The 57,671-nt window shown below is 27.9% G+C and carries 50 protein-coding genes and 4 pseudogenes; 10 read left to right on the top strand and 44 right to left on the bottom strand.

Going from position 1 to position 57,671, the window contains the following annotated elements:
* The first annotated feature begins 471 nt into the window (after positions 1–471).
* On the top strand, positions 472–1,752 hold the full coding sequence (locus HGD80_RS04285; RefSeq protein ID WP_219474748.1) for a hemolysin family protein: 1,281 nt from the start codon (positions 472–474) through the stop codon (positions 1,750–1,752).
* Positions 1,753–1,860: 108 nt separating this feature from the next.
* Here the strand turns inward: HGD80_RS04285 and pth are convergent, their stop codons facing one another.
* The 44 genes from pth to HGD80_RS04070 form a co-directional block, all read right to left on the bottom strand.
* Positions 1,861–2,427, bottom strand: coding sequence for an aminoacyl-tRNA hydrolase (pth, locus tag HGD80_RS04280; RefSeq protein ID WP_219474746.1), 567 nt, complete (start codon positions 2,425–2,427; stop codon positions 1,861–1,863).
* A gap of 305 nt (positions 2,428–2,732) precedes the next feature.
* Entirely contained in the window at positions 2,733–3,074 is a 342-nt protein-coding gene (gene rbfA / locus HGD80_RS04275; protein WP_011160526.1) for a 30S ribosome-binding factor RbfA, read from the bottom strand.
* Positions 3,075–3,077: 3 nt separating this feature from the next.
* Positions 3,078–4,940 (bottom strand): translation initiation factor IF-2, encoded by a 1,863-nt coding sequence (gene infB / locus HGD80_RS04270; RefSeq protein ID WP_219474744.1) that lies wholly within the window; start codon positions 4,938–4,940, stop codon positions 3,078–3,080.
* A 159-nt stretch (positions 4,941–5,099) separates the two neighbouring features.
* Positions 5,100–5,357, bottom strand: coding sequence for a YlxR family protein (locus HGD80_RS04265; RefSeq protein ID WP_219474742.1), 258 nt, complete (start codon positions 5,355–5,357; stop codon positions 5,100–5,102).
* Positions 5,358–5,362: 5 nt separating this feature from the next.
* The gene (nusA, locus tag HGD80_RS04260) at positions 5,363–6,436 is read right to left on the bottom strand and encodes a transcription termination factor NusA (protein ID WP_219474740.1); all 1,074 of its coding nucleotides are present in this window, start codon (positions 6,434–6,436) and stop codon (positions 5,363–5,365) included.
* A 239-nt stretch (positions 6,437–6,675) separates the two neighbouring features.
* Positions 6,676–8,532 (bottom strand): DUF2779 domain-containing protein, encoded by a 1,857-nt coding sequence (locus HGD80_RS04255; RefSeq protein WP_219474739.1) that lies wholly within the window; start codon positions 8,530–8,532, stop codon positions 6,676–6,678.
* A 209-nt stretch (positions 8,533–8,741) separates the two neighbouring features.
* The gene (gene smpB, locus HGD80_RS04250; protein WP_219474737.1) at positions 8,742–9,200 is read right to left on the bottom strand and encodes an SsrA-binding protein SmpB; all 459 of its coding nucleotides are present in this window, start codon (positions 9,198–9,200) and stop codon (positions 8,742–8,744) included.
* A 256-nt stretch (positions 9,201–9,456) separates the two neighbouring features.
* Positions 9,457–10,011, bottom strand: a complete 555-nt coding sequence (locus HGD80_RS04245) for an inorganic diphosphatase (protein WP_011160520.1) — start codon at positions 10,009–10,011, stop codon at positions 9,457–9,459.
* 93 nt (positions 10,012–10,104) lie between these two features.
* Positions 10,105–10,809, bottom strand: coding sequence for a TrmH family RNA methyltransferase (locus HGD80_RS04240; RefSeq protein WP_219474735.1), 705 nt, complete (start codon positions 10,807–10,809; stop codon positions 10,105–10,107).
* Positions 10,810–10,947: 138 nt separating this feature from the next.
* On the bottom strand, positions 10,948–12,240 hold the full coding sequence (gene thiI / locus HGD80_RS04235; RefSeq protein ID WP_225904354.1) for a tRNA uracil 4-sulfurtransferase ThiI: 1,293 nt from the start codon (positions 12,238–12,240) through the stop codon (positions 10,948–10,950).
* A gap of 286 nt (positions 12,241–12,526) precedes the next feature.
* Positions 12,527–14,167, bottom strand: coding sequence for a nucleoside kinase (locus tag HGD80_RS04230; protein ID WP_219474732.1), 1,641 nt, complete (start codon positions 14,165–14,167; stop codon positions 12,527–12,529).
* A 172-nt stretch (positions 14,168–14,339) separates the two neighbouring features.
* Positions 14,340–15,656: a cysteine--tRNA ligase gene (gene cysS, locus HGD80_RS04225; protein ID WP_219474730.1), complete on the bottom strand. Its 1,317-nt coding sequence runs from the start codon at positions 15,654–15,656 to the stop codon at positions 14,340–14,342.
* A gap of 160 nt (positions 15,657–15,816) precedes the next feature.
* Positions 15,817–17,166, bottom strand: a complete 1,350-nt coding sequence (gene gltX, locus HGD80_RS04220) for a glutamate--tRNA ligase (RefSeq protein WP_219474728.1) — start codon at positions 17,164–17,166, stop codon at positions 15,817–15,819.
* 99 nt (positions 17,167–17,265) lie between these two features.
* Positions 17,266–17,658 (bottom strand): 30S ribosomal protein S9, encoded by a 393-nt coding sequence (gene rpsI / locus HGD80_RS04215; RefSeq protein WP_219474727.1) that lies wholly within the window; start codon positions 17,656–17,658, stop codon positions 17,266–17,268.
* A gap of 4 nt (positions 17,659–17,662) precedes the next feature.
* Positions 17,663–18,121 carry a 50S ribosomal protein L13 gene (gene rplM / locus HGD80_RS04210; RefSeq protein ID WP_219474725.1) on the bottom strand — a complete coding sequence of 153 codons (459 nt, stop codon included), beginning with the start codon at positions 18,119–18,121 and terminating at the stop codon, positions 17,663–17,665.
* Positions 18,122–18,462: 341 nt separating this feature from the next.
* Positions 18,463–19,005 (bottom strand): DJ-1/PfpI family protein, encoded by a 543-nt coding sequence (locus tag HGD80_RS04205; RefSeq protein ID WP_219474723.1) that lies wholly within the window; start codon positions 19,003–19,005, stop codon positions 18,463–18,465.
* 155 nt (positions 19,006–19,160) lie between these two features.
* The gene (gene rpsO, locus HGD80_RS04200) at positions 19,161–19,385 is read right to left on the bottom strand and encodes a 30S ribosomal protein S15 (protein ID WP_219474722.1); all 225 of its coding nucleotides are present in this window, start codon (positions 19,383–19,385) and stop codon (positions 19,161–19,163) included.
* A 75-nt stretch (positions 19,386–19,460) separates the two neighbouring features.
* Positions 19,461–19,784 (bottom strand): cyclic-di-AMP receptor, encoded by a 324-nt coding sequence (locus HGD80_RS04195; protein WP_219475634.1) that lies wholly within the window; start codon positions 19,782–19,784, stop codon positions 19,461–19,463.
* Positions 19,785–19,906: 122 nt separating this feature from the next.
* Entirely contained in the window at positions 19,907–20,608 is a 702-nt protein-coding gene (locus tag HGD80_RS04190) for an ABC transporter permease subunit (protein WP_219474720.1), read from the bottom strand.
* Between the two features lie 12 nt (positions 20,609–20,620).
* The gene (locus tag HGD80_RS04185; protein ID WP_219474718.1) at positions 20,621–21,664 is read right to left on the bottom strand and encodes a MetQ/NlpA family ABC transporter substrate-binding protein; all 1,044 of its coding nucleotides are present in this window, start codon (positions 21,662–21,664) and stop codon (positions 20,621–20,623) included.
* Positions 21,665–21,758: 94 nt separating this feature from the next.
* On the bottom strand, positions 21,759–22,454 hold the full coding sequence (locus HGD80_RS04180; protein WP_219474716.1) for an ATP-binding cassette domain-containing protein: 696 nt from the start codon (positions 22,452–22,454) through the stop codon (positions 21,759–21,761).
* Between the two features lie 118 nt (positions 22,455–22,572).
* Positions 22,573–23,484, bottom strand: coding sequence for an RluA family pseudouridine synthase (locus HGD80_RS04175; RefSeq protein ID WP_219474715.1), 912 nt, complete (start codon positions 23,482–23,484; stop codon positions 22,573–22,575).
* Between the two features lie 235 nt (positions 23,485–23,719).
* Positions 23,720–25,738: an ATP-dependent zinc metalloprotease FtsH gene (gene ftsH, locus HGD80_RS04170; protein WP_219474713.1), complete on the bottom strand. Its 2,019-nt coding sequence runs from the start codon at positions 25,736–25,738 to the stop codon at positions 23,720–23,722.
* 121 nt (positions 25,739–25,859) lie between these two features.
* Positions 25,860–27,170: a tRNA lysidine(34) synthetase TilS gene (gene tilS, locus HGD80_RS04165; protein WP_219474711.1), complete on the bottom strand. Its 1,311-nt coding sequence runs from the start codon at positions 27,168–27,170 to the stop codon at positions 25,860–25,862.
* A gap of 9 nt (positions 27,171–27,179) precedes the next feature.
* The gene (gene aspS, locus HGD80_RS04160; protein WP_219474710.1) at positions 27,180–28,940 is read right to left on the bottom strand and encodes an aspartate--tRNA ligase; all 1,761 of its coding nucleotides are present in this window, start codon (positions 28,938–28,940) and stop codon (positions 27,180–27,182) included.
* 3 nt (positions 28,941–28,943) lie between these two features.
* Positions 28,944–30,212, bottom strand: coding sequence for a histidine--tRNA ligase (hisS, locus tag HGD80_RS04155; protein WP_219474708.1), 1,269 nt, complete (start codon positions 30,210–30,212; stop codon positions 28,944–28,946).
* On the bottom strand, positions 30,202–30,378 hold the full coding sequence (locus HGD80_RS04150; RefSeq protein WP_219474706.1) for a hypothetical protein: 177 nt from the start codon (positions 30,376–30,378) through the stop codon (positions 30,202–30,204). The genes hisS and HGD80_RS04150 overlap by 11 nt, the downstream gene beginning before the upstream one ends.
* Before the next feature lie 138 nt (positions 30,379–30,516).
* Positions 30,517–32,754 (bottom strand): RelA/SpoT family protein, encoded by a 2,238-nt coding sequence (locus HGD80_RS04145; RefSeq protein ID WP_219474704.1) that lies wholly within the window; start codon positions 32,752–32,754, stop codon positions 30,517–30,519.
* A 67-nt stretch (positions 32,755–32,821) separates the two neighbouring features.
* Entirely contained in the window at positions 32,822–33,958 is a 1,137-nt protein-coding gene (mnmA, locus tag HGD80_RS04140; protein ID WP_219474702.1) for a tRNA 2-thiouridine(34) synthase MnmA, read from the bottom strand.
* A 136-nt stretch (positions 33,959–34,094) separates the two neighbouring features.
* Complete coding sequence (locus HGD80_RS04135) at positions 34,095–36,041, bottom strand: NAD+ synthetase (RefSeq protein WP_219474700.1); 1,947 nt, start codon at positions 36,039–36,041, stop codon at positions 34,095–34,097.
* A gap of 405 nt (positions 36,042–36,446) precedes the next feature.
* Positions 36,447–37,142 (bottom strand): hypothetical protein, encoded by a 696-nt coding sequence (locus tag HGD80_RS04130; protein WP_219474699.1) that lies wholly within the window; start codon positions 37,140–37,142, stop codon positions 36,447–36,449.
* Between the two features lie 158 nt (positions 37,143–37,300).
* Positions 37,301–38,911, bottom strand: a complete 1,611-nt coding sequence (groL, locus tag HGD80_RS04125; protein ID WP_219474696.1) for a chaperonin GroEL — start codon at positions 38,909–38,911, stop codon at positions 37,301–37,303.
* Between the two features lie 255 nt (positions 38,912–39,166).
* Positions 39,167–39,436 (bottom strand): GroES family chaperonin, encoded by a 270-nt coding sequence (locus HGD80_RS04120; RefSeq protein ID WP_011160495.1) that lies wholly within the window; start codon positions 39,434–39,436, stop codon positions 39,167–39,169.
* A 248-nt stretch (positions 39,437–39,684) separates the two neighbouring features.
* Positions 39,685–40,401, bottom strand: coding sequence for a hypothetical protein (locus HGD80_RS04115; protein WP_219474691.1), 717 nt, complete (start codon positions 40,399–40,401; stop codon positions 39,685–39,687).
* Positions 40,402–40,531: 130 nt separating this feature from the next.
* Complete coding sequence (locus HGD80_RS05550) at positions 40,532–40,666, bottom strand: hypothetical protein (RefSeq protein ID WP_264081086.1); 135 nt, start codon at positions 40,664–40,666, stop codon at positions 40,532–40,534.
* Positions 40,667–40,848: 182 nt separating this feature from the next.
* Entirely contained in the window at positions 40,849–42,237 is a 1,389-nt protein-coding gene (locus HGD80_RS04110; RefSeq protein ID WP_219474688.1) for an AAA family ATPase, read from the bottom strand.
* On the bottom strand, positions 42,222–42,875 hold the full coding sequence (locus HGD80_RS04105; RefSeq protein ID WP_219474685.1) for a hypothetical protein: 654 nt from the start codon (positions 42,873–42,875) through the stop codon (positions 42,222–42,224). The genes HGD80_RS04110 and HGD80_RS04105 overlap by 16 nt, the downstream gene beginning before the upstream one ends.
* A gap of 51 nt (positions 42,876–42,926) precedes the next feature.
* Positions 42,927–43,451 carry a hypothetical protein gene (locus tag HGD80_RS04100; RefSeq protein WP_219474682.1) on the bottom strand — a complete coding sequence of 175 codons (525 nt, stop codon included), beginning with the start codon at positions 43,449–43,451 and terminating at the stop codon, positions 42,927–42,929.
* Positions 43,452–43,819: 368 nt separating this feature from the next.
* A complete protein-coding gene (locus HGD80_RS04095; RefSeq protein WP_219474680.1) occupies positions 43,820–44,464 on the bottom strand; it encodes a hypothetical protein in 645 nt (214 codons plus the stop codon).
* A gap of 103 nt (positions 44,465–44,567) precedes the next feature.
* Positions 44,568–44,765, bottom strand: a complete 198-nt coding sequence (locus HGD80_RS04090) for a hypothetical protein (protein ID WP_219474677.1) — start codon at positions 44,763–44,765, stop codon at positions 44,568–44,570.
* Between the two features lie 466 nt (positions 44,766–45,231).
* Positions 45,232–45,621: a hypothetical protein gene (locus tag HGD80_RS04085; protein ID WP_219474675.1), complete on the bottom strand. Its 390-nt coding sequence runs from the start codon at positions 45,619–45,621 to the stop codon at positions 45,232–45,234.
* 368 nt (positions 45,622–45,989) lie between these two features.
* Entirely contained in the window at positions 45,990–46,127 is a 138-nt protein-coding gene (locus HGD80_RS04080) for a hypothetical protein (protein WP_219474673.1), read from the bottom strand.
* Between the two features lie 287 nt (positions 46,128–46,414).
* Positions 46,415–46,672 carry a hypothetical protein gene (locus tag HGD80_RS04075; protein ID WP_219474670.1) on the bottom strand — a complete coding sequence of 86 codons (258 nt, stop codon included), beginning with the start codon at positions 46,670–46,672 and terminating at the stop codon, positions 46,415–46,417.
* 363 nt (positions 46,673–47,035) lie between these two features.
* On the bottom strand, positions 47,036–47,596 hold the full coding sequence (locus tag HGD80_RS04070; RefSeq protein ID WP_219474669.1) for a hypothetical protein: 561 nt from the start codon (positions 47,594–47,596) through the stop codon (positions 47,036–47,038).
* Positions 47,597–48,529: 933 nt separating this feature from the next.
* On the opposite strand from HGD80_RS04070, the pseudogene HGD80_RS04065 reads away from it, so the two are divergent.
* The 9 genes and pseudogenes from HGD80_RS04065 to HGD80_RS04025 all read left to right on the top strand — a co-directional run bounded on the left by HGD80_RS04065 (position 48,530) and on the right by HGD80_RS04025 (position 56,584).
* Positions 48,530–49,158: pseudogene (locus tag HGD80_RS04065) on the top strand (sigma-70 family RNA polymerase sigma factor).
* Between the two features lie 5 nt (positions 49,159–49,163).
* Positions 49,164–49,406 (top strand): DUF2963 domain-containing protein, encoded by a 243-nt coding sequence (locus HGD80_RS04060; RefSeq protein WP_219474666.1) that lies wholly within the window; start codon positions 49,164–49,166, stop codon positions 49,404–49,406.
* A 55-nt stretch (positions 49,407–49,461) separates the two neighbouring features.
* On the top strand, positions 49,462–50,760 hold the full coding sequence (gene dnaB, locus HGD80_RS04055) for a replicative DNA helicase (RefSeq protein ID WP_219474664.1): 1,299 nt from the start codon (positions 49,462–49,464) through the stop codon (positions 50,758–50,760).
* Positions 50,760–51,337, top strand: a pseudogene (locus HGD80_RS05545) (hypothetical protein). Before dnaB ends, HGD80_RS05545 begins: the two are co-directional and overlap by 1 nt.
* Position 51,338: 1 nt before the next feature.
* A pseudogene (gene tmk, locus HGD80_RS04045) lies at positions 51,339–51,984 on the top strand (dTMP kinase).
* Between the two features lie 20 nt (positions 51,985–52,004).
* Positions 52,005–52,111, top strand: a pseudogene (locus HGD80_RS04040) (HU family DNA-binding protein); the annotation flags it as partial.
* 50 nt (positions 52,112–52,161) lie between these two features.
* Positions 52,162–52,530: a hypothetical protein gene (locus HGD80_RS04035; protein WP_219474662.1), complete on the top strand. Its 369-nt coding sequence runs from the start codon at positions 52,162–52,164 to the stop codon at positions 52,528–52,530.
* A 599-nt stretch (positions 52,531–53,129) separates the two neighbouring features.
* On the top strand, positions 53,130–54,266 hold the full coding sequence (locus tag HGD80_RS05665; protein ID WP_318839871.1) for an AAA family ATPase: 1,137 nt from the start codon (positions 53,130–53,132) through the stop codon (positions 54,264–54,266).
* A gap of 614 nt (positions 54,267–54,880) precedes the next feature.
* Positions 54,881–56,584: a DpnII family type II restriction endonuclease gene (locus HGD80_RS04025; RefSeq protein WP_219474660.1), complete on the top strand. Its 1,704-nt coding sequence runs from the start codon at positions 54,881–54,883 to the stop codon at positions 56,582–56,584.
* The last annotated feature ends 1,087 nt before the right edge of the window (positions 56,585–57,671 follow it).

Genomic DNA, 57,671 nt, shown 5'->3' with positions numbered 1-57,671 from the left:
AAAGATAAATTAAAATTGCATGGAGGCAAAAAAGAAACGCCAAATCAAAAGGCAACAATAATAGCAAACAGAAGTTTTTGAAAATAGTCATCAATTTTTTCAATTACCACAAATCACAAAAAAATCACAAAACCAAAAGAAACACCCAAATAAAATTACTATTCTTTTTTATTGCTTTTATTTTCCATTAACAAAAAAATATGTACCACAAAAAGCGAGCAAAAACCAATGAAAAACCAGCAATTATTTTACTTTATAAATTGACATTTTTTATTATTTATGTTAAAATGAAATCAGTTAGTTATTAAAAATATAAATTAAAAGCGAGGTGTTGTTTCAAAAAAATATGGACGATAGTGATAGTATAAAATTTAGCACAATAAAGATCTTGGAAAAAAAGACGTTTGTGGGCAAAAAATCAAATTTAGCAAATAAAAAAATGTGCATTAATGCCAAAAGGTGTTTTTTCTTATGAATCCGATAGTCATATTGATTATTTTAATCGCATTAAATGCTTTTTTTGCAGCTTGCGAAATATCTTTTATTTCTACTAACGAAAGCAAAATTGAATTAGATATCAAAAAGGGCAATAAAAATGCTCTAAGAGTCAAAAAAATCAAAGCCAAACCAACCACTTTTTTATCAGTAATTCAAATTATGATTCACATCATTACTTTTTTTCAAGGAAATATTGTAACATCTTGTTGGCTAAGAGAAACAGAAGGGCATTTTTCATTACATAACATCGGAATTGAGGCTTTAATTATTACCCTTTCTATTATTTTTGGAGAATTAATTCCTAAACGCATAGCAATGCATGCACCTTCCAAAATTGCTTATATTTTTTCTGGTTCTATTTCCTTAATTGCTTGGTTAATTACGCCTTTGGTTTGGATTTTGACTCAAGTAAGTAATCTTTTTCTTATTGTTTTCGGACTAAATCCTAACAAAAATAGCATACAAGTCTCAGAAGACGAACTACGCTTAATGTTAACTTCAAGTTATCGAAAAGGCATCATTGACAAAGATGAAAATAAAATGATTCAAAATATTTTTGAATTTGATCACACAAACATTTCTGAAGTAATGCGCCACCGCACCGAAGTAGTTGCAATTGATGTTGAAATTACCAAAAAAGAATTAATTAAAACTATCCAAAATGAAAAATACACACGTTTTCCAGTTTATGAAAATAGTATTGATAATATTATAGGCATTTTACATGTTAAAGATATTTTTAATTATTTAATGTCCTCAAACCCAAATAAAATTTTTGATTTGAAAAAATTCATTAGGAAACCTTATTTGGTCCCAGATACAAAAAATACTAATGAATTTTTCCGCGAAATGAAAAAAACCAAAACCCATATGGCAATAGTAATTGACGAATATGGTGGCACAGCTGGAATAATTACTTTTGAGGATTTAATTGAAGAGATCTTAGGTGAAATTTCGGATGAATACGACAACGAAGAGCTAATGATTAAAGAAGTTGCCAAAAATGAATATATTGTTAATGGATTTGCTGATTTAGAAGAAGTCGCAGAAGCAATTAAATTAGAATTTAACACTGAAGATTATGATACTTTAAGTGGTTTTTTAATAGGACAATTGGGAAGATTCCCCAAACCAAATGACAAAAATACCGAAATCATTTACAAGAATTTTAAATTTACAATCTTAAAACACAATGATAAAGTAATTTCTCAAATCAAAATCACAAAAATAGATTTACAAGAAGAAATAAAATAAATAAAAAGAGCAAATATTTTCATATTTGCTCTTTTTTTTATACCTTTATAAATTTGTTCAATTAAGAAATCATTTATTTTCAAATAAATAATAATGGGTAATACAAAATCAAAGTTTAGAATTATACCCATTCATTAAAATATTAAAATCCACATCTTGGATAAAATTAAATATAATTTTATTAATAATATGAATGTTTTTTAAAATATTTTTTTGACTGCTTGCATTGACAGGCGTTAAAAGATATTGATCCAAAGGCATGCAAGAATCTAAACTTACTCCTATTTTTAACCTTTTAAATTGTTTAGTGCCTAAACGATCAATAATATTCCTTAATCCGTTATGCCCTCCATGACCACCTTGCATTTTTAACTTTAATTTGCCTTCATCCAAATAAATATCATCTACAATAACTAAAATATTTTCTATCTTAATGCGATATTTATTTATATTTTTTTTTACCACTTCGCCTGATAAATTCATATACGTTTGTGGTTTAATCAATAATGATTGGTGTTGGTTAAAATTAATTTGATAAATGTGGGCGGTTTTGTCTTCCTTCAAGATTTGATATTTATTTTGACTTAAAAAAGAATCAACAACAGCAAAACCAACATTATGACGAGTGTTTACAAATTTGGTACCTGGATTGCCCAAACCTACAATAAGTTTCATCGTTTTTCCTTTCTTTTTGTTGTGTTTTATTATTTCATTTTATTATTTTTTATGATAAGCAAAAGCAAAAAAGCAAAACAAAAGCCGTTTGCAAATTTATTTTTGCAATTATATATTTGAATTATTTTACTAATTACATTATTTTTTGGAATTGCACAAAGAAAAGTGATTTTAATTTTTGTATTTTGTGCGCAAATTATTTTTAATAACAAAGATAACAAAATACCAACGCCAATAAAGAAAAAAAGACGCTTTTATTAAAGCATCTCTTATATAAATTATTGAAACAAATAACAAAGAAAGAATTATTTATTAATATCTTTTAAAATATTTTCTATACGGCGTCCATAAGATAAAGATTTATCATATTTAAAAACTAAATCAGGTATTTTACGAAAATTTTTAATTTTTTTAGCTAATTCCAACCGAATAACAACTTTATTTTGTTCAATAGTTTCTTCTGTTAATTTCAAAACAGTTGGATCATCGCTTAAAATAGTGTAATAAACATTAGCAAAAGACAAGTCTTTTGTTACTTTAACATCGGTTAAATTAATATATCCTATTTGTTCGTCTTGAATAACATCATTAATTAACACCAATTCTTTTTGAATTAGACTAGACAATCTTTCAGCTGTTGTTACCATTTTTTATTCCTCTACTTTGCTTAGTTTAGATGTTTCTATTATATCATTAATTTCAAAATCATTAAAACCATCAAGTAAAATGCCGCACTCATAACCTTGTTTGGCAGATTTAATGTTGTCTTTGAGATGTTTTAAGGATGCAATTTTACCTTTAAATAAAACTTGATCATTGCGCATTACTTTGGCAAAATCGCTATTATTGACAATACCTTGTGCCACATAACAACCAGCAATATTGCCAACTTTACTGATATTAAAAATTTTTCTTACTTCTACTTTACCAGTAACCACTTCTTCAAAAGTAGGCTTAATCATAGATTTTAATTTTTGTTCAATATCTTCAATAATGCGGTAAATAACATTATGAATAGTAATTTTTACTTCTTGTCTTTGAGCAGATTTGATTGTGGAAGAAGCAGGTTTGATATTGAAGCCTATTAACAAACTGTCTGATGATTTGGCAAAAGCAATATCTGTTTCTGTAATGGTGCCAACAGCAGCGCGCAAAAGTTGCACTTTAAGATCAGATACTTTAATTTTGGCAATCATACCTTGAAGCGCTTCCAAACTTCCTTGAGTATCAGCTTTTAAAATGATATTTAGTTCTTGCGGTTTTTCGGTTTCTAAGTCTTGTAAAATATCTTCTAAATTAAGAGGTGAAAGGGTTTTGGCTAAAGTTTCTTTAGTTTGGGATTTTTTTTCGGCTACAATTTGGCGTGCTTGTTTTTCATTAACAACGGCGTAAAAAATATCTCCTGCTTGAGGCGCTTCTTTTAATCCTGCAACACGCACAGGTTGCGAAGGTAAGGCTTTGGTTAGTTTTTTTTTTTTGTTTTCATCTTCCATGGAACGAATTTTCCCATAAGAAGCTCCAGCAACGACGATATCGCCTACTTTGAGGTTGCCATCACTTACAATAAAAGTAGCCACCAGTCCTAAAGATTTATCAAGGCTTGCCTCAATAACTGTTCCTTGAGCTTTTTGATCGGGATTAGCTTGTAAATTTTGGATTTCACTAACTAAAAGAATAATTTCTAATATTTTTTCCAAACCTTCTCTTTTTAAAGCAGAAATAGCAATATAAGGAGTAGTGCCGCCCCATTCTTCAGGCAACAAATCATAACTAGATAATTCTTGCATAATTTGTTGTGTGTTATTATTGGGTTTATCAATTTTATTTAAAGCAACAATAATAGGAATTTGGGCTTTTTGGGCGTGCTTCAAGGCTTCTAAGGTTTGTGGTTTGACACAATCATCAACTGCTACTACCAAAATACAAATATCAGTAATTTTAGCTCCTCTAGCCCTCATCTTATCAAAAGCTTCATGTCCTGGAGTATCAATAAAAGTTATTTTATTGCCTTGGTATTCAACTTGATAAGCTCCTATGTGTTGGGTAATGCCTCCAAATTCTTGATCAACTACACGAGTTTTTCGAATGGCATCTAATAGGGTAGTTTTGCCGTGGTCAACGTGTCCCATAATAGTTACAATGGGCGGTTTTTTTTGCAAATTAAGTTTTTGGTTGGGTTTGGTTTTAGTGAGGGAAGGCGTTTGCGGTTGAAGTTGTGGTGGGGTGTGTTTTTCTTGGGGTTCGCTTACTTGAATATTGTAATCTTTGGCTAAAAGTTCAACAATATCTTTTTCTAAGGTTTGATTAACATCTGCTTTAAGTCCTAATTGTAATAATTTTTTAATTAAAACAGCACTGGTAATGCCAAAAACTTGAGCGATTTGAAAAACTTTGTCTTGGGGATTAAAAACATAGTTTTTACTAGCAAAATCGTTTCGCAAATCCGTTTCCTTGGATAATTTAGGGGTAGTTTTGGATGAATTTTCATTATTTGTTTTTTTGTTAAGGGTCATTTACATCCCTCCTTTAATTTTAATAATTTTTAATGCATGAAAATAAAAGATTACAACATAAAAAATAAATTGGGCAAAAAATAAAAAATGTGAAGTGTGAAGTGAACAAAAAATATTTCAAAGATGGAAAAATGCATAAATAAAATATAAAAATGTTTGCTAAGTTTGTAAAGCAATCAATTTTAAAAGAGTTTGATATATTTTTTCAGGAACTTTGGTTTTGAGTTTTTTATCTAAAAGTTTCTTTTTTTGCGACAAAATAACATATTCAAGTTTTAAAGTTAGATATGCTCCTCTTCCTTGAAGTGCTAAATTAAAATCAACAGCTACTTTTCCTTGTTTAGTGCTATTTATTCTAATCATTTTTTTGATATCTTGAATTTTTTTAGAAACTATACAAGTTCGAAAAACAGTCATTACAATTAAATTAATCCTTCTGTTTGGGCTTGATCTAAGGTTTTGATATCAATATTCCACTTAGTTACTTCCACTGCTAATTTAACATTTTTACCTAATTTACCAATCGCTAAAGAAAATTGGTCGTCAGGAACAATTGCAAGAGCGTATTTGTTAATGTCGTCTTTGATGACAACTTGAAGGCATGAAGCAGGTTTGAGGGCATTTGCAATAAGTTCTTGGGGATCGTCGCTCCAAACAAATAAATCAACTTTTTCGTCTTTAAGGATTTTGATAACATTTTTAATACGGTTGCTTCTTTCGCCAATACAAGAGCCAATGGCATCTACTTGAGCGTCGCAAGACAATAAACCAATTTTGGTACGTTCGCCAGAAATGCGGGCAACCCCTGCAATTTTAACGATGCCTTCTTGGATTTCAGGAATATTTTCTTCTAACACTTTAACTACAAGTCCCACATGATTACAACTGACAAAAATCTTAGGCCATTTAGTAGTTTTTCTTACTTCTGACAAAAAAACTTGAATTCTTTCGCCTACTTGCATTTCATTATTGGAAGCAATTTCTTTTTTAGGCAGCAAGGTAGTAATTTCTTTTTCTAATTCCAAATTATAAAATTTATCGTTTTCCGAAATAATTTTAGCGCTAATTAATTTGCCTTCTTGTTGTTTGAAAAAATTATAAATGTTTTCTCTTTTCTTTTTGGTAAGCTCTTCGTTGAATTGATTTTTAAGTTCTTTGACAGCGTATAGATTAAAATCTTTAGGATCAACTTTAATATCAATTACTTGACCTATTTTGGCATGAGGCTTAATTTGTTGGGCTTCTTCAAGAGTAATGGGAGTTGACTCTTTTAAATTAATAGTGCTCATAGTAGCTTCATCGGCAACCAAAAATTGTTTATATAAAATAATTTCGCTTTTGTCTTCTTTTAACTCGATTTTACAGCTTTTAACTTTATGATTTTTTTTGCAACCAGAAATCAATCCTTTAGCAAAAGCATCAATAACTTGGTCTTTATCTAAATCTCTTTCTTGAGCGATTTTATCTAAAAGTTTAAAAAAATTCTTACTAATCAAACGATACCTCCTAGTAAATGCATCTTGTTAGATGTGGCGAATTTAACATTAACAAACGCAACCAACTAAAACCAGATACAAAATAAAAAAACAGTGATTTGTTACAAGCACCATTTTTATCTTTTGATGAAAAAAATAACTCATAATATAATTATATCATTTCCCAAGGCAAATAACAATTTTTTATACATCCTTAAGGAATTTTGTGAGTAAAAAGGAGATAAAAATAATAAATTTGACTATTGGACAATATCTTTAGGAGTTAAATATAAGAAATTAGGTTTTTGGGTTTGGTTGATAAGTCCTTTCAAAATTTCTACCATTACCCAAGTATCTTGTTTGCAATATTGTTCTAAGGCTTGAAATTGCGCTTGAAATTGCAAAGGAGACATTTTAGGCAGTTGAATATAAGTTAAAAAAGCCTCAATACCATTTTGAATATTTAAATTTTGATAATTCAAATTGCAAAATAAAGGAGCAATTTTTTTGATAGAAAAAGAACCTTGCAAATGGGGATGATAAAAATTAATGCCTGCGGCTTGTTCGGAATCAAATCCTAGGTTTTGATAAAAAGTTTTGCTGCCTTTTAGAAGGTCTTTAAGGTCGAAAATACGCGCAATAATGTTTTGTATTTGCAAGGAATATTCAGGAAAAAGCAAAGATAATTCTTGAAGGCGTGTTTTTTCAAAAGCTTTATGATAAACAATAATGGAGCCTCCATCATCTAAAATGGCATTGGTTAGTTTTTCTAATAGGGTTTTTCTGTAATCGGCGTGATCGGGTGCCAAAAAAGAAACGTGATTTTTATCTTTGTTGCACAAACCAGGGGCTTTTTCGATGTGAAGTGAAAATTGAAATAAGGATTGAGTATACGGTTTTTCGCCTTTAAATCTAGGAAAAGGACACGGAAAAGCCTCAAAATCTAAATAATAAAGAGGGTATTTTAGAATTTGCAACCCTGCTTTAATCTTATCAAAACAATAATAAGGAAGCTTTTTTTGGGTAACTTTTTGTTGCACTTTGTTATCAAAACGATTCAACCAAGCAAAAGGAATGTCAGAAACATGATAATATTGTTGCAAAATTAACTGTTGTGTTTCGTGTTTTTGTTTGTTTTGGGAGTCAAAAAAACCTAAATGATTATAAAAATAAGTAAAAATACTGTCTTTGGAAGGGATGTTTTCATAAAAATGAAGGATTTTTTCAGGCAACAAATAATAAGCAGAAGTGTCGTTTGGCTTGTTAGTTTTTGAAGACAAATAAGAAATTAAAAGATTGGCATCATTTTCTAATATTTGAGTTCCTTGTTGTGTAATCAAAGTCAAATCAATAAAAGTAAGCAAGTTAGGATTCAAAGCCGCATTACAACTTTTGCAATCATAAACATAATCCGAATTAAGAACTACCAAATAATACTCTATTTTTTTCTTTTTTTGTGCCTCAGTTAAATTATTTTCAATTACCCACCTTTGATAAGTTAAATCATAGATGTATTTTCCTTCTTGTGATTTGGGATTAAAAAAAGTTTGCATTTTTTTTTGATAAGATGGGTTGTCTTGATTGGAGCCCTTGCAAAAAGGTGATAAGGTGTTAGGACTTGTATAATGGAAAAAGGGCATTTTTTCTTTGTTATCGTTTACAAATTGCAATTTTAAGAATTTTGTGCTAGTAGTAGTTTTAGTTTCAAAAATACGAATAGTAGTTTTGTCTTCTTGATATCCATCTAAAAAACAATAAAATTGATATCCTTGTTTATTCATTTGAAACTTTTTTTGTTGATAAGTTTCCAAAGAAAAAATAACTTCTCCTGGAAAATGTTTTTCCAAATAAGAACCTACCAAAAGCTCTAATTGTTTGTAATAAGGTTGCATAATGTTTAAATGTTTTTGGTTTAAAACAGCTTGATATTCGTCTTGCTCGCTTAGATTTTCTTGTAAAAAAGCAAGTTTTTTAGCATAAGTTTCTTCATTAATTAAATCTTTGAGTTCATTGGAAAAATCCCAAAGAAACTGAGATTTATTTTGATACAAAAACTTAAAATTCAAATATTTTAAAACTTTTAAAAACTTAATAAAACGAGTTTTAGAAATTTTCATTCATGTGTCCTTAATTATTGTCTAATTTGATATCTGCATAAAAGCAAAAAATACAAAATAATTGATTATTTTGTATCATTATTATTGCAAAAAAATTTAATTGTTATAAATTATTGTTAAACTACAAAAAAATACAAAATATTAAGCAATTTAAGTTGGGGATTTTTAAAATTGGTTTTTTATTCATTAAAAAATACAAGGGTTAAGGGTTATTGTTTTTGATTAAAGTTTTTTAATGTTTTTTGAATACGCAATTTAGCATCAAAGTCTTTTAAAACATTTCTTTTATCTTGTTGTTTCTTACCTTTAGCTAAGGCAATTTCTAATTTAACTAAATTTTTATTAAAATAAACTTTTAAAAGAATAACAGACAATTTTTCAGTTTTAATTTTGTTTTGAATTTGGATAATTTCATGTTTTTGCAACAAAAGCTTTTTAGTTCTATTTTCATCATATGCCAAACAACAACTAAAAGGATATTTTAAAATAGTCATATTCACTATAAAAGCTTCTTCATTTTTGATATGAATATAGGAGTTTAATAAATTAATTTTTCCTATTCTAATTGATTTTACTTCGCTTCCTAATAATTTGATTCCTGCTTGATATTTTTTCTTTTCTAAAGAATAATCATAAAATGCTTTTTTATTAGTGATAATTGTTTTCATAATTTAAACTTTTCCTTTGCAAAATGAAATAAATGCAATAATCAAATTTGAGTTAGTAAGTTTTTTAAAATAAGTTTGTTGTACAGTATATTTATCAACAATATTATTGTCAAATCTTTTCTTTTCAAACATTTTAATCAAATATTAATCAAATATTAATCAAATAATTTAATTACAATTGAGCCTTATTAAAACTGAAAAATGATATGGAGGCAAAACACAAATAAACTTTATTTGCAAAAATATAAGAAGGTTTTTATTGCTTTTTTTCTTTCTTTAAAGAAGGTTTAATAACTTTTTGATAAGTTAAAAGACTTGTTTCAATAGCACTAAATGCTGCTTGTTTATCTTGTATAGCTTCAATAACTACTTTTTTCTTTTCCAAAGCTTTGTAATTTTCAAAAAAATGCTTAATTTCTGCAATCATTGGCAAAGGCATATCTTTTAAATCTTGTAAATGAGAAAAATACTTATCAAAAACAGGAACTGCAATTACTTTTTCATCTAATTCATCATTATCAATCATTTTAATTACTCCCAAAGGACGACATTTTACCAAAGTCATAGGATCTAGGATTTCTTGAGATAACACCAAAACATCTAAAGGATCATTGTCTTCACAATGAGTTAAAGGAACAAATCCATAATTAATCGGATATCGAAAAGCAGTTGTCAAAAAACGATCAAGCAACAAAAGACCTGTTTCTTTGTCAATCTCATATTTTTTTTTACTTCCTTGAGAAATTTCAATAACTACTATAAACTCTTCTTTGGTAATTCTTTCAGGATTAATATCATGTAATATATTCATTTTTAAACCTCTTTATTATTTTATTTATTTTATAATTTGTTTTATGATATTTTATTGTTTTATTTTTTTGCAATAAATTTTTATCTTTGGTAATTACAAAAGATACATTAAAATGCTTCCTGCAACTGCAACATTTAGGCTTTCGACATTTTGAGTGCAAATATTTACAAAATAATCAGAAAGGGCTTCTGTTTCCAAAGAAATCCCTTGTCCTTCATTTCCTAAAACTAATACTTTTTTAAGATATTTTTGAGCATCTTCCATAGTAATATTGGCTTTTTGGGGAAAAGCACTAAAAATAGAATAGTTTTTTTCTTTAATTTCTTCTAAAAAGGATTTAGTATTGCCTCTTTTTAAGGAAAGAGAAAATAAGGCACCTTGGCTTGATCTAATGGTTTTTTCATGATAAAAATCAGCACTATGAAAACTGGCAAAAACTTGATTAAACCCAAAAGCACTAGCAGAACGCATTAAAGCTCCTAAATTAGCAGGGTCTTGAATATCATCCAAAACTAAAATTTTATCAGACAATAAATTATTCTCTGAGGTAGGTTTGCAAAGAGCCATTTGCTCAAAGACAGTTTTAGTTTGAGATAATTCTTTCATCAAAGAAGGCGCAATAAAAGTCCCTGGTTTTCCCTCATTAGAAGTAAAAATGGTAACAACAGCGTTGTTTTTTTGTGCTTGTTCAATGAGATGATCACCATATACTAAAAATTGTTGATATAAATCGCGATATTTTTTTAATTGTAATTTTTTTAATTTTTTAAAAGTAGGATTTTGTTTCGATGTAATCATAAATGTTCCTTTGAATGAAATTAGTAAAGCATAAAAATATAAAATTAATTTGCATTTTACGCTCTTTTTAAATATTATTTTATTGAATATTATTTTATTGAATATTATTTTATTGAATTGTTTTTTATCTTTTGTATTTTAATATTGACTTACAATTGTTTGCTCTGGATTTTGTTCGCAAAAATGCTTAATTGCTTCTTTTACATCAAAAAAACCATAATCACAGATATTAAATTGCAAATGTTGGTCTATATTGAGAGTAATTGTATTTTGCAAAGCATCATTTAATAAGGGAAAATAATCTATTTTTTGCTCTTCTCTTTTAGCTTTTAGAATAGTTGGTTTAGTGGCGGGATTTTGAGGCAAATAAAGAGTACAACAATCATGAAAAGCACGAATAGAAATATCAAAAGTATCAATTTGTTTAGCTATTTTAATTATTTCATTTTTATCCATAGTAACTAAAGGTCTTAAAATAGTCATACTCGTTACTTGAGTAGTTGTCTGCATACTTTCCAAAGTTTGACTTGCTACTTGTCCTACTGATTCACCATTAATTAAACATAAATGATTTTTTTGAAAAGCAAATTGAGAAGCTAAACGATACATCATCCGACGAATAACATTAATGATATAAGAATCTAGAACTGTTTTAGTAATTGTTTCTTGCAAATATCTAAAAGGCACTAAATGCAATTTAATTTGATTACCAAAAGCATAACGACTCAAAACTTTAGCTAAATCAATTACTTTTTGGATTGATTCTAAAGGAGTTAAAGGGCTTGATTCAAAATGTAATAACTCTACTGTAATACCTTTTTTCATCGCCAAATAAGCAGCTACAGGAGAATCAATACCACCACTCATCAAAACAGTTCCTCTACCACCAGAAGAAACAGGAAACCCTCCTAAAGCTTGAGTTTCATCACTTTTTAAATAAAGATAAGTGTTTTCTTTTCTAATACTAACATGTAAAATAACTTGAGGATTTTTAACATCAACTATTAATTTACCTTCAAACTGCTTTAAAATTAAAGGAGCAATTTGTTGGGTAAGTTCCAAACTTTTTAAAGCAAAACTTTTATCTTTTCTAGTGGTTTCTATTTTAAAAGAAGTATTTTTTGTAATTTTTTCTTGCAACAATAAACAAGCTTTTTGAACAATATCATCTAATTGTCTACTTGCTTGACTTACTACAACAAAAGAAGAAATCCCTGATACATAAGATAATCTTTTAAGAATTTCTTTTTCTAAACTTGCATCATAAATATATTCTAGATAAGCATAATCATGTTTAAAATACATTTGAACGTTGCAAAGGTCTTTAATTTTATTTTGTAATAATTGTCTTAATTTATTAATGAAAGCTTTTTTATTTTTTCCTTTTAAAAATAATTCTCCAAATCTAATTAAAATTTTTTTCTGATACATAAAGTTCCTCACATCAATATTTTGTGTATGAATATTTTTGAATAAATTATATTTAAATATCTTTATACACTTAAATATTAAAATATAATAACTTTTTACAGCTTAATTATAACATGAATATAACTATTTTTGTGATACAACTGCATATTGATAAGTTTTTGCCTTAAATACTGCAATTATAATTTATACATCCTCATTTATATAATATATCTTTTTCAACAAAAAAAGATTAACTTTTGCAAAAGTTAATCTTTCCATATAACAAAATATTTAATTATAAAATAATCTAAAAATAAAAAGGACTCCCACCAATAAATTCTTTTAACAAAGACTCATGAAACACTAAATTAGAATCAAAAGATTTAAAAAAACTTAACAAATTTAAAAAATACTGAGCTTTATCAAAATACTTACTTGTTTCAGGAATTTGCAATAAAAAAGGAATTAAATATGGTTTCAAAACATTAAATTCATAAATTAATTCAGAATTGAAAACAAAATCAGCTTCTTGTTGATTAGGATAAATCCATCTAAACTCCCCTTTTCGCACAGAATCCCAAAAATCAAAAGTCCTTAAAATAGTAGTATTCCTAGAAATATAATCTCTTATAGCTCTTCTTAAAAACCTCACATCGGTTAAATGTAAAGGATTGTGGAAATCTAGTGATAATTGATGTTGTGGGGCAATATAGATTTGAAATTTTTGTAATCTTGGAATAAAAGGAGTAAGTTTAGGGTTTATGGCATGTATTCCTTCTACCAAAATAATATGATTATGGGTTTGAATATCTTTTTGGGTATGACTACGAGTAACAAAATCAAATTGGGGAATAGTAGTCTTTTTGCAAGTCAGCAAATCATAGATATTTTGATTAAATAAAGGAATATTTAAGGCATCAATACTTTCAAAATCAAAGGAGATGCCATCTTTTTCTTTGGGAATATCTTTCAAAGGCAAATAATAATTATCCATAGCAATAATAAAAGTACAAATTCCAAACGCTTGTAATTGTAATTGTAATCTTTTAGAAAATGTAGTTTTTCCACTAGAAGAAGGACCCGAAATATTAATAATTTTAAGATTGGAGGCACGTTTAGCAATTTTAGCACTTAATTGTTGCAACTGATTTTGATGATTAATTTCTGCAAGATTAATTAAATTAAATTGACTTTGAGCAGTTTTGGCAAATTGATTAATTTGGGAAACATTTTGCATTTGAATAGTTTTTTTAAAAGCCAAACTTTGAGTAAGCATTTGTTCAAATAGAGGTTCTTGTTGAAAAGGAGGAATTTTTTCATCACTAAAAGGAGTTACAAATTGCATAACAAACCCATTTTGATGATAAAATAAATGATATTTATCTAAATAACTAGTGTTAGGAACTAAACCTTGATACATATAATTACAATAGTTTTGGCAAAAATAAAGGGTAGCAAAGGAAGGAGCTTTTTGTTTGAGGAGATTAATTTTATCCCCAAATCCCAAAGATTGATAAATTTGCAAGGCTTTTTCAAGGGGCAATTTCTTTTTGGTAATATCTAATTTTTGCGATACTAACAAATGCATTTCTTCTTTAATTTTTTGAAACATTTCTGGCAAAAAGGTAATTTCTTTGGGAAAAGATACCAAAATACTAGAAGAACTATAATAAGTAAAATGTAATGAAATATTTTCAAAAAGTTTGTAAGATGCCATAGCAACTAAATATCTTAAACTAGCTTCATAAATATTTACAGCCGCAGCGTTCCAAGCGCCTAAAAAAGTAATTTGATTGATGGGGGCATGCAATTTAAAGGTAAGTTCTTTTAATTTATTGTTTACTTTGGCAGCATAAACATTTTTAAGGTTTAATTGATTTTTTAAAGTCTCTAAACTAGTGTTTAAAGGAACATTTAGGATGGTTTGATTATAATAAACTTTTAGCACGGTTCCCTCTGATACTGATAATATATTAAAAACCTCAATTAAGAGGTCTTTTTCTAAATAAATAAAATTATTGTAATGTTTGTGAATTGCAATAAATAATATTGAAAAATAAAAAAAGGTAAAAAAAAATAATTAAAATGTGGGGGCAAATTATTGGAGCGTTTCAAAGTTTTTAAATAAATCCTTTATCTAATAATTGCTTTCTTAAAATATCTGCTTGGGCAAAACCTCTACATTTTCTTGCATCTTGCCACAAAAAATATGTTTGTAAGTCTGTTTTTGTTGGTTTGTTAAATGGGATTGTAATGCCTAAAATATTTAAAATTAATAATAAAGAGTTTTGAAATTGGGATAACTTATCCAAAATTTGGGTTTGATGGGTTTGTTTAATTGTTTGTTCCATTAAATCAATTACTTTATGAGTAGCCAAATCATCTTGCATTAATTGATGAAATAACTGCATTATATCTTGGTCTAAGGCTTGGCAAGAAAATTGATTAACTTTTAAATAAAAATTATTTTTAGTTAAAAAATCAGTTATTTTTTGGTATTTTTGTTGGGCTTGTTCCATCAAATCATAACTAAAATTGATTGGCTTGCGGTAATGAGTGCTCAAAATTAAAAGCTTTATTATGCAAGGATTGTATTTTTTTAATAAATCTTTACACCAAATAATATTTCCTAAAGATTTAGACATTTTTTGATTTTGATAATCTAATCTTTCTACATGCATAAAAAAATTAGCTAGTTTTTGGTGGCTATGGGCGTGTGTTTGGGCAATTTCATTTTCATGATGAGGAAATTTTAAATCTGTACCTCCTCCATGAATATCCAAAGGCAATTTAAAAAGTTGTTCAATCATAGTTGCACATTCAGTATGCCAACCAGGACGCCCTGCAAACCAAGGACTTGGGTATGTAATACCTTGCGAAGTTTTTTTCCATAAAATAAAATCTCCTGGAAATTCTTTTTGGGGGTCTAATTGTTTACGTGCATTTTGTTTAAGTTGGGATAAATCTTGTTTTTTGAGTTTACCATAATCATCAATTTTAGATACACGAAAATATATTCCTTGATCGGTAAAATAAGCAAATCCTTGGTCTAAAAGAGTTTGGATGTAGACAATCATAGAATTGATATATTGAGTAGCTTGAGGTTTAAAATTAATGGTTTGAATGTTTAGGTTTTTGAGGAGATTGTTGAAAGATTTAATATATTTATTGGCTAAATCTTGTTCCAAAACTTGGTTTTTAAGGGCGTTTTCAATAATTTTATCATCAATATCAGTAATATTTACTACATAATATACCCTAAAATTAAGCATTTCTAAATATCTTTTCACTGTATCAAAAAAAATTAACGGTCTGGTGTTCCCTAAATGCAGGTGATTATAGACAGTAGGTCCACAAACATACATGTTAATTTGGGGCGAATGGGCAGGGTTAAAAAAATCTTTTTTGCGAGTTAAAGAGTTATAAATTTTTAGCATTAAAGAAATCCTTTTTTTGGAAAATGGCATAAAAAAATGAGGGGCAAATAAAAGAAAAAATAAGGTTTAAATTGCGATGGAATGAATTATATAAAATAAAATGATAAGCAAATTAAATTAATTATGAAATATATAAATATTATTTTTCAAATGGAATTAATTAAAATTTTTGGGCTTGTTCTAAAACATAAGATAGATTTTTAAGTACTTGTTTTTTTCCTAACAATTCTAATAAAAGGGCGATACTGGGACCATGCATTTTGCAAGTAGTTCCGATACGCAAAACCATAAAAAGTGTTTTTTTAGCAAAATCATTTTGGTTAGTAACTTGTTTAATGGAATTAGCAATAACATCTTTTTCAAATACAATAACATCAAAAACATTATAAAAAGTTTTTAAAATAAGGGTTGTTTGGGGATTAGTTTGTAAAAAATGTGTAGCTTCTTGCGATAAAAAAGGCGTGGATTGAAAAAAAAGTTGATAAAAATCTGTGATTTGTTGCATATAATTCATTCTATCTTGAAACAAAGCCACAAATTTAGTCATCCACTCTTTGTCATTTGTAGGAGCGGTTGTAAGAGCTAAATATTTTTTTTGCAAAATAAATGATGCAATTACTTCTGGAAGCAACTGTCTTAAATGTTGATTATTCAAATAATCTAGTTTAGTTTTATCAAACATAGCAGGAGCTTTATTGAGGCGTGCCAAATCAAATAAATTAATTAATTCTTGAGGACTTAATATTTCGGTTTGGCTTAAAGGACTAAATCCTAACAAAGATAAGAAATTAAATAATGCTTGTGGCAAGTATCCTAATTTTTCATATTGTTCAATAAATTGCATAATATTAGCATCTCTTTTGCTTAATTTTTTTTTGTTGTCGTTAAGAATTAAAGTCATGTGAGCAAATTGAGGAAGATGCCATTGGAAAGCTTGATAAATCATAATTTGTTTAGGAGTGTTAGTGATGTGTTCTTCTCCTCGAAAAATATGAGAAATCTGCATTAAGTGATCGTCAATGACAACTGCAAAATTATAAGAAGGATAGCCGTTTGATTTGAGGATAATAAAGTCTTCGATTTCTTGACTTTGAAAAGTAAGTTTGCCTCTAATTAAATCATCAAAGGCAAAAGTTTGATGGGTAGGAACGCGAAATCTTATGGCAAAAGTGGTGTGTCCTTCTTGAAATTCTTTGTAAGCGAGTTCTTGATCAAGTAGTTTTTGGGCGTATTTTTGGTAAATGGCAAGTCTTTCTGATTGGCGATAAGGTCCAAAAGGTCCTTGGATATCGGGCCCTTCGCCCCAATCAATTCCTAACCAACGTAAATTTTTTAATTGAGAAGCCTCGCCGCCTTCAACATTCCGTGAAAAATCGGTGTCTTCGATGCGGATGATAAACTCTCCTTGATTGTGTTTGGCAAACAGATAATTAAATAAAGCAGTGCGGGCATTCCCTATATGCAAAAAACCAGTAGGGCTTGGAGCATAACGAACTTTAATTTTTTTCATAGTTACAGTAAGGGTTTTCCTTTTAATTTAAAATCGATAGGGGAGGTGTTGGTGGAAAATTTAAAAAAAAGGAACTTTTTGACAAAGTTCTTTTTTGGATTAACGTTTGGAAAATTGTGGTGCTCGACGAGCTTTTTTTAAACCGTATTTTTTGCGTTCAACACAACGAGCATCGCGAGTTAATAAACCAGCTTTTTTTAAAATGGCTCTTAATTCGGGAACACTTTCAATTAAAGCGCGTGCAATTCCTAAACGAATAGCGCCTGCTTGAGCTGAAAGCCCTCCGCCGTTTACATTCACACTTACATCAAAAGCTTCTCTTTTTTCAGTTAATTCTAAAGGTTGAATCATTTCTAGGCGTGTTGCAGGTAATGGTAAATATTTTTCAAAATCTCTAGTATTGATTGTAATTTTGCCAGTACCATTAGTTAAAATAACTCTTGCAACAGCACTTTTACGACGACCAGTACCAAAATAATTTACTTTTTGCATCTAATTAAACCTCTAAACTTTCTGGTTGTTGCGCTTGGTGATTGTGGTTTTGTTCGGCATAAACAAATAATTTTTTACCAATTTGTGAACCTAATTTAGTATGAGGAACCATTCCTAAAATTGCTTTTTCAACCATTCTTGTAGGAAATTTACGCATCATTTCTGAAGCTACAACTTTAGTTAACCCACCTGGATAACCTGAATGTTTGTAGTAAGTTTTTTGTTGCCATTTTTTGCCAGTTAAATGAATATAGGCAGCATTTACAACAATAACATAATCGCCATTGTCTACGTGTGGCGTGTAATGTGTTTTGTGTTTTCCTTTTAAAATGGAAGCCACTTTGGTAGCTAATCTGCCTAGGGTTTTGCCCTTAGCATCTACTAGGTGCCATTTAGGTTTTACTTTTGTTTTATTAGCCATTAAAGTTTTTTGATTGTTTTTTGGTTGCAATTGTTCTGTCATGGAATTTTCTCCTTATTATTAATGAAAAAATAGTGATTAATTTTATGTGTGTATTTGTGTTTTGTTTGAAAACGACAAAAACAAAAGAGTTATGAAATCTTTTGTAATTTAGATATGAAATAGTCTTAATTATTATGAAATAGTAATTTTTTATTTTCAATATTCTCTTAATATTTTACTAAAATAATGTCATTAAGTCAAGTAAAAAAATCATTTTGTCAACTTTTTTTAAAAAAGAATGCATAAATTGTGTAAAAAAAAATTGAAAAAAAGGATAATGGTTGGATGGTTATCAGATAATTTTGATATTTTTTATATACAAATAAAAAGTCCCAAATTTACTAAACATTAAGGGAATTTTTAAAAGCAAAAGCAAAAGCTTTGCCTTTCAGCACTTCTACTAAAGCAAAAACAAAGTCAAAGACGGTTATAGGAGAACGCGAAGTTACAAATTTATCACTAATAACAGCTTTTTGGTCTGGCAAATAAGTACCTTCAATAAAATGATTACAAGAAGGAAAGCAAGTAAAAGGGTGATTTTTTAATAAATCTAGTTTGCCTAGAAACATGGGAGCGGCACAAATAGCTCCAATAACTTTATTAGCATCAACAAATTTTTGAATTAATTTTAATAAAAAAGTTTCTTTTTCAATAATTTGCGCTATGTAAGGTCCTCCAGGAATAACTAAAAAATCGTATTCTAAAGGATTAATAGTAGCTAAATTGGCATCTGCTTTTACACAAAGCCCACTAGAAGACATAACTTCTAATTGGGGATTTAGAGTTGCAGTTGTTAAAGGAAGGGCTACGCGATTTAATAAAGCTCTTGTGACTAAAGCCTCACAATCCTCAAATCCGTCATATAAAACTAATAAACCTTTCATATTGTGCCTTGTTTTCTCCTTTTTAACTTTGTTATGCGTTTAGTTGCGTGTGTGTGTGTGTAAGTAATTTTTGGGGGTTGGGGTTGGTTTGAGTAAATTAAATGCAAGGAAAATAAAAATAAAAAAATACCACAAAAGCTGCGATATTTGAATTATTAATTTTGGTTTGCTAAATATTTTACTAAATTACGTCTTTTGCTGTTTTTCATAAACAAACCTCTTTTAGAGTGAAAATCATGAGGGTGTTGTTTTAAATGTTCACTTAATTGTTTGATTTCTGCTGATAAAATAGCAATTTGAACTTCAGATGAACCTGTGTCTTTTGCAAAACGTGAATTTTGTTTAATGATTTCTTGTTTTTGTTCTTTGTTTAATGCCACGTAAAAACTCCTTTTTTTAATTTAAATTTGGTTGAATTTGATAGGTTTTAGGTTTGATAAAATTATTAATTAATGTTAAACTTTTAAAAACTGGCCCACATCAAGAACAAGAATCGTTGCTCCGCCCACAGAAACTTCGGTAGGAAAAGAATTATAAGCACTAAACTCATTGATGATATTGTTTGGAATCATTTGAGTTTTTTTATGAGAATGGGCTTTTATAATTTCTAAAGCTTTGGGTACTTGTTCTTCTTTGACTCCTAAAATAAAAGTTGCATTAGCTTCTTTTAAAAAACCTCCTTTAGTAGCTAATCTAGTTGTAAAAAAACTATTTTCTATTAAAGATTGTTGTACTTTGTTAGCATCGTGACTAGAAACGATAGCTATAATTAATTTCATATTATCCACAATAGTATTATACCTTATTTTACTTTATTTGATGAAAAAAAAAAGACTAAATTGTGGAAAAAAATGATAAAAAAGTTGGTGAGAGGAAAAAATTTGGTAAAAAATGGATGTAATTAGCGTTTATCAAGGGCAAAAGCAATGCGATTTCCTAAAAAATAAACTGTTTGAGTTAAAATAAAGGTAAGCAAAACAGATACTATAATTAAATCAAAGCGAGTAAAAAAGGGATCAAAATCATAATGTCCGTTATAGCCATTATCAATTGCCACTGCTGCAATACCTTGATGCCCTACAATTTGCAAAACAGAAGAATAAGCAAGGGAAGTGATAAAAAGAGAAGCTAGTTTTAAAATGATATCAGAACGGGTTTCTGTTAACAAAAATTTAGTCACAAATTGAAATTTAGTTGCTCCAAGACTAAATGATGTTTGGTATAATTCTGGATTAGTAGTTAAAAAAGCTTGTTCACAATGACGAGCAAAAAGAGGAGCAATAGCTAAGACTAAGAAAAAAAGGGCAGTACCAAAGCCATAACCCATGCGAAAATAAGGGATTAAAATTAATTTTAATAATAAAACAATTAAGATTAAAAAAGGAGTAGAAATGAAAAAATTCATCAAACTATTTAAAATCCAATATCTTTTATAATGTTTTTGTATTTTGAATAAATATAATAAAACTCCTAAAATAAGCCCTAGAAAAAAAGCAATAAAACAACCTATTAAAGTAATTTTAAGAGTTTCTTTAAAACCATTCCATACCAATTGATTTTTAGCTAAAACATTCCACAAACGAATAAAAATATTATTTTCCATTGAGTTTTTCCATTAATTAGAAGCAGGAGCAGCGCCTGTTTTGCCTAAATATTTATCTTTAATGTTTTTACTTATTTGTTTAACTTCTTGTCTTGGAATCATATAAAAATTGGTTGCAAATTGGCTTTTTTTCATATATGTAATAGCTTCTTCTTCTTTTAAAATATCTTGTAAAATTTTAATTTTCCAGTTATTTTTATTATTGTTAGTAGTCACTAAAGAAATGGTATAAGAATAAATAATATCATCTAAATTAGTGGGTTTTTGCATTATTCCTAGTGATATAAAATTATTTATTCCCAATCCCATAAGAGTAGGATAATTAAGACATAAATCAAAATCATTAGGAGCAAGAAATCTAGATGTAATTGTCATTAAATCCGATTCAGTAGTGTATTCTATGTCAGGATATAAATTAGTAGGTTTAAAATCTGTAGTTTTTAAATTAAATTGTTCTTCAGTGCTAAGATTGCGTTCTGGGTTTTTTTCTTCAATAATTTTTAATTCTTGCAACACGCGCAAAGCTAAAGAACGTTGAAAATTGTCTTGTGGCATCAAAATTTTAAGGTTGTTAGGATGATTGTTTTTTTTAATTCCTTCTAAATTATTAAAAGTATTAGGTTTAGCAAAAAGCCCAAATTTAGCTAAATAAACTACTTGGCTAAACGTTAATTTATCTTGATCTGGAATATTTGGATTTTCTTTATTAAAAATATTTAAATCATGTACATGAGCGTCTAATTTAGCATCAACTTTTTTGTTTAAAAGTAATTCATTGGTTTGTTTAAATCTAGAACTTATATATTGAACATCTAAATCAATATTGTATTCTTTTAAACGGTCTTTGGCATATTCTTCTAAAAAATATTTAATAGTTGGCAGAGCAGTTGCTACTGTTAATTTATGGTTTTTTTGGTTGGAAGGGGTATGAGCTAAAGATTTTTTAGCATCCCAAAGAAAATAACCCAAAAGCAAATTACACAAAAGAGAAATAGTTAATAAGGCAAATAATAGATTTTTTTTAGTTTTGGAAGATAAAGAAGATAGTTTAAACATGTAATGTGTCTCTTTTCTAAGTAATTTTATTTATTAATATTTTGCTGGACAAAAACATTTGTATGATAAAAAAGGATAAGAAAAAGGATAAAATTTAGATAAAAATGTTTTGATAAGAAGTAGCTTCAAATTTACAAGAAGGATTAAGGGTAGCAATTTTAGCTAATTTTCCTTGCTCCAAAATAGCTACACGATGGCACAAACTTTTAATTACTGCAACATTATGAGAAACCAAAACAATGGTAGTTTTTAGTTTTTGATTGGTTGTTTGCAATAACTTCAAAATCTCTTGACTTGTCATTTCATCCAGGGCAAAAGTAGGCTCGTCACAAAAAATAATTTTAGGCTCGTAAACTAAGGCACGTGCAATGGCTACACGTTGTTTTTGTCCGCCCGAAAGCGTTTTAGGATAGGCAGTTGCAAATTGGCGAAGTCCTACAAAATCTAGCATTTTATTTACTTTAGTAGTAATTTGTTCTTCGGGAGCGCTTCTTATTTCTAAAGGAAGAGCCACATTTTCAAAAACATTTAAATTACTCAAAAGATTAAAATTTTGGAAAATCATAGCAATTTCTAGATGACTAAAAGCTTTTTGCATGGAAGAATTAGCATTTTTATCAGGCAACATAAATCCATTCATAATTTTTAATAAAGTAGTTTTGCCAGAACCCGAAGTTCCTACTAACCCAAAGATTTCGCCTTTCAAAAATGCAAGTGAAATGTTTTGTAAAACTGGAAGTTTTTCTTTTTTAAGGAAAAAAGTTTTCGAAAGATTATTAATTTTAATCATAAATAATTCCTTGTTTATCGTTTTTTTTAATTTAAATGATTGTAAAATTGGAAAGTGGGCAAAAAAATAAAAAGTTTAAAACACAAATGATAAAATAAAGATAAAAAAGTTTAAAGCATCAATTGGAGTTGTTAAGAGATTGTAAAAGCTTTTCAAAATTAGCAGGTAAGGGTGCTTCTAAAATAAGATTTTGATTGGTGATAGGGTGGCTGAATTTTAACATTTTGGCATGCAAAAATTGACCTAAAGGAGTAATATGGTGTGATGACCCATAAAGTAGATCTCCTATAATAGGATGTTTGAGGAAGGAAAAATGTGCTCTTAGTTGATGAGTTCTTCCTGTTTCCAAATTAAATTCCATCAAAGAAAAGTGAGAAAAACGTTGCAAAGTTTTAAAATGAGTAACAGCAGTTTTACCGTCTGGAATAATTTGCATTTTTAATCGATTATGAGGATTTCTTCCAATAGGCAGTTTGATAGTGCCTTTATCTTCTAAAAAACCTTCAATTAAAGCCCAATAGATTTTGGTAATTTTTCTTTGTTGGAACGCAATTTGTAGTTTGTCGCTTACATCATTATTTTTGGCAATAATTAATAAACCAGTAGTATTTTTGTCAAGTCTATGCACGATACCAGGTCTTTGGGCATCTACATGACTTAAAGTTGCAAATTGGTACAACAAGCCATTAACTAAGGTTGTTTCTTGAAAACTTAAAGAAGGGTGTGCTACCAAATTGGCAGGTTTATTAATAACTGCTAAATAGGGGTCTTCGTAAATGATGTCTAAATTAAGATTTTGAGGAGTTTGTAAATTAACAGATTCTTGAGTTTGAGGGATAATAACTGTAATGAGGTCTTGGGCTTTGAGCAAATAACTTTTTTTCGCAGGTTTGGAGTTGACCAAAACTTGTTGTGCCAAAATTAATTTTTGACATTGACTTTTATTTAAATTAATGTGAGTCAATAAAAAATGATCTAAACGTTGAAATGCCTCACTGGCAGAAATAAGAAACTCTTTTTTTTCATTCATGTAAAAGGCCTTGTTTTCTAAAAGTTAAAAAAATGTAGTAAAAGAATTGGGTTTCAAAAATAAATAAAAAATAATAAAAGGGTTAAAAAATCAAGAAAAAGCATTGGTGATAAATTTAAATTATCATAACGAACACCAACTCTAAGCAAGCTTAAAATTGGCGTTAATTGTAAAGATATTTTTAGTTTTTGCAAAAAACTATTTTTAGAAATGAAAAAATAGATTGGTTTTGGGTTTATTCGGAATCTGTTGACACAACTTCTGGAGAAGTTGTTTCTTTATTTTTTGGACTTGATTCGTTTGATTCTTGGTTGTCTAAATTGGTTGTTGTTTTCAATTCATCATTTAAAGGAGTTGTATCGGTGCTAGTTGTTTCATTGTTGGAAGGCATTTGAGAAGTTGGTTGGGTTGGGTTGTTGGCTTCTTCTTTTTCCCACCAAGCAATTTTTCCTGTAGCTACAATTTCATCAATATCTCTTTTATTAAGAGTTTCAATTTCAAGTAAATATTTAGCGATTGTGTCAAGCAAATCTTGGTTTTCTTGAATAATTTGTTTGGCTTGTTGATAACAATTAGCAATAATTTTTTGAATTTGTTGGTCAATTTCTAAACCTTTAGGATCAGAAAAATCATTTTGGAAAGTATTTCCTGAATATTGCACTGGTCCTAAATCACTCATGCCGTATTTAGTTACCATCAGTTTAGCTATTTGCGTAGCGTGTTTAAAATCGGTGTAAGCGCCGTTAGAAACGTCGTCAAACATTAATTCTTCGGCAACACGTCCGCCCAGAAAGGAAGTAATTTGGGCTAATAGGGTTTTTTTGGAAGAAAAGAAAGTTTCTTCTTGAGGAAGCATTAAGTTGTATCCGCCTGCGTTTCCGCGGGGAATAATGGTGATTTTTTGCACTATTTGGGCAAAAGGAATTTTAATTCCAATAACAGCATGTCCTGCTTCGTGATAAGCTACCATACGTTTTTCTTTGTCATTGTATTTTTTAGATTTTTTAGCAGGTCCAATTAAAATACGGTCTAAAGCTTCGCTGATATCTTTTTTATTGATAAAAGTAGCATTTCTTCTAGCAACTAATAAAGCAGCTTCGTTTAAGGTGCCTTCTAATTGAGCACCGCTAAAACCTGGGGTTTGTTTAGCTAATTCTTCTAAACTAATTTCTTCTGAAAGTTTTTTATTACTTGCATGTAATTTTAAGATAGCTTCACGGTCTTTAACATTTGGTAAAGTAATATTAAAGTGACGGTCAAAACGTCCAGGACGCAAAATAGCTGAGTCAAGAGCTTCGGGTTGGTTAGTAGCTGCAATAACAATAACACCCATTTTTTGGTTAAAGCCGTCCATCTCTACTAAAAGTTGGTTTAAGGTTTGTTCAGAACCGTTACTCCCACCAATATTGGAGCCTCTTTTTCTAGCAACTGCCTCAATTTCATCGATAAAAACGATACAAGGAGCTGCCAGTTGAGCTTCTTTAAAAAGATCTCTGACACGTGAAGCACCAACACCTACATAAACTTCATCAAAATCAGAACCTGAAGCAGCAAAAAAAGGAACGCCTGCCTCACCTGCAACTGCTTTGGCAAGTAAGGTTTTTCCTGTACCTGGAGGTCCATACAACAAAACTCCTTTAGGAATTCTTGCTCCCACAGCAGCGTATTTGCGCGGGTTTTTTAAAAAGTCAATCAATTCTGACATTTCTTCTTTTTCTTCATCAGCTCCTGCTACATCTGAAAAAGTAAATCTTTTTTGATTGATAATAACTTTGCGACTTTTAGAACCTTTTTTACCAGGGGCTGATGCCAAAATTTCTTGTCCCATTTGTTTGATAGTATCGGCAAAAAAGAGAAAAAAACAGTAAAAAATTAACATTGTTAAACATTGTCTAAATACCCAAACAACAGGTTCATAACCATTCCAAGGTCTAGGATCTACAGAATCAATTTTATATTTGTATTTGCCGTTTGGTTTTTTGTCAAATACTTTTTCACAAGGCATATTAAAAAAATCAACTACTTTGCCGTCTGTAGTAGTAACTACAACATTACAGAAATATGAATTAAAATAGTGAGGTGCATAAATAATTTTTTCAATTTTGTTATCTTTTGCAAGTGCATCAAATGTACTGTTATCTTTTTTTGCATTCTTAGTAAAATAACAATAAATAAAAGTGGCACCTATTAAAATTACAGCAAAATAAAGGACGCCCATATGGAATTTTTTAAAAATTTTATCAAAAAATGACATAAATTAACCTTTCTTGCAAGAAATTATCTTTGAGTTAAACATTGAAATCAAATATTTTAATGTTTGGAGTTTAATTTGGGATGGATGTAATTTCTGCATTTATTTTTTTGGATTCTCATTTTTAATTTGTTTGAGAAAAACAATTTGAAGAAGTAAAAAAGTTTTTAAAAGCTAAATAAATCTTGGATTGGTTTCCTAAAGTTAGGTTGATATATAAGTGAGGAATTAATAAAATATTGTCTAGATTGTCTACTACTAACCATAAATTATTTCTTTGAGTAAGGGGCACTTTTTTTTCAATTAAAAATTTTTTCAATTTTTTAGTGCCAAAACTAAATTTTAATGTGTCTTTTGGTTGGCGTAAACGCACTTTTAAAGGAAAACTAACTTTTTGAGGATTATAATTGAGGGATTGTAACGAAGGAGAAATGCAAGCAAGACAAAGATTACATGTAGAAACACACAACAAAGGTTTTGACAAAGCAAAGGAAAGTGGTGATGCAGGACTCATTAATGTAATGTGCTTGTAATCTTTAATTAAATGCCACTCAAAATTAAGATGCCAAGATAAATTAGGCTTATAAGGATTGTTAATGCCTTTGATGATATTTTGGATAAAAATAAAACTTTTAGTAATATTTTGTTGTTCTAATAATAATAAAATGATATCTTTTTGAATAACTAAATCAAGGTTTAAAAAAGGTGCAAGCGCAAAAGAGTTTGGTGGGTTACAACTATGATTTGTGTGTTTTGTAAGAAATAAAAGAGTTTGTTTGCGAATAAAATTATAGGCTTGCAAAAGAGTTTGTTGGTATTTTGGGATATTTTGCAAAAAACTAGTTTGGGTTTTTAAGTAAGGAATAACTTGGTGCCTGATTTGGTTTCTTTGATAAGTGAAGTTTTGATTGGTGTAATCTTCCAAAAAAGGGATTTGGTAAAAAGCAGCATAACTTATGATTTTGGCTTTGGGAACGTATAAAAAAGGTTTCAAAAAAATGAAATCTTGCCAAGAAGTTTGGATCTGCATGCCACTATAACCTAGCAAAGTGCTGCTTCTAGTTATTTTTTGTAAAATAGTTTCTGCCAAATCATCTAAATGATGGGCTGTTAAAATAAAAGGTGTTTGGTGCTTTGTAGCTATTTGCATTAATTTTTGTTGTCTTAATAAACGCGCTTGGGCTTGAAAGTTTTTTTGGGGGCAGTTAAGTTTAAAATAATAGAAACAAAGGGAGTTTTGCAGGCAATAACTTTGGACTAATTCTTTATCTTTCCAAGCATTAGGGCGCGCTAAATGGTTGAAATGCACAACTTGCAGTTTTATTTTTTGTGCCACCAAACAATGAAGTAAAGCCATTGAATCCACGCCGCCACTTACAGCTATAATATAGGTTTGATTGGCATCTAGACTACAAGCAAGTTTGATAGTTTTCATGAAACATCCTTAATTACAATTGCATTTGAATTTGATTTTTAGGGTGTTGAGTTGTTCTTGGTCAACTGCGCTGGGAGCTTCTAACATCAAATCTTTGGCACTTTGGGTTTTAGGAAAAGCAATAACATCTTTGATATTGTTGGTTTTGGTAAACAACATCACAAGACGATCAAGACCTAGGGCAAGTCCTCCATGAGGTGGGGTGCCGTATTTAAGGGCTTCGACTAAAAAACCAAAACGAGTTTGCACTTCTTCTTGTGAAAATCCTAAAAGACTAAAAATTAATTCTTGCGTTTGGGGATTGTTAATTCTTAACGAACCACCACCCACTTCGTAGCCGTTCCAAACTAAATCATAGGTTTTGGCAAGAGCTTTTTGAGGATTGCTTTTCAAAATAGCAATATCACAAGGAGCAGTAAAAGGATGATGCAAAGAATAAAGACGGTTGGAAGTATTTGAGTTTTCCAAAGTAAGATCTGGTTGGGGCAGGTCTTCTTGAGTAGTTTCAAACAAAGGAAAATCAACAATCCATAATAACGCTTCTTGAGTTGTATCAACCAAAGATAAATCAAGGGCTAGTTTGGTGCGAAAAATACCTAAAGCTTTGTGCATAATGTCTTTTGTGTCAGAAACGACAAAACAAATTTCTTCATTTTTTAAAAAAGAATCATATTTAATAAATTGAGATATTCCACCTATAATTTTATCATTTTTTTTAACAAAAGAAAACAATTTCAAGTTAAAATGTTTACTAAAAAACAATTGATACTCATCTAGTTTTCGGCGTGTCAAAACTGCTGTTTTAGAAACTTTAAAGCCTTTAATGTTGCCTGAAAACATATTTTGGGGACAAGTGGTAGTATCAAAAAAAGTAGTAAAATCGGTGATTTTAAGGGGGTTTCTTAAATCTGGTTTATCAGAACCATAAAGTTCAAAGGCTTGTTGATAAGTTAATCTTAAAAAGGGTTGAGAAAGTGGTTTTTTCCAAATATTGGCAAATAAATCTACTATAATTTCTTCTGTTAAGGACATAATTTCATCTTGATTTAAAAAAGATGTTTCAATATCGATTTGACTAAATTCAGGTTGTCTATCAGATCTGAGGTCCTCATCGCGGAAACAACGTGCTACTTGAAAATACCTTTCAAATCCTGCAATCATGTATAATTGTTTAAAAAGTTGGGGAGATTGAGGAAGGGCATAAAAATTACCTGGATAAATTCTGGAAGGCACTAAATAATCTCTTGCTCCTTCAGGAGTTGATTTAGATAAAATGGGAGTTTCTAGTTCTAAAAAATCATTTTTCAAAAGAGTTTGACGAATACTTTGGGTAATGTGGTGTCTTTGAATCAAAAAATGTTTAACTTCAGGATTTCTTAAATCCAAATAACGATATTTAAGTCTGGTTTCTTCTAAACTTTCTTGACTTTGAAACACATTTAAAGGTAAGGTTTGAGCCTCACTTAAAATTTCAATATGAGATACTAAAATTTCAATATCACCAGTTGGCAAATCAGGATTTTTATTGATTCTTTCAATTACTTGACCTTTAATTTGCACGACTGTTTCTAATTTAATTAAAGCTATTTTGTCGTATTGTGGATTATTTTCTTTAACTAATAATTGAACGATACCAGAAACATCACGTAAGTCAAAAAAAAGAGTTTTTCCTAAGTTACGTTTACGAAAAATAAAACCTTTTAGAAAAACTGTTTTTCCTTGATGGGCAAGTTGTAATTGATTGTTATAATGGCTATATTTAGTTTTCATGAATTAATTTAACTCCTTGTTGTTTTGAAAATAAGAAACAACATCTTTTTGCAATATGGTGGTTTGCTGTTGGGTGTCAGTATTTTTGATTGTAATTTGATTGTTGTCAAATTCTTTTTGTCCCAGAATTAAAAGATAAAGGGGTTGTTGTTTTAAGGCTTGTTTGAGACTTTTGGAAAAAGATAAAAACTGATAATTAAGATCGGCGGAAAAACCTTGATGGCGGAGAGTTGTTGCAAGTGCAAGTCCTTGATAAAAAAATTGCGGCACACTAACCAATATAAAGGCATCCAAAGAAGGTAAGATATTTTTATTGCAAAAGGAATGAGTGGCTAAAATCGACATTAAACGTTCCATGCCTAAGGCAAAACCAATACCAGGCGAAGGGTTCCCTCCAAATAAAGTAACTAAATTATCATAACAACCGCCCCCACCTAAAACTGCTTGATGTCCTTGTTCGTTATTATAAACAATTTCAAAAACGCTATGAGTATAATAATCAAGTCCACGGACTAAATCATGACACAATTCAAAATTAACATTCATTTGTTTAATCCCTTCTAAAACTTGTAAAAAACGAACTTTGGCGTCCTCAACAAGATGATCAAAAATGCGTGGCGCTTGCTTTAAAAAAGGTTCGTTGTGACAATTTTTACAATCCCAAATACGCAAAATATTTTTTTCAAATCTTTCTTGACATAAATGACATAATTGTTGATAGTGTGTTTGTAAATAGTTTTTAAAAACTTGTAAATAATTATTGTATGTAGTTTTGCATCCCAAAGAATTAATCTTCACAGTAATATCACAAATCCCTAATGATTTGAGGGTTTCATAGGCAAGAGCAATTGCTTCTACATCTAAAAAAGGGCTTGATTGTCCTAAAATTTCTACTCCTACTTGATGAAATTGACGATAGCGTCCTTTTTGAGGTCTTTCATAGCGAAAACAAGGTCCATAATAAAAAAACTTGTGTAATTGTGAGGTTTTATCTAATTTATTTTCCACATAACTACGAATAACACCAGCAGTTCCTTCGGGACGCAAAGTAATAAAACGTCCTTTTTTATCTGCAAAAGTATAAGTTTCTTTGGAAACCATTTCTGAATGTTGAGCTGCTCTATCAAAAACACCACGATATTCAATTATAGGGGTTCTTATTTCTTGCAAATGATACTTGGCAAACAAAGTGCGAATGTGATTTTCTACTTTTTGCCAACAAACCATTTTATCTGACATCAAATCATAAGTACCTTTAATTTTAGAAAACATCTTTGGCTCCTTTGCTTTTGGGGTTGGGTTGGGTTTTAATTTTGTGATGATTATTTTTTTGTTGTTTTTTTGTTGTTTTGGGATAAAAGTTTTGATAAAGCTTTTTGGGTTTTTTGTTGTTGGAGATTTTATATTTTTTAATTTTTGGTGCTAATAAAACTTTCAAAAATACATGAAAATGATTTAAAAAATACACACAAACACACAATAAACAAAATAATTTTAATAAGGCATCATTAATATATGGAGTAAAATAAAATAAATGGGGAATAAATAATTGTCTGCATTATAAATAATAAATTATTTAATTATTGATTCTTTGAATTTGATAAATTTGCGAAATTTTATATAAATTAGCAATTAGATTATTTAATTCTTTAGTATTAGCTATTAAAATCCTAATCTTAATAATAGTTTCTAATTTTTGTTTATTAATAACATTAAATTCTAAAATACTTACATTAAAACTGTTAATTTTATTAATAATTTGTTGCACTAAAGTATCTTTGGTAGAAGCAATAATACTAATCCAAGCAGGATATTTAGCAATAGTAGGGTCTTGTTGCCATAAAGCAGTAATTAATCTTTTTTCATCACATTGAGCTAAATTATTACATTCCTTGCGATGCACAATAATACCTCTTCCTTTAGTGACAAATCCTAGGATTTCGTCGTTATAAACAGGGGTGCAACAACTTGCCAATTTTAATTTAGGATTTCTAAGACCTTCAATAATAACGCCTGTCTCACTTTGATGTTTGAGTTTTTTATGCGATTTTGCCATTTGTTTTTGCAAAATATTTTGACTTAAAGTTTCTTTGGCTAAAACAAGCAATTTATTAATTACTGACTTAGGATTTAATTGTTTTTTAGCAATTTCATAATAAAAATCATTAAGAGTTTGAATATTGTAACGCTCAAAATGTTTTTGGACAAAATTATTATCAATCAAGGAAAGTTCAATTTTATTGGCAGTTAATTCTTTTTCAATAATATCTTTTCCTTTTTGAATCTCTGCTAAATATTCAGTTTTATTTTCTTTGATATCTTTTTTTAAAAAACCTTTAATTTTTCTTTTGGCATGTGTTGTTTTTACCATGCGCAACCAGTCTTTATTAACTGATAAAATATTTTTATTGGTTTTAATCGAAATAATATCACCATTTTTGAGTTGATAATCAATTGGTACAATTTGCCCGTTAATGATGGCTGCTGTCATTTTGCTTCCTACTGCGGAATGAATACGAAAGGCAAAATCAATGGGGGTAGAACCTTTGGGAAGCTCAAATACTTCTTGAGTAGGAGTAAAAACATAGACATTATCACTTAAAATATCATTTTTAATAGAATCTACAAATTCTTTGGGTGTTTCTTCGGGATGATTTTTGGCATCCATAGTAATTTTAACTAATTCTTGATACCATCTTAATTTTTTGGCAAGTTCTAGTTGTTGAGCTTCTTGGGAATAAGTTTTATTTTCTTTATAAGCCCAGTGAGCAGCAATTCCTTTTTCAGCAATTTCATCCATTTCTTGAGTTCTTATTTGCATTTCAAACAAAGAGCCATCCTTAGTTAAAACAGTTGTATGCAAAGATTGATAAAGATTAGGTTTAGGAACTGCAATATAGTCTTTAAATCTTAGGGGAAGTGGCGAAAAATGACCGTGAATAATCCCTAAACATTGATAACACAAATCCAAAGTAGGCACAATAATTCGAATAGCTAAAAGGTCAAAGATTTCTTCAAAACTAACTTTTCTTTTAACAATTTTTTTATAAATACTATAAATATTTTTGACACGCCCTTTAATAGTGTAATTTTTGAGTTGGTGGCTGTCTAAAAGAGATTTAATATTGGTGATAATTTTGGTAATTGATTCTTCACGTTGTTGTTTTTTTAACCGAATTAAATTAGAAACACGATAGTATTCTTGAGGAAAAGCATATCTTAGAGACAAATCTTCTAATTGTGATTTAATTTCAAAAAGCCCTAAACGATGTGTTAAAGGAGCGTGAATTTCTAAGGTTTCTTTGGCAATACGTAATTGTTTTTCTGAAGGCATCGCATTTAAAGTTTGCATATTGTGCAAGCGGTCAGCAATCTTTACAATAACAACTCTAATATCTTTTGCCATTGCTAAAAACATTTTTTGTTGATTATCGGCATGTCCTTGATTTTTGTGAAAAGCAATTTTGGTAAGTTTAGTTGCACGATAAACTAAATAAGCCACGTCTTCGCCAAACAAAGAAGTTAAATCTTGCATAGTGGCATTAGTGTCTTCCAAAACATCGTGGAGTAATCCTGCCATTAAAGTATTGGGTTCGCTGTTTAATTGTGCCAAAATTTTAGTCACTGCACAAGGATGAATAATATAGGGTTCTCCTGTAAAACGTGTTTGCCCGTGATGTTTTTCTTTGGTAAAAAGATAGGTTTGAGTAATTTTTTGCAAAATGGTGACATCTTGAATATTTTTGGAAATCACAGCCATTAAATCTTGATATAATGTATCTTTTTCTAAAGTTAAATCGGAATCTAAAATCATCTTATCACCTTCTTTTTTAAGGATTTGCAAAAAAACGCAAAGAAAATAAAAGAAATCAAAAAATAAATTAAGTGTATAGTCTTTTTGTGCCTTGAAAATAAACTTCTTTAATAACGCCTGCCCCACAACAAATATTGTTATCATAAAAAGCACATATTTGCCCTGGAGTTACTGCTTTAATTGTTTGAGGATAATGAATTTCTAAGTTGTTTTGGTCTAGCCAAGTTAAAATAACGTCTTGATTGGGTTGGCGGTAGCGCATTTTGGCTTGTAGGTGCAAATTGGTTTTTTTGCCGCGCCAAACAATATCACCAATTAAGGCTTTGTCGCTGTATAAATAAGGATGTGTGCTACCTTGTTCTACGTATAAAGTGTTAGTTGGAAGGTGTTTGCCAACGACAAACCAAGGTTTTTGGCTGGGAACATAACCCAAACCTAAATTTTTACGTTGCCCTATGGTATAATACATTACTCCTTTATGATGTGCTAAAAAAGTCCCATCCAAAGTTTTAATATCACCTTTTTGAGCGGGTAAATAGTTGCTTAAAAATTGAAAAAAATTTCTTTCACCAATAAAACAAATCCCTGTGGAATCTTTTTTAGTGGCATTAATTAAATTATTTTCTAAAGCAATTTGGCGTACTTCTTGTTTTGTGAGATTGCCCAAAGGAAAAAAAATATTTTGTAATTGTTTAGTTGTTAGTTGTGATAAAAAATAAGTTTGATCTTTGTTTTGGTCAACAGCACAAGCAAGTCGTGGAACTAATTTTTGGTCTGAAGAAGTTTCATATATAATGTTAGCATAATGTCCCATAGCAATATATTGAGGGGCAAGTTTTGTTGTTGCATACTCAATAAAAGCTCTAAATTTAATTTCATTATTACACAAAATATCAGGATTCGGAGTAAGATTATTTTCAAAGGCTTTGATAAAAGACATAAAGACTTTTTGCCAATATTCTTCAATAAAATCAACACGATGTAACTTAATTCCTAGTTGTTCAGACACTTTTAAGGCATCTTTATAATCTAGTTCTTGCGGGCATATGTCATTTAAAGTAGGATTACCTTGGATATCAAAATTAAGATTGCTATCCCAATTACGCATAAAAACTGCTTCTACCAAATAACCTTGTTTTTTTAAAAGAAAAGCAGCAACGGCACTATCAACTCCGCCTGATAAACCAACAACAACTTTTGTCATTTTTTTTGCTCCTTTTCTTTGTTTTTAATTTGTTATGTGTGTGTGTTTTGATTTGTTATTTTGATGATATTTATGGATGTTTTGAGATTTGGGTGTTTTGAGATTTTATATTTTTAGAACTTTGATTTATTGCTTTTTATTCTTGTCTTTGTAGATAAATAGGAAGCAAAAATTCGTTTCTGGGCGAAAGACTATTTTCTAAAACTTTAGGACCTGGTGCCATATTTTGTCTTTTAAATTGATTTTGATAAAAAGTTTTCAGATATGAAACAACTAATTGATTGCTTTTTTCTGGACTCAAATCAAAGGCCATTTGAAACAACCAAGCAATTTTGGTTTTGGTAAAACCTTTTTTAATGTGGCAACAAAGAATAAAATCTTCCATAATTAATTTTTGATTGTTTTTTTCTTGCACTAATTTTTGATATAATTTTTTTAAGGCGGGTGTAATTTGTAAATAATTTTTTTCTAAATGATAAAGTAATAATTCTTTGACTAAAACATTAGGAACGCCAGCATTGACATTATAAATGTGGTCGTAATGACTACGAGGATTGTTTTTTCCTAAAGCCATATCCGAAAAATTATTATTTTCTAACAACAAAAACTTTTGTGTTTGGGAAGCTAATTCCTTTAAAAAAACTTGATCTAGGTCTTTGGAACAAGAAGCAAGTTCGTTTGACAAAGTAGAAATATTGTTAATATCATTGAATAAAGTAGCTGTTTCGTTTGCTTCATTTATTTCATTTGTTGCGCTTGTGTCATTTGTGGCATCAGTTAGATTAGTTGTGTTAGTCGTGGCATCAGTTTTGTCAAGTCCCAAAAAGGCTAACAAATCTTTTTTCTTTAAAAAACTACTTTCACAAATGTGGCAAACTCCTTTGGTTTGTAAAAAATCTTTGAGGAGTTGATAATGAGTTTGGTTGGAAAAAAGAAGTGGATTTAGGATTACAATGAAATCTTCTAACGGTTTTTGCAACAAGGAAAAGCTTTGAAAAGCAACTACCAAAGTTAACAAATCATTAATATTTTCAGTAATTTCTACAATTATTTTGGCATTTAAATTGCTAAGTTTAGTTTTAAGTGCTAATACTTGGATTTCATTTGCCAATTTTAAATGCGAAGCAACATTTGATTGAGGAATAAAAGGCGTTTGATTAATTGGTTTTTCAAAGTGATAATGGGGCGTTTCTTGGAGTTCAAAATAAGCTTTTAAAAAAGGATGTTGTTTTCCTATTCTTTGGTCACCATAAGTAGTATCTATTCTTCTTTGAAATTTAATTAAATCAACACAAACATCAACTACTAAACTTACATCTTGATTAAATAAATCTTTTTCGGCGACCATTTCGCCTAACAAAGCAGCCATTTTGTGATTAGAAAATAAATTATCAACAGTAGATTCAGTAATTCCGCTACTAGTGTAAAAATAGCCTCCAATTTGTTTGCGCGAATGATCAAGAACAGCATTTTTTCTTAAATCAAGTTTGCCTATGTGTTCGGTTGAGGCAGAAGGATTAAAAATTAAATGAGCGCCGTTTAAGGAAAGTAGATCACCAGGAGAAAAGACAGTCCATAAATCTTGACAAATTTCTACTCCAAAAATAAGATCAAATTGGGAATTAATAAATAAAACATCTCCAAAAGGAACTGTTTGACCCAAAATTTGGATGTATTGGGATTCGCAGGTTTTGCCTGATTGAAACCATCTTTTTTCGCTAAATTCTTTATAATTGGGAATAGTTTTTTTAGGGGTTATTCCTAATATTTTATCTTTTTGAATGATAACTGCTACATTAAATAAAACTTCATGCAAAGCAAGAGGCATACCTAAAATATAGACTCCTTCAAAAAAATTATTTTTTAAAAGCCAATTTAGAGCTTGAAAATTTTGTTCTAAAAAAGTAGTTTCAAAAAAAAGATCTCCTGCTGTATAACTACTTAAACAAAGTTCGGGGAACAAAACAAAACTGGCTTTACTTTTGTTTAGAACATTTTGCATACTATAAGCATTTTTTAAGGGATTACCTACTGTTAAAGGAGGGCTTGCTAATTCAATTTTAATAGAACCGTTTTTGTACATTTTCTTTCATTTGCTTCCTTAGTTATTCATTATTTAATAATTAAAGATTAATATTTATGATAATTAATATTTTTTATTAAGATAATTTATAATAATAACTATAATTTTTATTGTTTATGTTTAAATAATTTAATAATTTTTTATGATGTTAAATAAATTGATAAATATTTAATTTATGGTTTGGGATGATAAAAAAAATAAAACCATTATATATATTATATAATTTTTTAATAATTTTCCCAAATAAAACCTTATAATTGATTCTTTTTTATTATTAATAATAATTTTTGATTATAATTGTATTTATAAAGATTATTTTTTTGCTAAAAACTATTATTAATAATAAAGATAAATAAAAAAAACTAGGTTAAAAAACCTAGCTTTTTAAATAATGATTAAATAAGATTATTTATTTTTTTTGTTTTTTTTAACAAAGAAAAACACACCACCAGCAACGGCAGCAACAGCTACAACAGCTACTAATGTTAAGAACCACGCTGTTTTGTACCAAGGTGTTTGAGTAAATTCAAAGACAACTTGTCCTGAAACAGTAGTTTTACCATCTACAGCTTTAACAGTAACTTTATTAGCATTGTCGTCTTTACCAACTGTGAAAGTTACGTCGTCTTTTTTTACAGTTGCAGGAACTTTAGCTCCAGTTTCTTTTAAAGCTTTTAAACCAACTTCTGCATCTACTTTGCCATCTTTAACTGTAAGTGTAAGTTTTTTGTCTGTGCCTAAAGTTAATTTATTTAATTCAAATACGCCTACTAAATCTAATACTTTTGAACCTGATAAAGCTTTTCCAGCATCACCATTTACAGGTGTAACTGTTACTTTATTGCCATCAACCACTACTTTTACAGAATCTTTTGTTACTTTTGCATTCAATGAAGTGTTTTGAACTTTCCATTGTTTAACAACTTTTTCTGAATCAGCTGCATCAGCAGCAGTAAGTTCAAGAGGGTCTTTACATTCTAAAGTGTTTAAATCTAGTTTATCATCAGCAAAAACTTGAACGCCAACAAACATTAAAGCAACAGCAGCAAATAAAACTAAAACTTTAACAACTAAAGATTTTTGAGTTTTTTGATTTTGCATTGTTTGGTCTCCTTTCTTGCGTTATATAATTATATGGTTTGAGTTGTTTTCTAACAAAGAGTTAAAAGACAATCAAAACCTACTATTATTTTAACATGAAAAAAGGAAAAATGGGAGATAATAATTAAAAAAATAAAGCTTTATTAGTTATAAAAAAATTATTCTTGTGTTCCTAAATCAAAGTTATTATATTTATTTTCTTTCAAACTTACCACAGCAGCCTCAGTTGTAATCATCAAAGCAGAGATAGAAGCAGCATTAAGAACAGCTTGACGAGTTACTTTAGTAGGGTCAATTATACCTTCTTTTAAGAGACCAACATACTTACCTTCTTTAGCATTAAACCCAAAATTTAAGGGTTGTAAAAGTTGTTGTTTTACCACATCTTTACCTGAAAATCCTGCATTATAAGCAATTTGATAAGTAGGTACTAAAAGACTTTGTACTACTACATCAATTCCTTGTTGTACTTCTTTATTATCAGATACCAAAGTATCTTTTAATTCTTGATAAACCTCAACTAAAGCTTTTCCACCACCAACTACAATTCCTTCAGTAATAGCAGCTTTAGTAGCATTAAGAGCATCTTCAATACGTAATTTTTTATCTTTTAATTCAGTATCAGTTGCAGCCCCAACTTTAATTAAGGCAACTCCTCCTGATAATTTAGCTAATCTTTCTTGCAAATTTTTAGTTTCATAATCAGAAGTAGCATTTTTAATTTGAGTTTTTAATACTTGAATACGTTTTTCTAATTCAGGACTTTTAGAATTACTTATCAAAGTAGTATTATCTTTTTTAATAATAGCTTTATTGATATTTCCTAAATCATCCATTTTTAAATCTGCTAACTTCATATTAAGTTCTTTAGAAACAAAATTAGCTTTTGTAAGTGCTGCAATATCTTGTAACATTTCTTTTTGATTATCACCAAAACCAGGAGCATTAGTTACAACTACATTAAAAGTTCCTCTTAATTTATTAGCTACCAAAACCCCTAAAACTTCATTTTCCACAGCTTCAGCTACAATTAATAAAGGTCTAGATGCTTTTACTACTTCTTCCAAAATAGGTACAATTTCTTGCACAGTACTAATTTTATGATCAGTTACTAAAACTAACGCATTTTCTAACTGTACTGTCATACTTTCTCTATCAGAGACAAAATAAGGAGAAGCATATCCTTTATCGTACTGCAATCCTTCAACAACTTCTAATTCTGTTTCAAAACCTTTGGATTCATCAACATTAATAACTCCATCTTTTCCTACTTTTTGCATCGCTTGGGCAATGATTTTACCAATTTCTTGACTACCTGATGAAACAGCAGCCACATTTTGAATATCTTCTTGGGCGTCTACTTTTTTAGATTTAGCTAAAAGTTTTTTGGCAACTGTTAATGCAGCTAACTCAATTCCTTCTTTTACTAAAACAGGATTAGCTCCTGCATCAATTGCATCAAACCCACGATGAATCATACTTTGTGCCAAAACAGTTGCTGTAGTTGTTCCATCTCCTGCTTTATCGTTAGTTTTGGAAGCTACTTCATATACTAACTTTGCTCCCATATTTTGATAAGGATTTTTTAATTCAATTTCTTTAGCAATAGAAACACCATCATTTACAATAGCAGGTGAATCATAGGCTTTTTCTAAAATAACATTACGTCCTTTAGGTCCTAAAGTCACTTTAACAGTATTTGCAATTGCATCTACTCCTTGTAATAAAGCTTTTCTTGCTTCTTTGCCATAAAGTATTTTTTTACTCATTTTATTACTCCTTAAATATTTTGATTATTGATTATTATATCTTATTATATCTTTATATCTTTATATCTTTATATCTTTATATCTTTATATCTTTATATCTTTATATCTTTATATCTTTATATCTTTATTTATTGATTTATTGATATTTAATTAATATTTATAATTTTATGATTTATAATTTTAAAAAAAGTTTAAAATATTGTCTTTTTATTTATTAATACTTAGTTTATAATTATTTATCTTATCTATATTATCTTATTTAATTTGTGCCAAAATATCTTTTACAGCAACAATTAAATAATCTTTTTCTCCTAAAGTAACTTTGCTACCAGAATAGCTTTTATAAACTACTTCATCATCTTTTTTTAAACCTTCAACTTTGGAACCTACTCCAACAACAACCCCAACAGAGGATTTTTCTTTTTCTGATAAAGCCAAAATAATTCCGCTAGCTGTTTTAGTTTCTTCCATTTTCAATTTTAAAACAACATTGTCATGTAAAGGGATAATTGTTTTTTGTTTCATGATTAAACTCCTTTTAATTTAATAATTTATTATAGCAAATAAAATATTTTTGTAATGATTTAATTTTGGCACTAAATAATTTAAGTGCCAAAGCAATTTTATTATATCATAAGATTTAATAATTGGCAAGTATTAAAAAAAATAATTTAGTTTGGAGGATTCAAAAATTTATTTTATATTTTTGGTAAATATTATTAAATTTGTCTTATTGGGAATTGCAAAAAAAAGTTTTTCATTTATGTTATTGTTTATTCATAAAAATAAGTTTGATAAATAATCTTTAATCTTGGATTAAGATAAATAACACAACCAAATAATAATAAATTACAAGTAATAACTGTTTCTAAATTAAGAACAAAAATAGTGATAAAGGAAGTTATTTCATTAGCAAAAAAGATATTATAATATGGATTATCTTTTATAATATATTTAATACTTGGCAAATAACATAAATAACCATTTATAGCATAAAGACAAGCATGAATTAACATAATTATAATTAAAATACTTAATAAACGTATAATATTTTTTTTATTAATATTAAAATGACTTAAATCTTTACAATATAATAATCCTGTAAAAGACCAAGATAAAAGAGGTATTAAAGTTTTTAAAAGATAATTCAGTATAAAAAAAGCTACTTTATTAATATTTATTTTTTCAAGCAAAAAAATATCATAATCAACTAAAATCCAAAAATGTCCCAAAGTAGTTACAAATTCACAAAACAGATAAATAAGAAGCATTAAAAAAGCTTTCTTAAATCCAAAGCAAAACCCTAAATAAAATAAAGGCACTAAAGCCAGATTAAAATAAGTTTTATAAGTTAAAGGAGACCTAAAATAATCATATAGCCCCATTTGTTTAGAAAGATGAAATAATATAAGAGCTAAAGCAAGTATATGAGCTGCTAGAATATATTTATGCAAAGTCTTTTTAGTCTTTTGAGTGATGGCAAAATTCAAAATATTGCTCCTTTTAGTTTTCTAATATACTTTATAAATTATTTTTAAGGAATTATTATATCACTTTTATCACCTCAATTATAACATATATAAAAATACAATAACATAATTGTTAATATAAATAATTTATTCAATTTATCCAACAAAGATAAATAATTTCAATTAGGATAAAAAAAATAATGAATGTTTGTTTGGTTTCTAAAAACTTTCTTTTAGAAGCTTCTACAAAATAAGCAATTAATTTATCACATTGAGCTTCTTCCATTAATTGATTAATTTTAGGATTTAAGGTTTGGTTAAGATAATGAATTGCTTGTGTTGAATAAAGAACTTGTGTATTTCTTTTATTATAAACCTTAGCTCATTCTTGTAATTCATTACAACGTTCCTCTGGTTTATTAAGGATTTTCATGCCATAAACTTGATAAAAAGTTGCTCTTAAATCAATTACTCTAACTTCTTTTTCCAAGTCCTTTTGTAATTGTTTAACTTTTGCTTTAAAAGGTTTTTTCTTGGTCCAATTGTGTCAGTTTTTGTACTAATTTTGTTATTGTCTTCTTCTAATTTTAATGGGTCTTCTTTTTGTAATAGTTCTTCTTTTTCTTTTTGTTTATCTTTTATTTGTTGTTTTAGTTTTTCAGCCTCTGGATTTGGTTGTGGAGGTTGTTGTTCACTGTTTGGAGGAGTTGGCTTTACATCTTGTGGCGGAGTTGAAGAAGCATTTGATTCAGATGTTTGTAGAATTGATGATGTAGGAGGTTGTAAGGGTTTTGGTTGGGAATGTTTCTCGTTTAATTTTTTGAATTCTTCTTGCAAAAACTCTATTTCAAAATTCAATTTAGCTATTTTTTCTTCTAATATAATTTGTTGGGCTTTCTTTTCGGCTGTTTCTTTTTCTATTTTTGTCTCTTGTTGTTTGATTTGTGCCATTTGGCTTTCATTTTCAACTATTTGTTCTAATTTAATTTTTCTATTATGCAATTGTGTTTTTAATTCTTGAATGTCTTTTTGGAGTTGGTCTTTTTCTTCTTGTGATAAAGATAAAGTATTTGCTTCTAATTGTAATTTTTTAGTTTTATCATCAATTTCTTTTTGTTTTGCACGACTTTCAGCACTTAAACGATTATTCATATTAATAACAGATGATTCAATCATATTTTCTAAACGTCTATTAGAACGTGATTCTGCATCAAACTTAACAAGAAAAGGATTAACAGTTTTTAAAAGATATTCTAATGCTTCTTCGTGAAAAGGTTTTTTTCTTAAAACATTAATCATTAAATCTAAGTATTTAGCTCTGGCTGTTGCATCACCAACTTTAATTTCAATATGATAAGTAAAACGTGATTTAATAGCTTCATCTATTTTATCAAAATAGTTAGTTGCTCCAATAATTAAAATAGGTTTTTTAGGATCATTTTTTGTTGAGGTTAATTCAGTTTTAAATTGGTTTACAACGTTAGGTAGATCTGAAGATGAATTTGCAGTTTTATTTAGATCTTTAAAAGCTTCTTCACATTCATCAATAAAGATAATAGAAGCTTTTACTCCTTCTTTTTTATTATGTAATCTTACATCTTCAAATAACTTTTTAACAAACCTAGGACCATCTCCTACAAGAGTTTGAGAAACAAATTCAGCATCATTAGTTTCATAAAAACCAACTTGCCTACCAGCTTCTTTAGCAAGTGCTCTAGTAAAGAATGTTTTACCTGTTCCGGGAACCCCATAAAATAAGACTCCTTGAGGTGGTTTAACTTTACCAACACCTACATAAGATAAAGGATCACTTAAATAATTAAGAAAACCTTGTAATTGGTCTATAACACTTTCCATCCCAATAGTTTTTTTAAACTAGGTAATCCTTTAAATTCATCTAAAGGCATAGGAAAATATCTAGTAACTTCAGGAAATTTATCTATGTGTTGTAATTGTTTTTTAGATGGATCATTTTTATTAGCTAATGCATTTATAAGATCATTTAGAGTATGTAGATTATTTCCATGAATTATATCTTGCATCATTTGTTTTAATTCTTGAATAATCATAAGATTCCCATCAGTTTGAGTATTATTATTTTCATCAGTTTGATTATTATTTGTTTGGTTTTCTTTTAATTCTTTAACTTCTGTTGATAAACTTTCAACATCTGTTTTTGTTGTAGTAATTATTTCATTTGTTTTTTGAAAGTTTTTATCCATTGTATCATTTGTCATATAAGAAAAAACAACAAAACCACCTAATGCTGTAATACATATCAAAATAATAATTACAAAGAAAAACGTATTACTTTTAGATTCATTATTAGAAACTAGATTTAATGTTTCATCATATTCAAATTCATTTTCTTTTACTACTTTAAGTTTATTTTTATCATCTTTTGTTTTTTTAATTTGAACGTTAGTTGCTTTTTCATTAACTTCAACTTCTTTTAATGCTTTATCCTTTTTAGGTTCATTTTTTTTATATGCCATGTTATAATTAACCTTTATTTTCATTATTATATTATATATTAATTATTAATGTTATTGATTTGGTTGTAGATTATTTTGAGTTTGTGAATTTGGTTGTTGATTATTTTGAGTTTCTTGTTGAATTACAATTTGCATATTTGCATTAGGAACTTGATAGATTGTAGGAGTATAATTTATTTGATAAGGTGAAGAATTTTGATTATAGTTATAATTATATTGACCTTTATTTTCTTGTTGCCATGCTCTATTAAATGCTGGGTCTCTAAGTTGATTATTTAAATTATGATACATATTTCGTCCTGTTTGATGTATTTCATTTGTTTGGCTAGGTTGATGATGATGCTCCCATGCTTCATGAGCTCTTTGCATATAATCTAATCCTTTTAAATGAGTATCAGGTAATATATCTATCATAAAAGAACTATGATTAATAGAATATGTTTGTTCTTCTAAAAAATTATATATTGGTTTTTCAAAAAATAAAAAGATTGTTTTTCTTTGTTGTGATGATGCATTATCATTTTGTTTTTTTAATTCTTGTTGAATTTCTCCTAAACAATCTTGAGGCGAAAACAAAGCTCCAAATCCTGTTTTAAGTTGCTCGCATGGTTTTAATTTATCTTTTTCATCTTGACAAGAATTAGATTGACATGTAGTACAATTCTTACATGCTTGTTCTTGTTTTTTTCATCTAGACAAAAAGGAGCAACAAAAGGACGAAATCTTAAAATAACACTCATATTATTATTAACTTGATTATCATTATTAACTAAATCATAACAAGCATAATCAACTTCTTTTAATTCATTTTCCTTTTGTTTTGTTTTAAATGATAAAGTTAAATTAGAATCTATTGGAGGCAGTGTTGCTTTATATGTTCATCTTTTCTAAATACTTTTCTAACTCTTTTAGACTATCATAATAAAGACTTCCAGAATGCCATTTTATTTTTTTATTAGAAAGATTAAAAGTAAAATAAGGTGCATTAATACCAGTAGTAAATTTTTTAATAATGTTATTAATTTTATCTTTAATTTGTTTTTTTTGTATTCTAAATATTCTTGTAATGTTTGTTGCATTAATTCAAGTCCTAATATTAGTTTTATTTCTTCTTTAATGGATTCTTTTAATTCATTTAATTTTGTTCTTATTTCTTTTATCTTGTCTTTTTTATTAGTGCCTGTTAAAGGTGGTAATTCAGTAGTTGTTTTTTTCTTTAATGCAGCTAAATTATCTCTTGTTTTAGGAGTTTTATTAGGTTCTGATAATGTAATGTTATTTAATGCGTTTTCAAATTCTTGTAGTTTTTTCTCCAAATCATCTAATATATTTTTTTCTTGTTGTGTTAAATGTAGATATGTAGGATTAGTTGTTTTGAATTCTTCTAATCTTTGGTTTTGTTCTGGTGAAAAAAAATTTGCTTTAATGTTGGGAGCAGATAAATTAGATACTAAAGAATTTCTTAATAATTCTATTATTTTCTTTCTTTCTTTCATGAAATATGTTTTTGAGCCTGTTGCACCTGTAAATTCTTCTATTAGATCTTTTATGTATTGTGCTTTTTCTTGTGGGGTCTTTGCTTCCATCATTTGTCTTCTTTCCTCTGTGTCATATACTGGCAAAGAAAGCAACAAATCTTTTATAGCTTTTTGTTTAGGTTTAACAATGTTGTTTATAAAATAATTAGATTCATTAAATTGTGCTTCTATTTTGTTTTGGTCTTCTGGTTATAAACGAGATATAATATCCATTTTTTATTTCATACAAATCATCTATTGACACATGTAATTTATCGTCATTTGATGCTGTGGAGTATTGTTCTTGGTTTGATTCTTCTATTTCTAAAGCATCTAATCTTTTTTTTATTTCTAATATATTTGCATTAAGCATCCTTAAAAAAGAATCTTTCAATAAAAAAGGTTTAATATCTAAATTAGGATATGTTTTTTTATCTTTTTTATAATCTAGTTCTTGAGTTAGATAATAAGGTTGAGATGCAATAATATTATCAGAATTAACTAAATCAAAATGAATATCTAATTTAAAAGGATTTGATGGATGAATAGTTAATTTATTAAATGAATTAATTTCTTTAATGGAATCTTTGTCATCAGCATTAACTGAATCAAAATCAAAACTAGCAACAATAATATATTGTTCTTTATCATTAGTTTTTTCTAAGGGAAGTAAATTTTTATTTTGAATATGTGATAAAGGTAATATAGTATTGTAAATATCTCCAGCTTTATATTTTATTTCGTTGTTGTTTAAACTATTTCTATCTTTTCTAATAACGCTGGTTTTTTTAATAAATTAGGTGTAATTTTTTGTATTTGTGATAGTGGTGGGGCATCATTTATATAATATAAATTTGATTTTCAGCTTCAATACAAAGTCCAGTGTTGTTATTAGATGAGGGTATTTTATTATAAAATATTTTTTTAATATCTTCAACTTTTTTAATTAGATTAGTAGAATTATTATTTTTAACATCAATTGACAAATAATGATATTTAATATATTTTTGAGCAAACTCAGTTACAAAATTAGGTTTGGTAAAAAAATAATCCCAATGATCTTTTTCTTGTTGTAATTCTTTTTTTGCATCACAACAAAGATATAAATCTTGTTCATCTAGACAACTTTTTTGAGGAATAGTTACTAATAGAGCATAAACTCTTTTATATGTTGATGCTGCATTAGGTTCTTGTCCTATTGTTTTAGCATCTTCTTGAAAATAAAACAAATTCTTATTATCTGATGCTAAAGGTTTAATTTGTACTTCTAATTTAGTTTTATTATCTTTTTGTATTTTATATCCTATATTAGAATTACCATTTATACCTAGTTGTCTTGGTTGAATTACTCCTAAATAATTAGGGTCACTATCATTAGCTAAAAAAGAATATTAAAATTACAATGACTCAACAAGATAATAAAAAAACAATATATAAAATATATACTGTTTTTTTTACGTGTTTTAAAAAGGTAGTAAGAATTGATATTTTTTTATATTTAGACATATTAACAATTACCACTTTTAATTTATGAATAACTTGATGTATTATTTGTGTAATAATATTAACTAAGTAATAAGTAATTAAGGATTATATATTAGGATGTAGGATTAGATCTTGAATTGTTTCCTTGTCCTTGTGCTTGAGTTTGTGTTACTGCTTGTGTTTGTCTCATACCAGCACCAGCAAAATTAGTTTGTCCTTTATTACTTACTTTAAGAGCTCTAGGTTTCAATGGTACTTTTGCACTTTGTACTACTGTACCTGTATTTGATGATTCTGTATTTCCATCTTTATCTACTAATTTATAATAAACTATTAAAGCAAGATTGCCTTGGCTATAAAGGTCTTTACTTGCATTTAGATTTGATAATTCTAATAATTTTGCTAATAATATTTTTGTTTTTTTAGTGGTTGTGCCATTAACTGTTTCTGTTTCTTCTAATGTATTTTCTAAAGAATATACTTGTTGTAAATTAAATGTAAATTTATATGGTTCTTTATGAACAGTTCCATTAGAATTTAGAACTGAAGGATTATTTTATGTAGATCTTTATATTTTAATGTACCATCTTTATATTTGTCATCTACATCTTTTTCGGTGTACTCTTTGTAGGATTGGTTTGATTTTTGTAATTCTTCTAAAGTTTTAGTATATGATTTTTTACCAGTATCGTTTTGCATTACAGGTGGTAATGTAAAGGTGTGTTCGTATGTTCTATTATTTTTAGCAGTTACACCTTGATCTGAAGTATTTACAGTGCTTTCTACGCCTGTCACTTCATTACCCCAAACATCTTGCCTTTTGTAAAGGTATCTTGCAGGGTTTGCGCTGTTTTTTTTATGGGTTTCATTATTTCCAGTTCCAATTGTTACAGGTTTTAATGTAAGTGATTTAAGTAATGTTCTGTTTTGTCCTTCAGTTGTATTATTATCACTGTCAAATGTAAATTGTTTTACATTACCATTGCTGTCTTTTACTTCATTACCATTTGTATCTACTGCTTTGTATAATAATTTACCATTATTGTCTTTTTGATGCTTTAATGTAGGTGTTCCATCATATTCAATTCCTACTCTAAATACAGATTCTTGTACATCCTTACCGTCTTTTTTAACTACAACATAAAAATCTTTATTTGTTTATCCTTCTTCTGTTGCTGTATCTACTAATACAACATCACCAGGTTTAACTTCATTAAAGTCTCCATTTGTTGCAGAGTCATAATTTGAGGCTTGTGTATATACACTTGGATCTGGATTTTTTCCTGCATTATATCTATCAGTAGTCAATAAAACTAATTTATAACCTACATGCACTAAGTTATAATCTTTAAATAATGCTTTATTATTTACATCATCATTGCAATACTTTGCAACTAATCCTACTTCTTGTTTAATTTGTTTTGTATCTGTTACATTTGTATCTGTTACTAAATGTTTAGTTTCTAAATCAACTAATTTTTTATCATCATTATCATCAGTAAATTTAGAATATAGATAACCTAATAATGAAGGATTAGCTTCCCCAACTTTTGTTCCTAATGGTTTAGTTTTAAACACATAGTCTGTATTTAGGGCTCTTGTAGAAATAATCATCCCTACTATAAATACTGTAGCAACTAAGACAGCACCTAAAATTACTAAGACTTTAGGAACCCCACATACTTTCTTATTTTTCTGATTCTTATGAACATTACGCATATATTTATTCTAATTCCCTTCCAATATTGTTTTTATTATGAAAACAAAATATAGAAAATTTTTTTTATACAACATGTTATTTCCTTGAAGCAATATTTTAACTTAACTAAATAGTATTAAATAATAATTAGTGTCAATTAAAATATTTATAATTTATCAATTAATCAATTAGCTATTATTAAAGATTAGATAATAATTAATTTGATAATAAAAAAAGTTAGCCTTTAAAAATACCCAAAAAACAATTTTAATTAATAAATAATTAAAGATAATAATTTGATAATTTTTAAAAAACTAACTTAATAAGGATAAAAAGGGCATTCCTATAATAAGGAACAATTTGTTCTTAAATTAAGGAATAATGATGTTCTTAAAATGAAGAACAATTAAGTAATACAAAAAAATGATACTAAAAGTAAATTATTAGTCCCTTTTTCAAATATTAAATGTTTTCAAACATGCAAAACAAAATAATTGAGGAATAACAAAATAATAATTTAATTAGCTTTATTATAACATTTTTTTAAGGAATGCAACAATTAAGATGCAAAAAAGGGCGAAAAAGTGAGAAAAAGCGCGGCACAAAGGCAAAAAAGGGGTCAAAGGGGCAAAAAAAGCAAAAAAAAAAAAAAAGACTAGCAAAAACTAGTCTTTTATCTTTAAAAAATATTTAATTATAGATGCGATTGGCATTCTATTTTATTAGATGTTAAAATAAATGTGGTGTTGAAAAATACATCATCTACAAAAATAAAGTATGACACCGTTACGCCAATGAACCAACCCAAAGACAACTGAGGTGTTCCAAAACTTTGGACAACTTTTTACTTTTTAAAAATTCTTTAAGACTAACTATTAAGTTAGTCTTTTTTTTCTTTTCAAGACTGGAAAAATTTCTTATCTTTTCTAAAAATGTTTTTAGGAAGGAATAAAATGTTAAGACAAAAATTATTTAAAGATTTTTTAAAAAATAAAAAGAATTTAGAAATTCGTGATCAATTAATCAAAATGCATTTGCCATTAGTAAAAAAATAGTTAAACAATTTAAATATTTCCCTAAAGCACTTCAAAGAGAAGATTTATACCAAGAAGGAATTTTAGGTCTAATCAAAGCTTTAAATAATTACCAAGATTTAGGTTATGACTTCATTGTTTATGCAATCCCAACAATTAAAGGTAAAATCACAGAACTTATCAGAGGCCTACAACCTACTTCAACTCCCATAAAGATTTTTCGGAAAGAAAAACAAGTAAGTAATATTCCTTTTGAAGAAAAACAACACCAATCTATTAAAACAAACAATCTAAACCCCCATCAAATTTGGCTAAACCAAGTTAATCACGAATTATTCTTCAAAAAACTTAAAACTATTTTAAATCTCCAGGAATTCGAAATTATTAGATTAAATTTTGGGATTCCTTTAAAAAACCAAAACCAATACCCTCAAATTGAGTATTCCAACAAAAATATAGGTAAAATGTTGAAGTTATCTCCAAGGCAAGTAGAAATTATCAAAAACAAAGAAATTGCTAAATTAAAAAAAAATATAAAAAGGAAATAAATAATATGAATTATCAAAAAAATACAACTACTTACTACAATGTTGATGGCAAAACAATTTGTGGTATTCACGAACATGCCCCTGATACATGGAATTTTATTAAAACAACCTGGTTTAATAAAGATGACAAAACAATTGATTGTATTACTGAATATAATCCCATAACAGAAGAACCAATCAAAGAAACCTATTACAATTCTGACGGAACTGTTAAAGAAGAAAAACTTTTTAATCAATATAGAAACTAAACCCCTTTTTGAAGGGGTATTTTTTATACCCAAATTAAAAAAAGGAGTTAGAAAGATGATTGAAGCAGAACGCGCTTTGTTGGGGGTTGTCCTTTTAAACCCCGAAATAATTTCTTCAGTTTTTAATGAAATTACAGAAACTGACTTTTACGGTCCTCATAATAAATATATTTTTAAAGCCATGAAAATCTTACATCAAAATAATAAAGAAATTGATTATGCTTCTATAAGTGCTATTTTAGAAAATGAAAAATTATTAAAACAAATAGGAGGAATTGATTATTTAAATGAATTATCTGATTTGACGCCTTCTCCTCGACACTTAGAAACATACATTGATTTAATTAAGGAAACATCTTTAAAAAGAGAAATTGGCGTTATTATTGCTAAATTATCTCAAATTGCAAGAAGCAAAATAGCTCCCCAAGAGATTTTAGAATTAATAGAAACAAATACTGCAAAATTAAGAAAAAAACTCACTCCCAAGTTTAAAGATTTAAAAAGTTGTGTTTCTAAAGTAATCAAAGACATTTTGGAAAACCACAATAAAAATAATTTAGTTGGAGTTAAAACAGGATTTAATAATATAGATGATTTAATTGGAGGCTTTAAACCAGGACAATTAAATATTTTAGCCGTAAGAACTGGAATGGGCAAAACTGCTTTTATGTTAAATTTGGCTGTCAATATTGCTAAAGTTTTTCAAAATATCCCTAAAAAACATAATATTTTGATTTTTAGTTTAGAAATGACATCCGAAGAATTAATTAAACGTTTAATCAGCTGTGAATCTCAGATTAGTATCAAAAAAATGGAACAACAAAAATTAAATCGTGAAGAAAAGTTACAATTATTGCAAACAGAAGAAAAATTAAGTGAATTAAATATTTTAATTGATGATGACAGAAATACCAAAATAGAAGAAGTTAAAAGAAAATGCCGTCAATTAAAATTTCACCAAGGACTTGATATAGTTTTTATTGATTATCTACACCTTTTAAGAGACGACCAATTTCTTAATTTAAATCAAGCAATTGGGATTATTACTCGTGAATTGAAAAAATTAGCAATGGAAATACAAATTCCTATTATTGCGTTAAGCCAAATGAACCGCCCAACTTTAATGAGAGAATCTAAAATCCCTAATCTTTCAGATTTAAGAGATTCAGGTTCAATCGAACAAGATGCCGATATGGTTATGTTTTTGCATCGCGAAAGTTATTATGAAAAAGATCAATTTACAAATGTTGTAGAAGATTTTACCCAATTTATTGTTGCTAAAAATCGTTCAGGTAAATTAGGCCAATGTTACTTTAATTTTGATAAAGAAATCCAAAGAATCGAGGAAAAGTAATGTTAATTTCAGAAAAAATTTTATCTCAAATCAAACCTGATAATTACTTTAAATATCCTTTTAATCAATATATGCAATTAAATCATCAAAGTTTGAATTATTATTTTCAAATTACCAAATCAACTTCCCAAAAGCAAAAAGTACTGCGTGGTAAAATTAACGAATATCTAATTTTAATTTATTTTCGAAATCGTGGAATCACCAAACAATATCCCCAAACATATTTATTTTTTATTCCTGATATCAAATTTGATTTAGTATTGTTTGCCCAAAACAAACGAATTGTTGCTTTTAATTTTAAAACTTGCCTCCGTGAACGTTACAAACAAGCTATCATCGAAGCTCAACAACTAAAAAAAACTCGATACGCGTTTTGAATATTACTTATTAACAAATGATGCTATCGAATCCCAAAGGCTCAACAATAAAATTAAAAACGGCAAAGTCCAAGGAATTAATAAAGTAATTGATTGTTTTTTCTCAAAAAGCTAATATCTTTGTAAATACCTTATTCCAAAGACAATTAATATCTTTTAAAGATATTAATTTAATCAAAAATACGAAAGGAAATAATTAAAATGTGGAATAAATTAATAGTTTTTGAAGGGCTAGATGGAAGTGGCAAAACTACTTTGATTAATAAATTAAAAAAATCTTTAATTAATAAAGGACAAAAAGTAAAAGTTTACCAAGGTTTAGGAAGTAGTTCTATTGGAAACGAAATAAGAAATTTGTTTTTATACCAAAAACAACAACAACAAGAACTAAATATTTTCTTAATTTTGCCAACATGATTCAAATTCAAGATGAACTGATAATTCCTAATCTACTTAGTGGCCATCTTGTTATAGTTGACCGTTGGTATGATTCGACTATAGCTTATCAAAGAAAAGGTAATTCCATAGATTATGATGATGAAATAACATCAAAAAATTATTAATCAACATTTACTCAAACCTCATTTAACTTTCTATCTAGATATTGACCCCCAAATTGGATTACAACGAAACAAACCCAATCAAATCATAAATTAGATCTCATTGAAAAAAACCATTAAATTATTTTGAAAATGTTCGTCAAAATTATTTAAAACAACATAAATACTGTAATGATGCAAATTGTAAACACCAAAATTGCAAGTATTTTTTAATTAATGCAACCAACTCACAAAAAGATAATTTAGCCCAAATAATCAAAACTTTAATTAATAAAAAAATATTATAAAAAAAGGAGACAACAAAACAATGACTAAGAAAGAATTAATCAAAGAAGTTGCAAAGCAACTAAAACTTCAGTTGCAAAAACCGAAGAATTTTACAATTCATTTGAAAATACCTTAATGGCACCAATAATGTTTATAATTTAGACAATTTAACCCAATTGGGTAATGGTGCTTCTAATTTGTATTTTTTTTGGAGCAATAACAAACCTTATATCCCAGAATCAACTTCTTTTGCTCCTGAAAATTATAATTTAGAAATTATATATGATAAAGGAACTAATTTTGGTACTCCTAGTTATTTAGCAATAGAAAAAATAATTATTAAAGACATTCAAAAAGATAAAATTGTAGCTGTTTACCCAATTAATCAAAAAATTGAAGAACCTTTTTATATTTATAATTATGATTTTGTTTTGAAATTTCCTTATTATAATTATATTCAAGAAGGATTATTATGGTCAAATAGTCATATTAAATCTTTGAAAAAAATTGATTTATATAAAAAACGCTCTGGACAAAATCGCACTTTATATTATGATGTTGAATAAAAAAAGAAAGGAACTAAGATGAAATTAAAAAAATTTATTTAACTTTTTTGGGTGTTTGTATTTTAGCAGTTTTGGGGTTATGGATTTGCGGTTTTATTTCCCAAACCCCCAACCAAAACGATTTACCTCAAAATAATTCGTTAACCCCCCCAAGAAACCAAAGAATTAGATGAAGTATCAAAATATCTTGAAGAGTTAAAGAAAACTAACGCAACTCAAATTGAAGAAAATAGGAAAAACCTTCAACAAATACAACATTTAGACCAACAAATTAAATTAAATTTAGACATAATAAATGATTGTAATATAGAAGAAAAAACTTTAACAACAGAAATAGAAGCAAAAGAAACTAACCTCAAAAACAAAGACTTAAAAGAAGAAGATAAAACCAAATTACAAGAAGAAATTAACTCTTTAACCCAAAAACTCCAAGAAAAAAAAGATAAAAAAGAACCTATTCATAAAAAAACTTTAGACTTAATCGAACAAAAAAACAATTATTAACTACAAAAACTAATAACCAAGAAAAAATTCAAACTATTACTTCTCAAATCACCAAAACTAGTAAAAATTTATTTATTAACAAAAAAATTCAAAGTTTGAAAGAAGCAATGGTTTTGAATAACGCTAATAAAAACATCATTAAAGATTTAATGATTCAAAACAAAGATAATGTTGAAGAATTTCAAAATTTAAAAAGTTATGATTTGTTTTTAGGTGGTCAATTAATTAAATTCGATAAACAAATCAAACAATTACAAGAAGAAATTAAAGCTTTACAAAATAACACTTCTTATCAAGGTGAAAAAAAGAAAGTTATGTTTTCTGATGTTTATGGAATAAAACAAGAAAAAGAAGAGTTAGAAGATTTAATAGAATATTTTCAAGACGACAACACTTCTATGGTTAATTTTGATAAATTAATTCCTAGAGGATATTTATTATATGGTACTCCTGGCACTGGAAAAAGTTTTTTAATTAAAGCTTTATGCAATGAATTAGGAATACACTATATTGAATTAGAACCATCAAGATTTGATAAGACTTACGTTGGTGAAGGAAATGAAGAATTAGAAAAAATATGGCAAGAAGCAGAAAATCATGATAAAACTATTATATTTATTGATGAAATTAGCGGACTTGCCAATCGCGAAGATAACCAATCTAACAAAACAAGTATTAATATTGTTAATAATTTATTAACTAAATTAGATGGCTTTAAAAGAAGTAATAAAAAAATTGTCTTAATGGGCGCTACCAATCATTTAGACAAAATTGATAGTGCTTTAAGAAGTAGATTTAGCAAAGAAATTAAAATTGATTTATTAAAAGATGATGAAATTGAAGGATTTTTACAATTTTTAGTAACTGATTATCAAATTAGTTATCATCCTTATATTCATTTAAAAGAAATTGCTAATAGATGCAAAGGCAAAAATTATTCTACTAGAAATTTAAAAGAAAAAATAATTGATAGTGCTTATATTAAAGCCAAAAAATATAAACGTAAAAACCCTAATCATGAAGTGATGTTAGCTTCTGATTTGGATGAAGCTATTAATATTTTCCAAAATATTAAAGTTTCTGAAACAACTAAAGAAGTTAGAAGAAAAGAATGTGAAGATCAATATGTAGAATGGAAAAAAGGTTTGTTAAAATACTTAAAACCACCCAAAAGTAACATTCAAATTAATATAAAATACACCTTCTATGGCTTAAATGGCTTAGGCAAGTGACAACACCAAGAATATGAACCAAATGACATCCCACCTTTTTACAAAAACCCTTTCAATAAATGGAAATATAAAAACAGCCAAATTGATTATTTTCGCTCTTTTTACGACCAAGATAAACGCGGAGATTCACAATTCACGGTATCATTAATCCCAGACCCAACCAACCACACTATAGAACTTAACTACGAAGGACCAAAATGGTTACTTGAAGAAGATAAAGATTTTTACATAGATGAATTTGAAAGTATTGAAAACTTTGATAGTAAATTTAGATACAAAAACTACTATCTTCACTTCAATCCAGTCAAAAAATACATTACCCTTTATACCAAGAAATTTAATATTAAAGAAAACTGAAAAATCATTAAAACCAAGAACAAGAGGATAAAAACATATTAAGACCAACTTTTAAGTTGGTCTTTTTAATTAATTTAAATGAAATGTGATATCTTCTTAAATAAACAATCAAAATTTTAATGTTATAATCTTGATTTGAGGTATAATTAGGATAGTTTATATAACTAATTTCAATTTAAGTAGGGTAAAAGCCTCTATTTATCTTAAAATTTTAAGTTGTAGAAAAATAGTTAAAAAACAAGAAAGAGGTTATCAAAATGTCAAATACATTAAAACTAAAACCATTTGTCAAATGGGCGGGTGGGAAAACCCAACTTTGGCCGTTTTTGAAAGTTGTTATGAATGTTAAATATGAAACTTATTTTGAACCTTTTTTAGGAGGTGGGAGTGTTTTTTTTAGTTTGGAACCTCAAAAAGCTGTTTTGTCTGATATTAATGAAGAATTGATAACTGCTTGGCATACTTTAAAATCACAATCTCGTGATGTTGTTAATTTATTAAAAACATATATTAAACGTTTAAAATTAGAAAAAAAAGATTTTTATTATCAATTGCGCGACCAAAAAACCTCTTCGTTGGATAATATTTCAAAAACTGCTCGCTTTATTTTTCTTAATAAAACTTGTTTTAATGGTCTTTATCGTGTTAATTCTAAAAATCAATTTAACTCTCCGTTTAATGGAAAAAATGATGTTTGTTTATCAACTATCATTAACGAATCTAATCTTAAAAATATCACATTATTCTTAAAAAAGAATGAAATTAAAATCCAAAACCAAGATTACGCAACAATAGTTGCTCAAACACAAATTAATGATTTATTGTTTTGTGATCCTCCTTATGATTCAGATACTCAAACTTTTAACAGCTATAATGCATCCCCTTTTAATCAAACAAACCAAAAAGATTTGTTTGAATCTTTAAAAGCAGCTCATTTAAGAGGAGTTAAATGGGTTTTAACTAATCACGACACTCAATTAATTAACCACTTATACAAAGATTTTAATTTTATAAGAATTCCTGTTAATCGTTTTATCAATTCCCAAAGCTGCAATCGGAAAAATAACACCTACGAAACAATTATTACGAATTTTACATTAAGAGATGACCAAATTAAACAAATAAATAATTTATTGTTTTTCAAAGAGTTAAAATCTACATCTTATTTTTTAAAGGATTATGTTTCGTGGGAAAAAGTTAATCATTTTATAAACCAAAATGAAGAAATTATTAAAAAATGGAATAAACTTAAATCCAAAACTGAGCAAGAATTTTATGATAAATTTGAATTACAATGGCAAGAATTATCAAATACTTTTGAATTTTTGCCAATATTATTAGCTAACAATCGTTTTGCGAAAAACGAAAAATTTATTTATTTTAACAACCAAAACCAAGAAATTACTTTTGACCACCAAGATAAAGAAGTTGTCATTAATTTTATTAAAGAATCAAAACTTCTAACTAATGTTTTTGTAAATTCAAATTTTAATCAAAATATTAAAGATTATATTTTTGGGGTTTTGGTGGGGTTGGATTCTAACTCAAGAAAAAATAAATCAGGAGTTTTGTTGCCTAATTTAATTAAAACTCTTTTAAAAACAAATAATTTCAATTTTCAAGAAGAAGTTCTTTTAACAGACATTTTAAAAGGTGTTGAATTAAAAGAAACAAAAAGAGTGGATTTTGTTTTTAAACATAATAATATAAATTATCTTTTAGAATGTAGTTTTTTTAACACTTCAGGCTCCAAAATTAATAGCGAATTAAAACGTTTGGTAGAATTTAGTAAAACTATCAATAAATTCAAAAATATTCAATTTATTTATGTGATAGAAGGTCCAGGTTTGAAAAAAAACGCATCTTTGTTGGAAAAAACCTTAACGGAAACCAATGTTTTATTCAATATCCATCGTTTTCAAGAATTTTTAAAAAAAATAAAACAAAATTGTATTTTTTAACTCATCGATCTAATAAATTAAACACACACCCATTAAGATTAATTTTTACAACAAACATTATAATTATAATTTCTTCTACTAACTATTTTAAAATACCCCCTAAATCAGGAATGCTCTTAAACGCATTATTTTGCCTCTCTCGCTTTGATTTAATTCCAATTAGGGTAAATTACCCTATGATTGATTTAGACCCTCTTTATATTCAATTTAGCCTCTAAGTGGCCTTCAAAACCCTTGTAAATACGTACTTTTATTTTTTACAATTTTGGCATAAATTAAAACGAATCATTTTTTAACCTAATTTAGACCCCCCTCAAAATGAGGGGGATATTTTTTTTATTTTTTTTTCACTTTTTTCCATTTTTTATCTCTTCTATCATCATTTTCGCTAGTGTTTATGGTGAGAGCATTTTGCTATTTAACCCTGTTATTATATAGCATAACCGACCCAAAATCAAAAACTCCGCATTATTGTGTAAAAAAATTTAACCATGTCGTTTTTATGGTGAGTTTTTCGTTTTTTGCCCTAACTATATAATGGTATGTTTCTAATAAGGTTAACCCCGTGGGTAACCCTAAACACCAATTCAAAAAGCCCTCCAAGGCTGTTTTGAATTGGGTTGTGATAAATAATAATTAATTCGGGGTTAACCTTATTAGAAACATATATCATTAATATTATTTTATTTAATATTAAATAAAATAATATTAATGATACTAATTAAATATAAAAACTCTTGATAGGTTTTTATATTTAATTAGTATATATAAATTTATTATAATATATCATAATTTATAATGTTTAAATGAAATATATTATCTAAACATGTGCCCGTCAAATTTAACAATTTAACGGTCAAATTAAAATACCCCCCCTAAATCCCCAAAGGGGACTTTATAGGAGGAGGGTAAGAGTTAATTTAGATATACTACGGCTGGACGCCTAGTTCGCTCTGCTCGTCTTTGAATACTTTTAGACTTAAAATAAAAGATTCTAAATAAATCATAGGGTAATTTTCACCCTAATTGTAATTAAATCAAAGCGAGAGAGGCAAAATAATGCGTTTAAAATATCTTTTAAATCTAA

The organism is Paulownia witches'-broom phytoplasma (assembly GCF_019396865.1).
Taxonomy (GTDB): domain Bacteria; phylum Bacillota_I; class Bacilli_A; order Acholeplasmatales; family Acholeplasmataceae; genus Phytoplasma; species Phytoplasma asteris.
This window is presented reverse-complemented; position numbering and strand designations above follow the sequence as displayed.

Coding starts and splice junctions, on each gene's coding strand:
- HGD80_RS04285 (WP_219474748.1), top strand. CDS start 472: ATGAATCCGATAGTCATATTGATTATTTTAATCGCATTAAATGCTTTT.
- pth (WP_219474746.1), bottom strand. CDS start 2,427: ATGAAACTTATTGTAGGTTTGGGCAATCCAGGTACCAAATTTGTAAAC.
- rbfA (WP_011160526.1), bottom strand. CDS start 3,074: ATGGTAACAACAGCTGAAAGATTGTCTAGTCTAATTCAAAAAGAATTG.
- infB (WP_219474744.1), bottom strand. CDS start 4,940: ATGACCCTTAACAAAAAAACAAATAATGAAAATTCATCCAAAACTACC.
- HGD80_RS04265 (WP_219474742.1), bottom strand. CDS start 5,357: ATGACTGTTTTTCGAACTTGTATAGTTTCTAAAAAAATTCAAGATATC.
- HGD80_RS04255 (WP_219474739.1), bottom strand. CDS start 8,532: ATGAAAATTTCTAAAACTCGTTTTATTAAGTTTTTAAAAGTTTTAAAA.
- smpB (WP_219474737.1), bottom strand. CDS start 9,200: ATGAAAACAATTATCACTAATAAAAAAGCATTTTATGATTATTCTTTA.
- HGD80_RS04245 (WP_011160520.1), bottom strand. CDS start 10,011: ATGAATATATTACATGATATTAATCCTGAAAGAATTACCAAAGAAGAG.
- HGD80_RS04240 (WP_219474735.1), bottom strand. CDS start 10,809: ATGATTACATCGAAACAAAATCCTACTTTTAAAAAATTAAAAAAATTA.
- thiI (WP_225904354.1), bottom strand. CDS start 12,240: ATGTATCAGAAAAAAATTTTAATTAGATTTGGAGAATTATTTTTAAAA.
- cysS (WP_219474730.1), bottom strand. CDS start 15,656: ATGCTAAAAATTTATAACTCTTTAACTCGCAAAAAAGATTTTTTTAAC.
- gltX (WP_219474728.1), bottom strand. CDS start 17,166: ATGAAAAAAATTAAAGTTCGTTATGCTCCAAGCCCTACTGGTTTTTTG.
- rpsI (WP_219474727.1), bottom strand. CDS start 17,658: ATGCAAAAAGTAAATTATTTTGGTACTGGTCGTCGTAAAAGTGCTGTT.
- rplM (WP_219474725.1), bottom strand. CDS start 18,121: ATGACAGAACAATTGCAACCAAAAAACAATCAAAAAACTTTAATGGCT.
- HGD80_RS04205 (WP_219474723.1), bottom strand. CDS start 19,005: ATGAAAGGTTTATTAGTTTTATATGACGGATTTGAGGATTGTGAGGCT.
- HGD80_RS04195 (WP_219475634.1), bottom strand. CDS start 19,784: ATGAAATTAATTATAGCTATCGTTTCTAGTCACGATGCTAACAAAGTA.
- HGD80_RS04190 (WP_219474720.1), bottom strand. CDS start 20,608: ATGGAAAATAATATTTTTATTCGTTTGTGGAATGTTTTAGCTAAAAAT.
- HGD80_RS04185 (WP_219474718.1), bottom strand. CDS start 21,664: ATGTTTAAACTATCTTCTTTATCTTCCAAAACTAAAAAAAATCTATTA.
- HGD80_RS04180 (WP_219474716.1), bottom strand. CDS start 22,454: ATGATTAAAATTAATAATCTTTCGAAAACTTTTTTCCTTAAAAAAGAA.
- HGD80_RS04175 (WP_219474715.1), bottom strand. CDS start 23,484: ATGAATGAAAAAAAAGAGTTTCTTATTTCTGCCAGTGAGGCATTTCAA.
- ftsH (WP_219474713.1), bottom strand. CDS start 25,738: ATGTCATTTTTTGATAAAATTTTTAAAAAATTCCATATGGGCGTCCTT.
- tilS (WP_219474711.1), bottom strand. CDS start 27,170: ATGAAAACTATCAAACTTGCTTGTAGTCTAGATGCCAATCAAACCTAT.
- aspS (WP_219474710.1), bottom strand. CDS start 28,940: ATGAAAACTAAATATAGCCATTATAACAATCAATTACAACTTGCCCAT.
- hisS (WP_219474708.1), bottom strand. CDS start 30,212: ATGTTTTCTAAAATTAAAGGTACTTATGATTTGATGTCAGATAAAATG.
- HGD80_RS04145 (WP_219474704.1), bottom strand. CDS start 32,754: ATGATTTTAGATTCCGATTTAACTTTAGAAAAAGATACATTATATCAA.
- mnmA (WP_219474702.1), bottom strand. CDS start 33,958: ATGACAAAAGTTGTTGTTGGTTTATCAGGCGGAGTTGATAGTGCCGTT.
- HGD80_RS04135 (WP_219474700.1), bottom strand. CDS start 36,041: ATGTACAAAAACGGTTCTATTAAAATTGAATTAGCAAGCCCTCCTTTA.
- HGD80_RS04130 (WP_219474699.1), bottom strand. CDS start 37,142: ATGCAAAATCAAAAAACTCAAAAATCTTTAGTTGTTAAAGTTTTAGTT.
- groL (WP_219474696.1), bottom strand. CDS start 38,911: ATGAGTAAAAAAATACTTTATGGCAAAGAAGCAAGAAAAGCTTTATTA.
- HGD80_RS04120 (WP_011160495.1), bottom strand. CDS start 39,436: ATGAAACAAAAAACAATTATCCCTTTACATGACAATGTTGTTTTAAAA.
- HGD80_RS05550 (WP_264081086.1), bottom strand. CDS start 40,666: ATGGAAGAAGCTCAATGTGATAAATTAATTGCTTATTTTGTAGAAGCT.
- HGD80_RS04110 (WP_219474688.1), bottom strand. CDS start 42,237: ATGGAAAGTGTTATAGACCAATTACAAGGTTTTCTTAATTATTTAAGT.
- HGD80_RS04105 (WP_219474685.1), bottom strand. CDS start 42,875: ATGGCATATAAAAAAAATGAACCTAAAAAGGATAAAGCATTAAAAGAA.
- HGD80_RS04095 (WP_219474680.1), bottom strand. CDS start 44,464: ATGATGGAAGCAAAGACCCCACAAGAAAAAGCACAATACATAAAAGAT.
- HGD80_RS04090 (WP_219474677.1), bottom strand. CDS start 44,765: ATGCTTAATGCAAATATATTAGAAATAAAAAAAAGATTAGATGCTTTA.
- HGD80_RS04070 (WP_219474669.1), bottom strand. CDS start 47,596: ATGCGTAATGTTCATAAGAATCAGAAAAATAAGAAAGTATGTGGGGTT.
- HGD80_RS04060 (WP_219474666.1), top strand. CDS start 49,164: ATGAATTATCAAAAAAATACAACTACTTACTACAATGTTGATGGCAAA.
- dnaB (WP_219474664.1), top strand. CDS start 49,462: ATGATTGAAGCAGAACGCGCTTTGTTGGGGGTTGTCCTTTTAAACCCC.
- HGD80_RS04025 (WP_219474660.1), top strand. CDS start 54,881: ATGTCAAATACATTAAAACTAAAACCATTTGTCAAATGGGCGGGTGGG.